The 57,671-nt window shown below is 72.7% G+C and carries 49 protein-coding genes, 1 tRNA gene and 1 pseudogene (1 of these 51 running past the window's edge); 26 read left to right on the forward strand and 25 right to left on the reverse strand.

What is annotated here, in order from left to right:
- The 5 genes from IE096_RS24820 to IE096_RS24840 form a co-directional block, all read right to left on the reverse strand.
- On the reverse strand, positions 1–750 hold a 750-nt coding region (locus IE096_RS24820), incomplete at its 3' end, for an alpha/beta hydrolase (RefSeq protein ID WP_506005076.1).
- A 178-nt stretch (positions 751–928) separates the two neighbouring features.
- Positions 929–1,897, reverse strand: coding sequence for an ALF repeat-containing protein (locus IE096_RS24825; RefSeq protein WP_189455378.1), 969 nt, complete (start codon positions 1,895–1,897; stop codon positions 929–931).
- Between the two features lie 177 nt (positions 1,898–2,074).
- A tRNA-Ser gene (locus IE096_RS24830) sits at positions 2,075–2,164 on the reverse strand.
- A gap of 102 nt (positions 2,165–2,266) precedes the next feature.
- Positions 2,267–2,446, reverse strand: coding sequence for a hypothetical protein (locus IE096_RS24835; protein WP_189455380.1), 180 nt, complete (start codon positions 2,444–2,446; stop codon positions 2,267–2,269).
- 125 nt (positions 2,447–2,571) lie between these two features.
- On the reverse strand, positions 2,572–4,188 hold the full coding sequence (locus IE096_RS24840) for a S1C family serine protease (RefSeq protein WP_189455382.1): 1,617 nt from the start codon (positions 4,186–4,188) through the stop codon (positions 2,572–2,574).
- A 176-nt stretch (positions 4,189–4,364) separates the two neighbouring features.
- Here IE096_RS24840 and IE096_RS24845 point away from each other — a divergent pair, with 176 nt between their 5' ends.
- The 3 genes from IE096_RS24845 to IE096_RS24855 all read left to right on the forward strand — a co-directional run bounded on the left by IE096_RS24845 (position 4,365) and on the right by IE096_RS24855 (position 7,354).
- Positions 4,365–5,210 carry a glycerophosphodiester phosphodiesterase gene (locus tag IE096_RS24845; RefSeq protein WP_189455385.1) on the forward strand — a complete coding sequence of 282 codons (846 nt, stop codon included), beginning with the start codon at positions 4,365–4,367 and terminating at the stop codon, positions 5,208–5,210.
- Between the two features lie 274 nt (positions 5,211–5,484).
- The gene (locus tag IE096_RS24850; RefSeq protein ID WP_229820620.1) at positions 5,485–6,027 is read left to right on the forward strand and encodes an ATP-binding protein; all 543 of its coding nucleotides are present in this window, start codon (positions 5,485–5,487) and stop codon (positions 6,025–6,027) included.
- Positions 6,028–6,385: 358 nt separating this feature from the next.
- Positions 6,386–7,354 carry a DUF5926 family protein gene (locus IE096_RS24855; protein ID WP_189455388.1) on the forward strand — a complete coding sequence of 323 codons (969 nt, stop codon included), beginning with the start codon at positions 6,386–6,388 and terminating at the stop codon, positions 7,352–7,354.
- A gap of 679 nt (positions 7,355–8,033) precedes the next feature.
- Here IE096_RS24855 and IE096_RS24860 read toward each other — a convergent pair.
- Together IE096_RS24860 and IE096_RS24865 are read right to left on the reverse strand one after the other, a co-directional pair.
- Complete coding sequence (locus IE096_RS24860) at positions 8,034–8,801, reverse strand: hypothetical protein (RefSeq protein ID WP_229820592.1); 768 nt, start codon at positions 8,799–8,801, stop codon at positions 8,034–8,036.
- Between the two features lie 455 nt (positions 8,802–9,256).
- Positions 9,257–9,994, reverse strand: a complete 738-nt coding sequence (locus IE096_RS24865) for a bifunctional DNA primase/polymerase (RefSeq protein ID WP_189455390.1) — start codon at positions 9,992–9,994, stop codon at positions 9,257–9,259.
- Between the two features lie 813 nt (positions 9,995–10,807).
- On the opposite strand from IE096_RS24865, the gene IE096_RS24870 reads away from it, so the two are divergent.
- Both IE096_RS24870 and IE096_RS24875 read left to right on the forward strand, forming a co-directional pair.
- Positions 10,808–12,376, forward strand: coding sequence for a PP2C family protein-serine/threonine phosphatase (locus tag IE096_RS24870; RefSeq protein ID WP_189455392.1), 1,569 nt, complete (start codon positions 10,808–10,810; stop codon positions 12,374–12,376).
- A gap of 155 nt (positions 12,377–12,531) precedes the next feature.
- On the forward strand, positions 12,532–13,989 hold the full coding sequence (locus IE096_RS24875; RefSeq protein WP_373298201.1) for an aminopeptidase P family protein: 1,458 nt from the start codon (positions 12,532–12,534) through the stop codon (positions 13,987–13,989).
- 92 nt (positions 13,990–14,081) lie between these two features.
- On the opposite strand, the gene dmpI is transcribed toward IE096_RS24875, so the two are convergent.
- Positions 14,082–14,264 carry a 4-oxalocrotonate tautomerase DmpI gene (dmpI, locus tag IE096_RS24880; RefSeq protein ID WP_189455397.1) on the reverse strand — a complete coding sequence of 61 codons (183 nt, stop codon included), beginning with the start codon at positions 14,262–14,264 and terminating at the stop codon, positions 14,082–14,084.
- A gap of 191 nt (positions 14,265–14,455) precedes the next feature.
- On the opposite strand from dmpI, the gene IE096_RS24885 reads away from it, so the two are divergent.
- Positions 14,456–14,707, forward strand: a complete 252-nt coding sequence (locus IE096_RS24885) for an SCO4226 family nickel-binding protein (protein WP_189455399.1) — start codon at positions 14,456–14,458, stop codon at positions 14,705–14,707.
- A gap of 24 nt (positions 14,708–14,731) precedes the next feature.
- Here IE096_RS24885 and IE096_RS24890 read toward each other — a convergent pair whose 3' ends face one another.
- Positions 14,732–15,211 carry an ATP-binding protein gene (locus tag IE096_RS24890; RefSeq protein WP_189455401.1) on the reverse strand — a complete coding sequence of 160 codons (480 nt, stop codon included), beginning with the start codon at positions 15,209–15,211 and terminating at the stop codon, positions 14,732–14,734.
- A gap of 215 nt (positions 15,212–15,426) precedes the next feature.
- Between IE096_RS24890 and IE096_RS24895 the strand changes: the two genes are divergently transcribed.
- The 9 genes from IE096_RS24895 (at position 15,427) to IE096_RS24935 (ending at position 25,692) form a co-directional block, all read left to right on the forward strand.
- Positions 15,427–16,221, forward strand: coding sequence for a hypothetical protein (locus IE096_RS24895; protein ID WP_189455402.1), 795 nt, complete (start codon positions 15,427–15,429; stop codon positions 16,219–16,221).
- Between the two features lie 112 nt (positions 16,222–16,333).
- Entirely contained in the window at positions 16,334–17,086 is a 753-nt protein-coding gene (locus tag IE096_RS24900) for a YcnI family copper-binding membrane protein (protein WP_189455404.1), read from the forward strand.
- A gap of 74 nt (positions 17,087–17,160) precedes the next feature.
- Positions 17,161–17,817, forward strand: a complete 657-nt coding sequence (locus IE096_RS24905) for an SCO family protein (protein WP_189455406.1) — start codon at positions 17,161–17,163, stop codon at positions 17,815–17,817.
- Positions 17,817–18,314 carry a copper chaperone PCu(A)C gene (locus tag IE096_RS24910; RefSeq protein WP_229820594.1) on the forward strand — a complete coding sequence of 166 codons (498 nt, stop codon included), beginning with the start codon at positions 17,817–17,819 and terminating at the stop codon, positions 18,312–18,314. The genes IE096_RS24905 and IE096_RS24910 overlap by 1 nt, the downstream gene beginning before the upstream one ends.
- 7 nt (positions 18,315–18,321) lie before the next feature.
- Complete coding sequence (locus tag IE096_RS24915) at positions 18,322–20,400, forward strand: FixH family protein (RefSeq protein WP_189455408.1); 2,079 nt, start codon at positions 18,322–18,324, stop codon at positions 20,398–20,400.
- Positions 20,400–21,935: an iron uptake transporter deferrochelatase/peroxidase subunit gene (gene efeB / locus IE096_RS24920; RefSeq protein ID WP_189455410.1), complete on the forward strand. Its 1,536-nt coding sequence runs from the start codon at positions 20,400–20,402 to the stop codon at positions 21,933–21,935. The genes IE096_RS24915 and efeB overlap by 1 nt, the downstream gene beginning before the upstream one ends.
- Positions 21,936–22,035: 100 nt before the next feature.
- Entirely contained in the window at positions 22,036–23,034 is a 999-nt protein-coding gene (gene pheA, locus IE096_RS24925) for a prephenate dehydratase (protein ID WP_189455412.1), read from the forward strand.
- A gap of 559 nt (positions 23,035–23,593) precedes the next feature.
- Positions 23,594–24,871: a serine--tRNA ligase gene (gene serS / locus IE096_RS24930; RefSeq protein ID WP_189455414.1), complete on the forward strand. Its 1,278-nt coding sequence runs from the start codon at positions 23,594–23,596 to the stop codon at positions 24,869–24,871.
- Entirely contained in the window at positions 24,868–25,692 is an 825-nt protein-coding gene (locus IE096_RS24935; protein WP_189455416.1) for an HAD family hydrolase, read from the forward strand. The genes serS and IE096_RS24935 overlap by 4 nt, the downstream gene beginning before the upstream one ends.
- Positions 25,693–25,906: 214 nt before the next feature.
- On the opposite strand, the pseudogene IE096_RS24940 reads toward IE096_RS24935, so the two are convergent.
- A pseudogene (locus IE096_RS24940) lies at positions 25,907–26,500 on the reverse strand (rhomboid-like protein); the annotation flags it as partial.
- A 103-nt stretch (positions 26,501–26,603) separates the two neighbouring features.
- Here IE096_RS24940 and IE096_RS24945 point away from each other — a divergent pair.
- The 3 genes from IE096_RS24945 (at position 26,604) to IE096_RS24955 (ending at position 29,840) form a co-directional block, all read left to right on the forward strand.
- Positions 26,604–27,314 carry a FadR/GntR family transcriptional regulator gene (locus IE096_RS24945; protein WP_189455417.1) on the forward strand — a complete coding sequence of 237 codons (711 nt, stop codon included), beginning with the start codon at positions 26,604–26,606 and terminating at the stop codon, positions 27,312–27,314.
- 149 nt (positions 27,315–27,463) lie between these two features.
- Positions 27,464–28,783: a CynX/NimT family MFS transporter gene (locus IE096_RS24950; protein WP_189455420.1), complete on the forward strand. Its 1,320-nt coding sequence runs from the start codon at positions 27,464–27,466 to the stop codon at positions 28,781–28,783.
- Positions 28,784–28,892: 109 nt separating this feature from the next.
- Entirely contained in the window at positions 28,893–29,840 is a 948-nt protein-coding gene (locus tag IE096_RS24955) for an aminoglycoside phosphotransferase family protein (protein ID WP_189455422.1), read from the forward strand.
- 40 nt (positions 29,841–29,880) lie between these two features.
- Here IE096_RS24955 and IE096_RS24960 read toward each other — a convergent pair whose 3' ends face one another.
- From IE096_RS24960 to IE096_RS24975, 4 genes are read right to left on the reverse strand one after another with little or no spacing between them, the layout of a single operon-like run.
- Positions 29,881–30,615, reverse strand: a complete 735-nt coding sequence (locus IE096_RS24960; RefSeq protein WP_189455424.1) for an ABC transporter permease subunit — start codon at positions 30,613–30,615, stop codon at positions 29,881–29,883.
- A gap of 13 nt (positions 30,616–30,628) precedes the next feature.
- Entirely contained in the window at positions 30,629–31,540 is a 912-nt protein-coding gene (locus IE096_RS24965) for an ABC transporter ATP-binding protein (protein ID WP_189455426.1), read from the reverse strand.
- Positions 31,537–32,451 carry an ABC transporter permease gene (locus tag IE096_RS24970; protein WP_189455428.1) on the reverse strand — a complete coding sequence of 305 codons (915 nt, stop codon included), beginning with the start codon at positions 32,449–32,451 and terminating at the stop codon, positions 31,537–31,539. Before IE096_RS24970 ends, IE096_RS24965 begins: the two co-directional genes overlap by 4 nt.
- The gene (locus tag IE096_RS24975) at positions 32,441–33,529 is read right to left on the reverse strand and encodes an ABC transporter ATP-binding protein (RefSeq protein ID WP_189455814.1); all 1,089 of its coding nucleotides are present in this window, start codon (positions 33,527–33,529) and stop codon (positions 32,441–32,443) included. The genes IE096_RS24970 and IE096_RS24975 overlap by 11 nt, the downstream gene beginning before the upstream one ends.
- 261 nt (positions 33,530–33,790) lie before the next feature.
- Between IE096_RS24975 and IE096_RS24980 the strand changes: the two genes are divergently transcribed.
- The 4 genes from IE096_RS24980 (at position 33,791) to IE096_RS24995 (ending at position 38,407) form a co-directional block, all read left to right on the forward strand.
- Positions 33,791–34,633: a M24 family metallopeptidase gene (locus IE096_RS24980; RefSeq protein WP_189455430.1), complete on the forward strand. Its 843-nt coding sequence runs from the start codon at positions 33,791–33,793 to the stop codon at positions 34,631–34,633.
- Positions 34,630–36,417: an SDR family oxidoreductase gene (locus IE096_RS24985; protein ID WP_189455432.1), complete on the forward strand. Its 1,788-nt coding sequence runs from the start codon at positions 34,630–34,632 to the stop codon at positions 36,415–36,417. Before IE096_RS24980 ends, IE096_RS24985 begins: the two co-directional genes overlap by 4 nt.
- An 85-nt stretch (positions 36,418–36,502) precedes the next feature.
- Entirely contained in the window at positions 36,503–37,405 is a 903-nt protein-coding gene (locus tag IE096_RS24990; protein ID WP_189455434.1) for a metal-dependent hydrolase, read from the forward strand.
- 39 nt (positions 37,406–37,444) lie between these two features.
- Positions 37,445–38,407: a MerR family transcriptional regulator gene (locus IE096_RS24995; protein WP_189455436.1), complete on the forward strand. Its 963-nt coding sequence runs from the start codon at positions 37,445–37,447 to the stop codon at positions 38,405–38,407.
- Positions 38,408–38,467: 60 nt separating this feature from the next.
- Here the strand turns inward: IE096_RS24995 and IE096_RS25000 are convergent, their stop codons facing one another.
- Both IE096_RS25000 and IE096_RS25005 read right to left on the reverse strand, forming a co-directional pair.
- Positions 38,468–39,814 (reverse strand): carotenoid oxygenase family protein, encoded by a 1,347-nt coding sequence (locus IE096_RS25000; protein ID WP_189455437.1) that lies wholly within the window; start codon positions 39,812–39,814, stop codon positions 38,468–38,470.
- 32 nt (positions 39,815–39,846) lie between these two features.
- Complete coding sequence (locus tag IE096_RS25005; RefSeq protein ID WP_189455439.1) at positions 39,847–40,407, reverse strand: hypothetical protein; 561 nt, start codon at positions 40,405–40,407, stop codon at positions 39,847–39,849.
- A 142-nt stretch (positions 40,408–40,549) separates the two neighbouring features.
- On the opposite strand from IE096_RS25005, the gene IE096_RS25010 reads away from it, so the two are divergent.
- Positions 40,550–41,176 carry a PadR family transcriptional regulator gene (locus IE096_RS25010; protein WP_189455441.1) on the forward strand — a complete coding sequence of 209 codons (627 nt, stop codon included), beginning with the start codon at positions 40,550–40,552 and terminating at the stop codon, positions 41,174–41,176.
- Here IE096_RS25010 and pspAB read toward each other — a convergent pair.
- The 3 genes from pspAB to IE096_RS25025 all read right to left on the reverse strand — a co-directional run bounded on the left by pspAB (position 41,087) and on the right by IE096_RS25025 (position 43,668).
- Positions 41,087–41,686 carry a PspA-associated protein PspAB gene (gene pspAB / locus IE096_RS25015; protein WP_189455443.1) on the reverse strand — a complete coding sequence of 200 codons (600 nt, stop codon included), beginning with the start codon at positions 41,684–41,686 and terminating at the stop codon, positions 41,087–41,089. The two genes, IE096_RS25010 and pspAB, sit on opposite strands and share 90 nt — an antisense overlap.
- A 61-nt stretch (positions 41,687–41,747) precedes the next feature.
- Positions 41,748–42,650, reverse strand: a complete 903-nt coding sequence (htpX, locus tag IE096_RS25020; protein WP_189455445.1) for a zinc metalloprotease HtpX — start codon at positions 42,648–42,650, stop codon at positions 41,748–41,750.
- Between the two features lie 118 nt (positions 42,651–42,768).
- Complete coding sequence (locus IE096_RS25025; RefSeq protein WP_189455447.1) at positions 42,769–43,668, reverse strand: LLM class flavin-dependent oxidoreductase; 900 nt, start codon at positions 43,666–43,668, stop codon at positions 42,769–42,771.
- A 130-nt stretch (positions 43,669–43,798) separates the two neighbouring features.
- On the opposite strand from IE096_RS25025, the gene IE096_RS25030 reads away from it, so the two are divergent.
- Complete coding sequence (locus tag IE096_RS25030) at positions 43,799–44,662, forward strand: Cof-type HAD-IIB family hydrolase (protein ID WP_229820596.1); 864 nt, start codon at positions 43,799–43,801, stop codon at positions 44,660–44,662.
- A gap of 105 nt (positions 44,663–44,767) precedes the next feature.
- Here the strand turns inward: IE096_RS25030 and IE096_RS25035 are convergent, their stop codons facing one another.
- The 6 genes from IE096_RS25035 to hisC form a co-directional block, all read right to left on the reverse strand.
- On the reverse strand, positions 44,768–45,808 hold the full coding sequence (locus IE096_RS25035) for a M23 family metallopeptidase (protein WP_189455452.1): 1,041 nt from the start codon (positions 45,806–45,808) through the stop codon (positions 44,768–44,770).
- A gap of 192 nt (positions 45,809–46,000) precedes the next feature.
- On the reverse strand, positions 46,001–47,581 hold the full coding sequence (locus tag IE096_RS25040; protein WP_189455816.1) for a GAF domain-containing protein: 1,581 nt from the start codon (positions 47,579–47,581) through the stop codon (positions 46,001–46,003).
- 97 nt (positions 47,582–47,678) lie between these two features.
- The gene (gene cydD, locus IE096_RS25045) at positions 47,679–51,191 is read right to left on the reverse strand and encodes a thiol reductant ABC exporter subunit CydD (protein ID WP_189455453.1); all 3,513 of its coding nucleotides are present in this window, start codon (positions 51,189–51,191) and stop codon (positions 47,679–47,681) included.
- A gap of 13 nt (positions 51,192–51,204) precedes the next feature.
- The gene (gene cydB / locus IE096_RS25050) at positions 51,205–52,206 is read right to left on the reverse strand and encodes a cytochrome d ubiquinol oxidase subunit II (RefSeq protein ID WP_189455455.1); all 1,002 of its coding nucleotides are present in this window, start codon (positions 52,204–52,206) and stop codon (positions 51,205–51,207) included.
- A gap of 70 nt (positions 52,207–52,276) precedes the next feature.
- A complete protein-coding gene (locus IE096_RS25055; protein WP_189455457.1) occupies positions 52,277–53,857 on the reverse strand; it encodes a cytochrome ubiquinol oxidase subunit I in 1,581 nt (526 codons plus the stop codon).
- A gap of 227 nt (positions 53,858–54,084) precedes the next feature.
- Positions 54,085–55,164 (reverse strand): histidinol-phosphate transaminase, encoded by a 1,080-nt coding sequence (hisC, locus tag IE096_RS25060; protein WP_189455459.1) that lies wholly within the window; start codon positions 55,162–55,164, stop codon positions 54,085–54,087.
- A 397-nt stretch (positions 55,165–55,561) separates the two neighbouring features.
- Here hisC and IE096_RS25065 point away from each other — a divergent pair, with 397 nt between their 5' ends.
- Positions 55,562–56,674, forward strand: a complete 1,113-nt coding sequence (locus IE096_RS25065; RefSeq protein ID WP_189455461.1) for a LacI family DNA-binding transcriptional regulator — start codon at positions 55,562–55,564, stop codon at positions 56,672–56,674.
- 282 nt (positions 56,675–56,956) lie between these two features.
- Positions 56,957–57,671 carry the 5' portion of a metallophosphoesterase gene (locus tag IE096_RS25070; protein WP_189455463.1) on the forward strand. Its footprint extends 395 nt past the window's final position, so 715 of the gene's 1,110 nt are visible here — the first part of the coding sequence; the start codon lies at positions 56,957–56,959; the stop codon falls past the right edge of the window.

A 57,671-nucleotide genomic window follows, 5' to 3' on the forward strand; every position in this document is an offset into this window, starting at 1 on the left:
CGAGGAGCCCATGAACGCCCAGCCGTCGCGGGACTTGAGCGTACGGAAGTTGGCGCGCATCAGGTCCGGGACGTCCTCGGTCAGCCACGTGCCCATCTTCGGCTGACCGGGGATGTCACTGCCGTCCCAGTAGATGCCCTTGTCGTCCGGGCCGGGGTTCAGCACCGGCATGGCCAGCAGGAAGGGCTTGACCTTGCCCTCCTTGTACCACTTGGCCATGTTCTCCTGGAAGTTGAAGCCCGCCCACCAGTAGTTGGTGCCGTAGCCGGGGCCGCCGGGCAGGGCGATCATCACGGGGAAGCCGCTCTTCGCGTACTTGGGGTCGTCCGTGTACTCCTTGGGCGCCCAGACCCAGACCTTGCCCTTGAAGCCGGACTTCTTGCCGTCGAGCGTCACGAGGCTGACGTGGGTGCCGTCGTCCAGGGTCCGCGCGTTCTTGAAGTCGGCGGCGGGCCCGGTCGGCATGAGCACCTTGGAGTCCACCGGCGCCGCGGAGGCGCCGCCCCCGCCCTTTCCGTTCCCGCTCCCCTTCCCCTGCTCCGGCTGTTCGATCTTGCCGTAGCTGACGGGGTCGCCCTTGTCCGTGAAGGGGGGTATCTCGTAGTGGACCATCACGGGCCAGGCGATCAGCCCGAGGACGACCACGCAGGCCACCACGACGGCCCACCGCTTGCCGCGCGAGGAACGGCGCCGCGGCGGTGGCGGTACGGGGCTCGGGGGCGCGTGGATACCGGAAGGTGAATGCGTCATGGCGTCGCTCCGCTAGGGTCGGCTGCCCGACGAGCAGCACAGGGCACATGGCGAATGGATGTGCCCTGTGGGATGCGGGCGGGGACCCCGGCGTTCCAGGCGCGGGCCGTGAGTTTTTGCACAGCCATTACGCGGGCATTACCGGGCGATCACGCAAACGCTCGTTTCCGCGCGAGCGTCAGCGCTGGGCGGCACCGCGTCGCCGCGAGGCGACGACCAGCCCCGCGCCCGCACCGAGGACGACGACGGTGCCGCCGACGATCCACGGGGTGGCGGAACCGGCGCCGGTGAAGGCGAGTTCGGAGCCGCCGCCGTTGGCGGAGGCCCCGGAGCCCTGGGCCGACGCGGAAGCGGAGGCGGAGGCGGACGGCTTCGCCGTGGCACCGGCAGCATCGCCCTGCTTGGGCTGCCCGGCCCTGCCGGCCGGCTTCGCCTGGCCGGCGGAGGCAGAGGCGGAGGCCGAGGGCTTGGCGCCCTTGTCGTCCTTGCCGCCGTCCTTCTTGCCGCCGTCCTTGCCCTTGTCCGCTTCCCCGGCCGCCTTGTCCTTCTTGGCGGCCTCGTACTGGCCCACCTCGAGGAAGTGGTTGAGGGCCTCGTCCGTGTCGGCGCTCAACGCGTCGTAGGCAGCCTTGTGCACGGCAGGGCCACCGGCGCCACCGACCTGCGTGACCTTGATCCGGAGGTCCGTCTTACGGGCGAAGGGCAGCTCCTCCTCAAGGAAGCGCTTGATGGCCTCGGGGGTGCCCTTCTGCAGGGCGGCCTTGCCGTATTCCTTCACCGTGGGGCCACCGGAGTTGATGATCTGGGAGACCCGCACCTCGTCGTCGGTCAGCCGCTCCTGGTACTGCCCGACCTCCAGGAACCGCGCGCGATCCTCGGGCGTACCGTCGAGCGCCTTCTGCGCGCCCTCGCGGACACCGACGCCGGAGCTCTTGTCGCCGAGGATCTTGAAGATGGCGATCCGGTTCTTCTCGTCCCGCTCGTCCGCCTCCCGCGAACCCCCGCCGGGCTTCGCGTCACCGGCCTTCTCCACCACCGCAACAGCGGCGGGCTGCCCACCACCGGCGGCCACCGCCGGCGAGGAGAACAGCACGGCCGGGGCGATAGCCACGGCCGCGACGAGGACCGACGCGCGAACCGACTTCATGTACGCACCTGCTTGTCATAAGAAACGGATAAATCTCCCGTCATGCTACGTCTGTTGATCAAGCCCGACTCAGCCACCCTGCTCACCGTCGGTGCACGCCCGCCCACAGCCTCCAAAACACGGAAGGGGCGCCCGGATTCCTCCGGGCGCCCCTTCCGTGCTGCGTCAAGGCAGCGCTGGCGGAGACTGTGGGATTTGAACCCACGGTGACATCGCTGCCACGACGGTTTTCAAGACCGTTCCCTTAGGCCGCTCGGGCAAGTCTCCACGCGTCGCCCACCGGGAGCGACGCGTGGACAGCCTACCGGGTACGCGGATTGGGAGTGGAGGCCCGGCCACCACTGGATGGTCATGGGACCGGCCGGTGGTCTAGGGGAAGAGCATGATCCCGAAGGCCAGCACCACGAGGACGGCGATGACGATGACGACGCCGATCCGCATGGGGTGGTGTGCCAGCGCGGCGTTTCCCGGTCTGCCTCCGCGCGGCCGGTCCTCCGGCAGTTGTGGGTTCTCCGGCCTGTCGTGTGTGTAGAAGTCGCCACCGGCCATGAGCGCACCTCCTGGTGGAGGTCGGCGAGCCCTCCCCGGGCAGGGGAGAGCTCTGGATGGGTGCTATGTGGCCATTATGCGACTTTTGTCCGGAAAGCGAGAGGCCGGAGGCGGGCCGGCGGGCGTCAGCCCACCTTGTCGCCGCGGCGCTCGCCCAGCGTGATCTCCGTCGTCGCCTGCTTGCCGTCGCGGACGTAGGTGACGGTGACCTTGTCACCCGGCTTGTGGGTCCAGATCTCGCTGATGAGGGTGGGGCCGCTGTCGATCGTGGTGTCGTCGAGCTTGGTGATCACATCGCCCGGCTTCAGGCCGGCCTTGTCCGCCGGGCCGCCGGGGGTGACGGACGGGCTGCTGCCGTCGCCGCCCGAGGCGATGCGGGCGCCGTTGACGTTGTCCTTCATGTTGACCGTCGCCGAGATGACCGGGTAGATCGGCGTGTGGTCCTTCATCAGCTGCTGGGCGACGTTCTTCGCCTGGTTGATCGGGATGGCGAAGCCCAGGCCGATGCTGCCGGACTGGCCCTGGCCGCCGCCGAATCCGCCGCCGCCGTTGCCCGCCGACTGGATGGCGGAGTTGATGCCGATGACCGCGCCCTGGGCGTTGAGCAGCGGGCCGCCGGAGTTGCCCGGGTTGATCGACGCGTCCGTCTGCAGGGCGCTCATGTACGAGGCCTGGCCGCCGCTGCCGCCGTCGCTGGAGGCGACCGGGCGCTTCTTGGCGCTGACGATGCCGGTCGTGACCGTGCCGGACAGCCCGAACGGCGCGCCGATGGCGACCGTCGCGTCGCCCACCGCCGCCTTGTCGGAGTCGCCGAGCGGAAGCGGGGTGAGCTTGGCGCCGGAAGGGTTCTTCAGCTTGATGACCGCTACGTCGTAGCCCTGGGCGCGGCCCAGCACCTCCGCGTCGTAGTTCTTGCCGTCGGAGAACGTCACCGAGAGCTTGCCGCTGTCGGCGGCCGAGGCGACCACGTGGTTGTTGGTGAGGATGTGGCCCTGGGTGTCGTAGACGAAGCCCGTGCCCGTACCGCCCTCACCGTTGCTGCTCTGCGCCTCGATGGTCACGACGCTGGGCAGCGCCTTGCTCGCGATGTCCGCGACCGAACCCGGCGTACGGCTCTCGATCTTCGGGTCGCCGGAGGCGGAGACCGTCGTGGAGCTGTCGTCGCTCCCCTTGGCCGCCCAGAAGCCGATGCCGCCGCCGACACCGCCCGCGACGAGGGCCGCGGCGAGCACGGCCGCCACCAGGCCGCCCGACCGGCCGCGCCGCGGCGGCGGGGTCGGGGCGCCCCAGGGCGCGGCCGCCGCGCCGTACGGCGGGGGCGCCGCCGCGCCGCCGTACCACTGGCCGGCGTCCGGAGTGCCGGGCATGGGGACGCCGGTCGCGTTGGTGGCGTTGTACGCGGGCTGCGGCGGGCCGGCCGGGAACTGCGCCGTCGGGGCCTCGGCCGGAGGTGTGGTCGGGGGCGTGGTCGAGGGCGTCTGCTGGCCGTACTCGGGCCCGGTGGCGGGATCCACTGCGGAAGCGGCAGACGCGGCGGAAGCGGCGGGCTCGGCGGGGGTGGAGGTCGTGGCGGGAGCAGAGGACGCGGCGGGCGCCGGTGCCTCCTTCTCCAACGCCACAGGAGGCAGCTGCGCCGTCCGCTCCCCCGCCGACGCCGGAGCGTCGGCCGGCGGTGAGGTCGGAGACTCCGGCCGCGGCTCCGCCGCGGACGGAACGGAGGCGCCCTCGTTCTCGGTGCTCACTGTTGTCTCCTCTGTCCAATGCTCATGCCCGGCCACGATCACCAGGGTCCGCGTCCAGCCTTTCCCATGGCGCGTCAGGCCACCGTAAGCGGAGGCTGTGACCTCGGCCGCCGGTCCTTACTACCGACAAATCGTCCCCCATGCGCGATTGTGCCAGCCGGTGGCACCATAACGCGGTGACCCAAGAGCGCCACCTCCTCGACGTCGTCGCCCACCGCGGAGCCTCCGAGGACGCTCCGGAACACACTCTGGCCGCCTACCGCAAGGCGATCGAGGACGGGGCGGACGCCCTGGAGTGCGATGTGCGGCTGACCGCCGACGGGCATCTCGTCTGCGTCCACGACCGCCGGGTCAACCGCACGTCCAACGGGCGGGGCGCGGTGTCCACCCTGGAGCTGGCCGACCTCGCGGCCCTGGACTTCGGCTCGTGGAAGGCCGCGGCGGGCGAGCCCGAGGCGCCGGACCGCGACACCGACCCCGACCCGGCGCGGGTGAGCGGCCTCGCCGCCGACCGCGAGAGCACCTCCGTGCTCACCCTGGAGCGGCTGCTGGAGCTCGTCGCCGACTCCGGGCGCAGGGTCGAGCTGGCCATCGAGACCAAGCACCCCACCCGCTGGGCGGGCCAGGTCGAGGAGCGGCTGCTGGCCCTGCTGGACCGCTTCGGCCTGGCCCGGCCGTCGCCGGACGAGCCCTCGCCCGTACGGGTGATGAGCTTCTCGGCCCGGTCCCTGCACCGGGTGCGGGCCGCGGCGCCCGCGCTGCCCACCGTCTATCTGATGCAGTTCGTCAACCCCCGCTACCGCGACGGCCGGCTGCCCCGGGGCGTGGGGATCGCCGGGCCCAGCATCCGCATCGTCCGCAACAACCCCGACTACGTGACACGGCTGCGCCGCGCGGGCAACGCCGTGCACGTCTGGACGGTGAACGAGCCGGAGGACGTCGAGCTGTGCGTCCGCCTCGGCGTGGACGCCATCATCACCAACCGGCCCAAGGCCGTCCTGGCCCAGCTCGGCCGGAAGTAGCCGTAAGCGGCCGTATGGAACCGGACGCAGCCGGAAGCAGCCGCCGTCGAACGCGGGCCTTGATCGGCCGTTCGGCTGATCCGGAGGCTCCGGCGCCATTACAAGGAGTGCACCGGCGCGTTCGGTGCGTATGCGGCCGTCGTGAGTGCCCCACCGGGCGGAGGTTGGCCGGTTTCCGGTCCAGTCCATTGGGGCATCCATCCCCTGACGTGGGGCAAAGGAGGTCTCGGGGGTGGCGTTGGTGGTGGCACAGGAGGTGCCCACGTCGTCGATCATGGCCGTACCCCATGGTCCTGCCGGTGTGGGCGAGGCGAGACACCGGATGCGCAAGGAGTTGCGCGCCGGCGGGGTACCGGATTCGGTCATCGACGACGCGGTACTGATCCTTTCCGAGCTGCTCAGCAACGCGTACCGCCACGGGCGCCCGCTGAGCCGTGACAGCCGCGACGGCCGCGGCAAGGGCGAGCGGGGCGCGGACGACCCCGGTCTCGTCAGGGCCGCCTGGCGGATGGACGGGCGCGGCAGGCTCACGGTCGAGGTGACCGACGGCGGCGGGCCCACCCGCCCCTTTCCGGCCACTCCCTCGGTCACCGCGCGCGGCGGCCGCGGACTGAACATCATCAACGCGCTCTCCCAGGACTGGGGCGTCCGCGATGCCACGGGCGAGGTGACGGTCTGGGCGGCGCTCTCCGCGCGCGCCGGTTTCGCTACGCGCGTCGATCCCGGCCCGGCCGCCACCCTGGGTTTCCCCGGCCTCACCGAGTTCGGGGATCTGACCGGTCTGTCTGATCTATCCGACCTGTCCGATCTGACGTAGCCACCCGGGCCGCCCGGCCCGCCCGCCCGCTCGCCGCCTCGACGCGCATGGACACGTACACATGTACGCACGCATGTACGTACGCCGTCGGCGCCCGCCCCGCACCGAGCGCCCGTCCGATCCCCCCGTCGGCCCGCGCGGCGCGCCCCCGTACGCGCCCGCCCGCGCGACCTCTCCCGCGTGCCCGGCCGTGCCGTCACAGCCGGGCGCTAGGCTCGCGCCCGCAGGCAAACGGCCTGCCTCGGAAATCGAGAAATCGACCAGCGCCGGGCCCGCGCCACGCACCACCGCCGGACGGACGGACGGATTGACAGGCACGGACGGGCACGGACGCATTCGATCGGGAGACACGCACACCATGGCCAAGAAGCGCCGCCCCCAGACCAAGGCCGCCCAGCCGCACGCCGGTGACGTGGTGGTCCCCGTCGTCGGCGCCCGTGAGCCCTGCCCCTGCGGCTCGGGCCGCCGCTACAAGGCCTGCCACGGCCGTGCCGCCACCCAGGCCGCCGTCGAGCTGGTGCGGCGCCCCTTCGAGGGGCTGCCCGGCGAGGCCGACTGGGTCGCGCTGCGCGAGCTGGTGCCCGCCGCGACGGTGGAGCTGAAGCTCAAGGACGGGCTGCCGGAGGGCGTGCCGTCGGTGACCCTGGCGACGGTGCTGCCGATGGCCTGGCCCGCCCTGCGCCGCGACAACGGCGCCGTGCTGCTGGGGCTGCAGAACGACACCGCGACCGGTGACCTCAGCCGCGACCTGGCCGACACCCTGCTGCGCGCCCTGAAGGCCGAGCCCGGCACCCCGGTCGCCGCCGAGCGGGGCGGCGCCGAGGGGCCGCGCCTCCAGGACCTGCTGGACCCGGCCGCCCCCTTCGAGCCCGTCGTCCACACGGGCTTCGAGTTCTGGGTGGAGAACGCGGAGGGCGCCACCGGTGAGGTCGCCGCGTCGCTGGAGCGGGCCAACGCCGCCGCGATCCCGACCGTCCGGCTCTCCGGCGTCGGCTCCGCCTACTGGTGCGAGACGCCGGAGAAGAACCACCTGCGCTGGGTGATGACCGAGCCGGAGGAGCGGCTGCTGGACGCCCTCGCGCGGCTGCACGCGGCCGGCACGAGCTCCCTCGGCGAGGGCACCCGCCTCGTCGGCTCGTTCCGCGCGCACGGGCTGACCGTGCCGGTGTGGGACCTGCCGTCCGCGATGCGCGCGGAGGACGTGCAGAAGCCGGCGGAGGCCTTCGCGGAGCGGCTGGGGACGGCGCTGACGGACGAGACCCCGCTGACCCCCGAGGAGCGCCGCGCCCGCAGCGGCCTCACGAGCCGTCAGGTCACCCTGAACTGACGCCGCCTGGGACGGTCGGCCGGGTGGAACCGTCGGCGGAACGGTCGACGGGCGGCCGGTGGAACGGCACACCGATGACGATCACGCGGACTCCCGTGATCGCCATTCGGCCACGCCCCGCCGTCCGCCCCGCCACCCACCCGGAATCAGCCGCACCGTCGAACAGGGCCGGATGGGGCACTTCCGGCGCCCCGGAACGGTAAACGACCGGTCAAGCCGCGTGACTCCTGTCACAACTCCCGCTGTCAGACCGGAAATCGGCGTCCGGAAATCCACGATCGAATTTGCGAACCGCAGATCTCTTGTTACCGTTCTAGGAGCCCGGTCGCTGGTGCATCCCCCGTCGCCAGCGACCGGGCGTTTCCATGCCCGGACGCGGAACGGGCGCCGAACCGGCGCCGAACGATCGCCGACCGGACGGCCACCGGGCCCCGTCGATGTCGAACGGACACCCATCAGGCTCCGTCCGCCGCCTCCCGGCACCTCTCCGGCGCCCGCCACCTCGGCCCGCGCCCGCTCCCGGCCCCTGAACAGCGGCCCGCCCCACCTCGGACGCCACCGCGTACGCCCTGGGCGCGGCGATGCGCGTACGGGCTCACAGCCCGCCCAGGGGGCGCCCACAGCGGACTCCCGCCACCCCGCGGGGTGAACGCCCCGTAGCCCCCGGCGCGAGCCCGGACTAACCGTCCTCCGGCGCCGCCGAGTTGCTCCCGGAGCGGAGGAGGAGCTTCCCATCCGTCGAAGCGATCTCCGAGACCGCCGCATACGAGCCATGTCCGCGCACGGTCCGTTCGTGGGGGGTCTCGCACATGTCCGGATCATCGGTTGCGGCGAGCTCGCAGTTCACCTGCACGGTCCGGCCGTCGGGGGCCATCAGGGTCAGCACGCCGACCAGGGGCGCGCCCGTCGCGTTGCGGTAGTACGTGCGGGCCCAGGTGTTCCGGTCCCGTTCGAGGACGCAGGTCTGGGCCTCCACGCCCTCCGGCGAACCGAGTTCGGGACCGCACCGGGTGGCGCCCGCGAGGCCCGTGCCCAGGGCCGGAGCGAACGGGTCCGCCGGGTCGCGGCCGTCGGCGGCGCCCGGCCCGAGGGGGCCGCGCGCGGATCCCGGCGTACCGAATCCGGCCGGTCGCGGACCGCCCGCCACGCCCCGGGCATCGGCCCGCGCGGCGTCCCCGCCGGCACGATCCCGGCCGGCGCCCCTTCCGGATTCCGCCCCGGCGCCGGAGGCCCCGGACGCTCCCGAAGCGCCCGAGCCCGCGCCGGAATCCGGCTTCGTCCGGGCCTTCTCCCGGCCCGCCACCCCCGCCGGGCCCGCCGCGGCGACGGCCAGCGGCAGCACCACCGCCAGCACCACCGCGCTCGCGAGCGCGATCATCCGGAGATTCGCCGCGCGCTGCCCGGCCGCGCCGGGAACACTGCCGGGAACACTGGACGCACGCACCATGGGACCACCTGCAACTCTCCACGGGCGCTCGAGCGCGCGACCGCGGGACACGGAACGGATTTCGCGGCGCGGTACGCCTCAAGGGCCCCGCACCGATGACCCCGGTACGGACCCGCGCGAACCCTCGCCCCGCCGGGCCGACGGCGCCCTTGCCAGGCGCCCGGCACTGCCCGGATCCCGAACATACGGGCACGACGCGGCCCTTCGGGGCCTCGCGCGGCCGTTTCCTGCGCTTCTCTCCCCGGCTTACACCCGGAAGAGTGAGTCCGAGGAAGGTGAGTCCGAGCAGAGAGCGAGGAGTGCGAGCGCGTGCGTCTCCCGTCCGTACGCGCTCCCGCAGCCGGCCAGGCCCCCGCCGAGCCCCCGGGTGTGCCCGGGGACGGGCTCAGCGCCCCAGCCCCAGTACCCCGGCGCCTCAGTGCCCCGGTGCCCCGGTGCCCCAGCGTCCCAGCGCCTCAGTGGGCGAGCCTGGTGCCGCCGCCCTGGCTGCCCGTGGCGCCGACGGTCTGCTCGACCAGGACGTCGATGACCGTGGCCACGTCGGGCAGCCAGGGCCGGGCCAGACCGTCGAGCCGCCGCTTGGAAGCGGAGCGTCCGCCTCGCCCGGCGGTGGCGCCCGCCGGCCTCGGGGCCCGCTCCCAGCGCACCCGGCCCGCGCCCGTGGGTGAGGGCGGCAGCACGGCGTAGCCGCCCTCACCGTGGAAGCGCAGCGCCCCGGGCACCCAGTCCTGGCTGTGCAGGAGTTCGCCGAGGACTTCGAGCGAGTAGGGGGCCACCAGCAGGGACCAGCGGGTGGGGGTGGCCACCACCGGGCCGAGCCGGACGCCCGCCATGTCGAACGCGGCCAGCGCGCGGGCACCGGCCACCGCCGGCAGGCTCACCGCGCACGGCGCCCGGCCGCCGGTGGCGAGGACCACGGGCGCCTCCGGGCGATTGGTCCACCACCAGCGGACCATCCTGGCGTCGGTGGTGGCCGCCAGCAGCCCCGGGTCGAAGGGGTGGGCGCCGGGGACCGCGCAGTCCGGGTCGGGGCAGCCGCACTCGCGAACGCGGCCGATGCCGGGCCGCAGGCCGACACCGGGGAGCACGGGCCACTGCCACTCCGTCGCGTAGGTCAGGGCCGCGGTGAGTACGGCCGAGCGGCCGGCCCGCCGGAGGGAGAGCTTGCGTCGCCTTCCGAGGATCTCGCGCATGAGCGCTCGTTCCTTTCCGTGAACGCCGAAGGTGGGCCCTTGCCCGTCGGCAGGGGCCGTATTGCACGTACATGACGCTGAGCGGTGCAGGGGTGCTGCTGGAACTGCGGAACTGCGGGAACTGCGGAAGCACTGCGGGAATTGCGCGTAGTCCCCGCGAACCGGGGGGACTACATGGCACTACGGGCACTGCTCGGCGCGGTGCTGGCGCGCCGTGGCTCCCGGACCGGCACACCACGTGGATCAAAGTCACTGCGCGTACGACGCAGCGCATCACGCCACGGGCCGAGCGTGAAACCTGGCGGGGGGTGGCGCGCGCATGGCGCTTCGTGCTGAGCCGGTGCGCCCCTCGCCTGCGGCATGGGTTGCCCCACGCCGCTCGGGGATGGGCGTGGCCGTTGACCGATAAGACGCTCGGGCCCGCCGCCGGGTTGCGGGGCGGCCCCAACTGCCGCTGCCCTTCTCCGAGTACGTACCCACCACGGTGGATGTGACGCGCTGCTGGAGCGAGGCCAGTCGATCGCAATTCCAGGGCCACGGCACTATTTTCCGGCCAAACTTCGGGGAACTCCGACGAGGACGGAAGCCTCACCAGACACCATGAATCCCACTGGTCCAATGCTGGACATCCCCTTGCCCGGGCGTGTACATGTGGAGCACTGATAGCGCGCAACACGACAGGGGGTTTGCGGTGCTATTGAGCGGAACACCCAGGCCAACCCACTGGTCGTGCGGGCCCGGCGGGCCACCCCGGGCCGGCTCCCGGACGGGTCCCGGGAGCGGCCGCGCACGCCCCCGCCCGGGCGGCTCGCCATGACCAGCCCCCACCCGCCGAAAGTGGCCGGAATCAATCCACCGGTCCCGGCTCCCGCGCACACTTCCGCCCCCGCGGTCCCCACTCCCCCCACCGCTCCCGAGGCGTCCTCCCCCGCCTCGGGCACCCTCTTCCAGGACCGCCTCGCCGGCTGGGTCTCCGACCTGACGACGCTCCACGAGCTGACCGAGCGGCTCAGCCGCACCGCCGACCTCGACGCCGCCCTGCGCGAGCTGCTCCGCGCCGGGGCCTCCCTGGTGGGTGCCGGACGCGGCCTCGTCACCCTCCACCCGGACTCCGGCACCGGGCACCCGGTCACCGTCGGCCTGGGCCTCGGCCACGCCGACATCGGCCACATCGAGACCATCCCCCCGGCCCCCGCCCCCCGGACCCACGGCCCCACGGCCGGCAGCCCACAGGCCCACGCCCCGCGCCCCCTCGGCCCGTACCGCGTCCCGGACGACGCGGGCCCCCACAGCAGCCCGTACGTACGCCTCCTCGACGACCTCCCGCCCGAGGGCGACCGCAGCGGCAGGATCCACCCCGACATCCTGGGCGAGGACGACCTCGACCCCCGGTACCGCGAGGTCGCCGCCCGGCTCGGCTACGCCGCCAGCTACGCCCTCCCCCTGGAGTCGGCGGCGGGGCCGCCGTCCGGCCCGGAAGCGGACGCGCCGCCCGGCGCGGGCCGCGTCGGCGCCGCCGTCTGGCTCTACGACGAGCCCGCCGAGCCCAGCGAGCGCCAGCGCCACCTGGCCGGCCTCTACTGCGGCTACGCCGCCGAGCACCTCGCCCGGCTCATCGAGCTGACCGGCGCCCGCGACGCCGTGGCCGTCCTCCGCGAGGAGCTGCTGCCCAGCAGGCTCCCCCACATCCCCGGCATCCGTCTCGCCGTCCGCCACCGCACCGGGCCCCGCGGCGGCGGGAACTGGTTCGACGCGCTGCCGCTGCCCGAGGGCGCGCTGGGGCTCGCCATTGGCGGCATCACCGATTCCGGCCCCGGAGCGGTCGCCGCGACGGGCCGGCTGCGGGCCTCCCTGCGCGCGTACGCCGTGATGGAGGGCGAGGATCCGGTGGCCGTCCTCTCCGACCTGGAGCTGCTGCTCAGACTGACCGAGCCCGCCCGCACGGCGACGGCCCTCTTCGCCTACTGCGAGCCCCCCGGGACCCTCCCGGGCGAGGGCCGGGGCAGGAAGGTCGTCGTCGCCGGGGCGGGCCACTGCTCCCCGCTGATCGTCGGCCCCGGCCGGGTCGAGTACGTGGAGACCTCCCTCTCGGCCCCGCTCGGCATGCTGGCCTGCTGGGAGGCACCCAGCGTGGAAATCGAACCGGAACCCGGAGAAACGCTCCTCTTCTACAGCGACGGCCTGCTCCACCGCACGGGCGACAGCATGGACCGGGCCTTCGCCCGGCTGCGCTCGGCGGCGGCGACCGTCCCCCGGTCCGCCCGGCGCGACCCGGAAGCCATCGCGGACCACGTGCTGCGCACGGTCCTGCCGGAGCCGGAGGGCGGCGACCCGGCGGACCCGGCGGAGGACGTCGTGCTCCTGGTGGCCCACTTCGAATGACGGTCGGCTCGAATGGCGGTCGGCTCGAATGGCGGTCGGCTCGAATGACGGTCCGCTCGAGTGACAGTCCGCCCGAGTGACGGCCCGCACAACCTTCTCCAGGGCATTCCACCGCACATACGATGGAAAGCGGCCCCGTTCGAGGAGGAAAGCCAGTGACCGAGCAGCCCGCACCCGAAAACCCTGAAGGTGACGAGCCGATCAAGCAGCGGAAGAACGGCCTCTACCCGGCCGTCTCCGCCGAGCTCGCCGACAACATGAAGTCCGGCTGGGCCGACACCGAGCTCCACGATCTGCGGCCGATACCCCAGGCCGCCGAGACCGCGCGGCGCCGCGCCGAGCTCTCCGCCCGCTTCCCGGGCGAGCGCCTGGTGATCCCGGCGGGCAACCTGAAGACCCGCTCGAACGACACCGAGTACGCCTTCCGCGCCTCGACCGAGTACGTCTACCTCACCGGCGACCAGACGCAGGACGGCGTCCTCGTCCTGGAGCCCACCGGCGAGCAGGGCCACGAGGCCACGATCCACCTCCTGCCCCGCTCGAACCGCGAGAACGGCGAGTTCTGGCTGGACGGCCAGGGCGAGCTCTGGGTCGGCCGCCGCCACAGCCTGACCGAGGCCGAGCGGCTGCTGGGCGTGCCCGCCCGCGACGTCCGCGAGCTGGCCGGCACCCTCGCCGGGGCCACCGGCCCGGTCCGCGTCGTCCGCGGCCACGACGCCGGCGTCGAGAAGGCCCTGACCGACAAGGTCACCGCCGAGCGCGACGAGGAGCTGCGCGTCTTCATCAGCGAGCAGCGCCTGGTGAAGGACGGCTTCGAGATAGCCGAGCTCCAGAAGGCCGTCGACTCCACCGTCCGCGGTTTCGAGGACGTCGTGAAGGTCCTCGACAAGGCCGAGTCCACGAGCGAGCGGTACATCGAAGGAACGTTCTTCCTGCGCGCCCGCGTCGAGGGCAACGACATCGGCTACGGCTCCATCTGCGCCGCCGGCCCGCACGCCACCACCCTCCACTGGGTGCGCAACGACGGCCCGGTCCGCTCCGGCGACCTGCTGCTGCTCGACGCCGGTGTGGAGACGAACACCCTCTACACCGCCGACGTCACCCGCACGCTGCCGATCAACGGCACGTACACCGAGCTCCAGCGCAAGATCTACGACGCGGTGTACGAGGCCCAGGAGGCCGGCATCGCGGCGGTGAAGCCGGGCGCCAAGTACCGCGACTTCCACGACGCCGCCCAGCGCGTCCTCGCCGAGAAGCTCGTCGAGTGGGGCCTCGTCGAGGGCCCGGTCGAGCGCGTCCTGGAGCTCGGCCTCCAGCGCCGCTGGACCCTCCACGGCACCGGCCACATGCTCGGCCTGGACGTCCACGACTGCGCGGTCGCCCGCACGGAGACCTATGTCGACGGCGTCCTGGAGCCCGGCATGGTGCTGACCGTGGAGCCCGGCCTGTACTTCCAGGCCGACGACCTGACCGTGCCCGAGGAGTACCGGGGCATCGGCGTCCGCATCGAGGACGACATCCTCGTCACCGAGGACGGCAACCGGAACCTCTCCGCCGCCCTGCCGCGCACGTCCGCCGACGTCGAGGCGTGGATGGCCGGCCTGAAGGGCTGAGCCGGACGCCGGACCGCCGGCACCCGGACGACCGAAGAGCCGCGGCCTCCCCCGAGGAGCCGCGGCTCTTTCGTGTGTATCGCGCTCGATCGTTACTTGTCGGCGGTCAGCACGCCGGCCTGGCCCCAGCTCTCCGCCGGGGTCTCCTGGATCCACACCTGCACGGCCTCGGCGGGGATCCGGTAGGCGTCGACGAACGCGTCGGTGATGCGCTGGACGAGGTCGCGCTTGAGCTCGATGGAGCGGGGGCCCTGCTGGACGGTCACGACGGGCACGGGATGCCTCCTGAAGTCGCGGTGTCTCCCGGCGGTTCCGGGTCGTTCACCGGTATGGCACCAGTCCACCGCGCGGCGGTCCGCCGAACCAGAAGCGATCGGAGCCCGCAGCGATCACGAATCGTGATCGTCGGCGGCGCGGACGCATGATGGTGTCAGGGGCTTTCCCACGACGAGGGAGGTGCCGGGCCATGACGAAGTTCATGGACGTCCATCACGGCATGCAGGGCATCACCGCGGATCAGCTCGCCGCCGCGCACCGCGCCGACCAGGCGATCGAGCGCGCGGAGGGCGTGCGCTTCGAGCGCGCGTGGGCGGACCCGAAGTCGGGGACCGTCTACTGCCTCTCCGAGGCGCCCTCGGCGGAGGCGGTCAAGCGCGTCCACGAGCGGGCGGGCCACCCGGCCGACGAGATCCATCAGGTGCCGCTGGAGGTCTCCTGAGCGGAGAGAAGCCTCCGCCAGGACTTACGACGCCCGCAGCAGCGCCGCTGCCGCCGGGCCGCCCTCCCGCCACTTGAGGATCTTGTCGAAGCTGACGACCGCCCCCGCCCGGCCCGGGCGGTTGCGGACCCGGACGTGGTCGGTGAGGGACGCGATAAGGAAAAGACCCCGGCCGTGCTCGTCATGGACGGCGGCCGGGGTCCTGGTGTGCGCGCGGGCCGGGTGGCGGCGCGGGGACCGGGGGCGTTCGGCGAATCCGGGGCCGGAATCGGTCACCTCGATGCGACAGGTGTCGCCGTCGATGAGGGCCGTCACGCGATAGCCGGTGGAGGCGTCACCACCGTGCTCGACGGCGTTCGCACACGCCTCGCTGAGCGCCACGGCCAGGTCGTACGAGGTCTCGGGGTCGACGCCGGCCGTCTCCATGGCACCGATCAGCAGCCGTCGGGCGAGCGGAACGCTCGCGGCCTCGCGCCGCAAGTGGAGTGACCACCAAATGCTCATGCTCAGCCTCCTGGCTGCGGCTCGACATACCGATACCTATAGCCACGGGGCGCGCCGCATAAGCCTGTCGGCTGTGTGAGACCGCTCATTCGGCCGACGCGCCACGCGGGTGGGGGCGTGTATGGACGGGCGGTGGTGACCGGGCGCGGCGGGGAGGACGAGCCGGACACCCTGCCGTAGGGACGGCGTATGGGCGGTGGGATGATGGCGCGGTCATGCCTCTCCCCGTCGCGCGCGCCGGCGCCGATCTGCGACTGATCCGGGCCGCGGTGTTCACCGCGGTCTGTGTCGTGCTGTCCGCGGGCGGGCACGTGCTGGCGTCCTGCGCGAAGGTGCCGCTGTGGGCCCTGGTCGCGGCGGGCGCGGCGGTCTTCGCCGTGGCCGCGCCGCTGGCCGGGCGGGAGCGCTCGCTGCCGGGCATCGCGGCCGCGCTGGCCGTCGGCCAGCTCGCGCTGCACACCCTCTTCGCGCTCGGGCAGCACGGGGCGCGGGGCGCGGACGCCGCGGCCGCCCATCGGGCGGGCGCCGACGGCCACTTGATCGACTTCGCCGGGCAGTTGCTCTGCGACCAGCGGCCGATGTCCGCCGACCGGGCCCGTGAAGTGATCACGGGTGCCGGACTCGACCCGGCCGCGCACGCTCCGGCTCCGGCCGCGCCGAGCGGCGGGGGCGGCGCCGGTTCGTTCGTCCACGCGCTCCTGCCCTCCCCGGCCATGGTGCTGGGGCATCTCCTCGCGGCCCTGGCCCTGGGGTGGTTGCTGCGGCGCGGTGAGGCCGCGCTGTGGCGTCTGGTGCGGCTGTCGGCCGAGTCGGCGCGCGGTGTCGCGGAGTCCGCGCTCGTCCGGGCGCTGGCGCTCGCGCTGCTGCCGTTCGTCCGGGCGCTGGGCGCGGAGCCGCTCGCGGTGCCCCGGTCGTGGACGGCCGCGCGGGAGACGCGTCCGGCGCGGGAGGCCGAGTGGCGGCACGTCGTGATCAGGCGGGGGCCGCCGCGCCTCGCCCTCGCGGCCTGACGGCACGACGCATCGCTTTCCACCACCCGGCAGGGCGGGGAAGGGTGTTTCGCGCTGTCCCCGCATGCGCGCCATCCCCTTCCATCCCCTCCTGCCAGTGGAGAGTTTTCCCATGACCTCGATCCGTCGTATCCGTGCCGCCCGTGCCTCCCTCGTCGCCGGTGCGACCGCCGGTGGCCTGCTGCTGTTCGCCGGTCCCGCCTTCGCGCACGTGAGCGTGCAGCCCGGCACCGCCGAGAAGGGCGGCTACAGCACCATCGCCCTCAAGGTGCCCAACGAGAAGGACAACGCCTCGACGGTGAAGCTGGAGCTCACCCTCGACCCCAAGCACCCGCTGGTCTCCGTGATGCCGCAGGCCGTGCCGGGGTGGGACGTGAAGGTCGAGAAGACCAAGCTCGACAAGCCTGTGCAGATGCACGGCAAGTCGATCGACGAGGCCGTCAGCAAGGTCACCTGGACCGGCGGCAAGATCGAGCCCGGTCAGTTCCAGCAGTTCCCGCTGTCCGTCGGCCAGCTGCCGACGGACGCCGACGAGCTGGTCTTCAAGGCGCTCCAGACGTACTCCGACGACGACGTCGTCCGCTGGATCGACCCGTCCAAGCCGGGCGGCGAGGAGCCCGAGCACCCGGCTCCCGTCCTCAAGCTCGTCGCGAAGGGCTCCACGGGCGCCGCGGGCGGTCACCACGACGACGCGAAGGACGCCAAGAAGGTGACCGCCACCGCCGGGGACGCCGAGGAGAAGAAGAGCGACGGCGGCAGCGACACCACCGCCCGCGTCCTCGGTGTCGTCGGCATCGTCGTCGGCGCCGCCGGCGCCGCCTTCGGCGTGCTCGCCGGGCGCCGCCGCCGCGACTCCGCCGCCTGACACCCGTACCGCGGCCGGCAGGGCACGCACGCCCTGCCGGTCGGCGACACCGACCACCTCTGGAGAAGCACTCCATGCGCACCAAGATCCTCGGCGCGGTCCTCGCCGCGACGGCCGCGCTCACCCTGACGGCCTGCGGCGGCTCGGGCGACGGCGGCGGCGACAAGCCCGCCGCCGATGTCTCCGCCGAGCCGAAGAAGGCCGGGGCGATCACCCTGGACAACGCCAAGGCCAAGCCGGACCTGGTCCTGACGGACACGTCCGAGAAGAAGTACGAGCTGGTCAAGGAGACCAAGGGCCGCCCCGTCCTGCTCTACTTCGGCTACACCTACTGCCCCGACGTCTGCTCGACGGTCGTCTCCGACATCGCCGCCGCCGAGAAGAAGCTGCCCAAGGCCGACCAGGAGAAGCTCCAGGTCGTCTTCGTCACCACCGACCCCGAGCGGGACACCCCCAAGCGGATCCGCGAGTGGCTCGACGCCCAGGGCGGTCAGGACATAGTCGGCCTGACCGGCGACTTCGCGACGATCCAGGCGGCCGCCAAGCCGCTGGGCATCCTCGTCGAGCCCGCCAAGAAGGAGAAGGACGGCTCCGTGACCGTCAGCCACGGCGCCGAGGTCGTCGGCTTCTCGCCGAAGGACGACGCCGGCCACTGGATCTACACCGCTTCCACCACGTCCGACCAGTACGCCCAGGATCTCCCGAAGATCGTCAAGGGGGAGAACCCGTGATGCGCCCGAAGAAGATGAACAAGGCCACCGTCGCCACCGCCACCGCCCTGCCGCTCGTCCTCGCGGGCGGGCTGCTGCTGATCACCGGCTGCCAGTCGGAGAAGGACCGCCTGTCCGTCTCCTCCGGCAAGCCCGAACTGGCCGTCAGCGGCGCCTATCTGCCGGAGCCCGCGATGGCCGACATGGCCGCCGCGTACCTCACCGTCGAGAACGACGGCGGCGAGGCCGACCAGCTGGTCGGGGTCACCAGCCCGCTCTCGTCCGACATCACGATGCACACCACCGAAGGCTCGCAGATGAAGCACGCGGCGAAGCTGGAGGTGCCCGCCAAGGGCAAGCTGTCGCTGTCGCGCGGCGGCACGCACCTGATGCTGGGCAAGCTCGACCACAAGCCGCGGGTGGGGGAGAAGATCGAGTTCACCCTGCGCTTCGCCACCTCGGCGCCGATCAAGGTCAAGGTGCCGGTCGAGAGCGCGACGTTCCGCCCCAAGGGCTGACGCGGCGATGAGGACCCGGACCGCCGTACGACGCGCCGTACGACGTGGAGTGCCGCTTCCCGGCGCGCTCCTCGTCGCCTTCCTCGCCGCGCTGTTGGGCACGCTGACGCTCGGCGCGGGCACCGCGTCCGCGCACGCGGCGCTCACCGCCACCGACCCGGCCGACGGGTCGGTGGTGCCCGCGGCGCCCGCGCGGGTCACGCTCACCTTCTCCGAAGGGGTGCTGCTCAGCCCCGACTCGGTGCGGGTCCTCGACCCGCGCGGCGAACGCGTCGACGCGGGCAGGCCGCAGCACGACGGCGGACGGTCCGGGACCGCGACCGTCGCGCTGCGCGCCGGGATCGCCGACGGCACGTACACGGTGGCGTGGCAGGCGGTCTCGGCGGACAGCCACCCGGTGGCCGGGGCCTTCACGTTCTCGGTCGGCGCGCCGTCGAAGACGACCGTGACCGTCGACTCGGCGGCCACGCGCACCGATCCGGCCGTCGCCGCCTTCTACGCGATCGGCCGGTACGCGGCGTACGCGGGCTTCGTCCTGCTCGTCGGCGGCTGCGTCTTCGCCGGGGTGTGCCGCTCGTCGCGGGCGGTACAGCGCGTGGCGGTGGGCGGCTGGATCGCGCTGTTCGTCTCGACGGTGGCGCTGTTGCTGCTGCGGGGCGCCTTCACGAGCGGCAAGGGGATGGGCTCCGTCCTCGATCTGTCGCTGCTGGGCGGCGTGTTGTCCACCAAGCCGGGCGCGGCGCTGCTGTCGCGTCTGCTGCTGCTGAGCGCGGCGGCGGTGTTCCTGGCGGTGCTGTTCGGCACGTACGCGCAGGAGGACGACGGGCGGGGCCGGTCCGGTGACGGTGCCGGTTCCGGTGCCGCTGCCGGTGGTCCTACGCTCGGCCGCCGCCGGGACATCGCCTGGGGGCTCGGCGTCGGGGGCACGCTCGTCGCGGGCGGCCTGGCGGCGACCTGGGCGCTGGCCGAGCACGCGTCGGCGGGCCTCCAGCCGTGGCTGGCGATGCCGGTGGACGTGGCGCACCTGCTGGGCGTCGCGGTGTGGCTGGGCGGGCTGGCGGCGCTGCTGGCCACGCTGTGGTCGGGCGAACGGATCCGGCGGACGGCGGTCGAGCGCTTCTCACGGATGGCGTTCGTCGCGGTCTGCGTGCTGGTGGCGACCGGGCTCTACCAGTCGTGGCGGCAGGTCGGTTCGTGGGACGCGCTGACGGGCACGGAGTACGGGCGCTGGCTGCTGGTGAAGGCCGGGCTGGTGGTCGCCATGGTGGGCGTCGCGTTCCTCTCCCGGCGCTGGACGGGCCGCCTCGTGGACGCGCCCGAGTCCAGGCGGCCGACGGCCCGGAAGAAGCCGGGGACCGGCGCGAAGCCGGCGCGGGGAGCGGCGAAGCCGCTGTCGAGCGCGGGCGCCGGACCGGCGACGGGCGCCGACGCCGCCGAAACCGCGTCCGGCGCGAAGGGCGCGCAGGGCTCCGCTGCCGACGCCACTCACACCGTTGACGCCGTCGACTCCGTCCGCGCCGCGCAGCTCGCGCGGCAGCGGGCGGCGCGGGAGAAGGCCGCCGGGCGGCGCGTGCGGGACGCGGACACCGGCCGCACCGGGCTGCGCCGGTCCGTCCTCGCCGAGGCGGGCGTCGCCGTCGTCGTGCTGGCCGTCACCACCGCGCTCACCGGCACCCAGCCCGGCCGGGCCGAGACCGAGCAGCGCCGGGCGGCGGCGGGCCGGACGGCCGCGCCGTCGGCGGCCCGGCCCGCCGACGTGCGGATCGCCTACGACACGGGCGGCACGGGCGGCCGGGGCACGGCGCGCGTCACCGTCGACCCCGCCCGCTCGGGGGCCAACACCCTCACCGTCACTCTGACGGACCCGTCCGGGCGCCCCGTGGACGTACCGGAGCTGACACTGTCCATGACCGAGAAGGAAAAACAGATCGGTCCCCTGCGGGCCGCGCTGGAGCGTCAGTCCGCCGGACTGTGGAAAGCCAAGGATTTCCGGCTGCCCATGGCCGGCGACTGGCAGCTGTCCCTGACCGTACGGACCTCGGACATCGACCAGGTCACCGAGATCGAGAACGTGAAGATCATCTGATGGCTGACACGACTGACACCACGGCCGGCGGAGTCGCCGGGGACGACACACGCCCGATCAGCGGCAGGACGGGCGGCAAGGCGAGCGGCAAGGCGAGCGGCGGCAAGCGCGCCGGGAAGAACGCCGCCGCGACCGCCGCACGCTCCGGCAGCACCGGACCGGGCGGCCCGTCCAAGGGCCGCACCCGGCCCGACAAGAGCACCGGCGGCCCCGCCAAGGACGCCCCCGCCACGACCGGCGGCGGCGCCGGGAGCTCCCGTACCGCCGGCGAGCCGGAAGCGGCCACCGCCACCCCCGGCGCACCGGTCGACGGCGTCTCCCGCCGGCGACTGCTGGGCACGGCGGGCGCCGCCGGCGCGGCGGCGCTCATCGTGGGCGGGGTCGCGGGGGCCACCGGGGCCGAGGCGGTGCGCGGCAAGCCCACGCCGCTGACCGACGTCGGCTCGGGCGTCGTGCCCTTCCACGGCACGCACCAGTCGGGCATCCTGCAGCCCGCGCAGGCGCACGGCCATCTGGTCGCCTTCGACCTCACCGGCGGGACCGACCGCAAGGGCGCGGCCGCGCTGATGCGGCGCTGGTCCGCGGCGGCGGCGGAGCTGATGGCCGGCCGGCCGCCGCAGGGGGACGACTCGGGTGTCGCCCTCGACGCGGGCCCGTCGTCCCTGACGGTCACCTTCGGCTTCGGCCGCACGTTCTTCGACCGCGTCGGGCTGACGGACCGGCGGCCCGACGCGCTGGAGCCGCTGCCCGCCTTCACCGCCGACGTCATCGACGGCAAGCGGAGCAACGGCGATCTGTGGGTGCAGATCGGCGCCGACGACGCGCTGGTCGCCTTCCACGCCCTGCGGCTGCTCCAGAAGGAGGCGGCGGGCGCGGCCCGGGTGCGCTGGCAGATGAACGGCTTCAACCGCACGCCGGGCGCGACCGCGCAGCCGATGACCGGCCGCAATCTGATGGGCCAGATCGACGGGACGAACAACCCGAAGCCGTCGAGCGCCGACTTCGCCCAGAAGATCTTCGTGCCGGACGGCCAGCAGGGCCCCGAGTCCTGGATGGCGGGCGGCTCGTACGCGGTCGTCCGGCGCATCCGGATGCTGCTGGACAGCTGGGACAACCTGTCGCTGGACCGCCAGGAGCGGGTGATCGGCCGCCGCAAGTCCGACGGCGCGCCGCTGTCCGGCGGTACGGAGACCACGCGCGTGGACCTGGACAAGATGGGCCCGGACGGCGCGCTGGCCATCCCGGGCGACGCCCACATCCGCGTGGCGGCCCCGGCCAACAACCGCGGCGCGGCGATGCTGCGGCGCGCGTTCTCGTACCACGACGGTTTCCTCGACGACGGCGCGCCGGACGCCGGCCTGCTGTTCATCGCCTGGCAGGCGGATCCGCTCAAGGGCTTCGTCCCGGTGCAGCGGAAGCTGGACCGCGGCGACGGCCTCTCCCGTTTCCTCCGTCACGAGGCCAGCGCTCTCTTCGCCGTCCCGGGCGGCTGCGACGAGGGCGGCTACGTGGGCCAGCACCTGCTGGAGGGGTGATGGGCGCGGGTCCCGGGGGCCACGCGGCCTCCGGGATCCCCGTTCCGCCGGATCGGTAGGGTGGACGACCGAGCCATCCGTGCCCCTTCCGGAGGAAACCATGAGGTCGGCAACCCGCTACACCTACCTCGGCCCCGAGGGCACGTTCACCGAGGCCGCCCTGCGCACCCTCCCCGAGGCGGCCACCCGCGAGCTGGTCCCCATGGTCTCCGTGCCCGCCGCGCTCGACGCCGTGCGCTCCGGCGAGGCCGCGGCCGCGCTCGTGCCGATCGAGAACTCGGTCGAGGGCGGCGTCACCGCGACCCTCGACGAACTGGCCACCGGCGAACCGCTGATGATCTACCGCGAGGTGCTGCTGGAGATCGCCTTCGCGCTCCTGGTCCGTCCGGGCACCCGCTTCGAGGACATCAAGACGGTGACCGGCCACCCGGTGGCGCAGCCGCAGGTGCGCAAGTGGCTGGCGGCCAACCTGCCGGACGCGGTGTGGGAGTCGTCCGCGTCCAACGCGGACGGCGCGCGGCTGGTCCGCGAGGGCCGCTACGACGCGGCGTTCGCCGGGGAGTTCGCGGCGGCGACGTACGGGCTGGAGCCGCTCGTCACCGGCATCCACGACGCGGAGAACGCCGAGACCCGCTTCGTCCTGGTCGGCCGCCCGGCGCGGCCGGCGGCGCGGACGGGGGCGGACCGGACGTCGCTGGTGATGTGGCAGCGGGACGACCACCCGGGCGCGCTGCTGGAGTACCTCCAGGAGTTCGCGGTGCGGGGCGTGAACCTCATGCGGATCGAGTCGCGGCCGACCGGCGAGGGTATGGGGCGCTACTGCTTCTCCGTCGACTGCGAGGGGCACATCACGGACCGCCGGGTGGCCGAGGCGCTGATGGGGCTCAAGCGGACGTGCGCCGAGGTACGGTTCCTGGGTTCGTACCCGCGTGCGGGTACGAGTACTGGGGGTGCGAGTGCCTCGGGCGCGGGTGCCGGGGGTGCGAGTGCCGGGGGTGCCGCCCGGGGTGAACAGCCGGACGGACGTCCGGGGACGACGGACGGCGACTTCGTGGCGGCGGCGGACTGGCTGGCGCGCTGCCAGGACGGCCGGGCCTGAGCGGCCGCCTTCTCCGGCTGTCCCCAGGTCCTCCGTCCCCAGGCCGTCCCGGGTTTCCCACAGGGTTACCCACAGACTTATCCACAGGCGGTTCTCGACCTGGGGATAAGTCGATAGAGCGAGAGTCCCTGGAAACCGTATAAAACGGGCAATGGTCGACAAATCTCTCCGCTGACCCGGCACGGCCGTCCACAGCCACCGATTCCCGTGACTGCTACCCGTCCGTCAGTCGAAATGCCTCGAACAACCCTTTAGGGGGAGTGAACGCCACCCCAAAGAGTGGCCGTAAGAGGTTTGCCTCATGAAACTCTGACGAATGACAGACCAAACGGAATCCCCGCTTCCGACATCCACAGATTTCCCGCACACCCTGTGGACAAAGAAGCGGAACTGCTCACTCCTGTGGACAACAGCAGTCCTCAACTGCCGCCTTCCACAAGGCGTCACGGCCCGGCGACGAGCCCGCCCACCGCTTTCCGGAATTCCCAGAGTTGGACAAATCACAACCAAAGGGAATATCGCGTCGAGCAACCGCAGCGCACAACGGTAGCCTGGAGGGGTGATTGACCTTCGCCTGCTCCGTGAGGACCCCGACCGTGTGCGCGCCTCCCAGCGCGCCCGTGGAGAGGACGTCGACATCGTCGACGCGCTGCTCTCCGCCGACGAGCGGCGCAGGTCGTCCAGCGTCCGCTTCGACGAGCTCCGCTCCGAGCAGAAGGCGCTCGGCAAGCTCATCCCCAAGGCCACCGGCGACGAGAAGGCCGAGCTGCTGAAGAAGGCCGGCGAGCTCTCCGCCGCCGTCAAGGCCGCCGACGCCGAGCAGGACGAGGCCGCCGCCGAGGCACAGCGCCTGCTGCTCCGCATCGGCAACATCGTCCACCCCGACATCCCGCGCGGCGGCGAGGACGACTTCGTCGTCCTGGAGACCGTCGGCACCCCCCGCGACTTCGCCGCCGAGGGCTTCGAGCCCAAGGACCACCTGGAGCTCGGCCAGACGCTGGGCGCCATCGACGTCGAGCGCGGCGCCAAGGTGTCCGGCTCCCGCTTCTACTACCTGACGGGTGTCGGCGCGCTGCTGGAGCTCGCCCTCGTCAACGCCGCCATCGCCCAGGCCACCGCCGCCGGCTTCACCCCGATGCTCACGCCCGCGCTGGTCAAGCCGCGCGCCATGGAGGGCACCGGCTTCCTCGGCCAGGCCGCGCAGGACGTCTACCACCTGGAGAAGGACGACTTCTACCTGGTGGGCACCTCCGAGGTCCCCCTCGCCGCGTACCACATGGACGAGATCCTCGACGCCGACCAGCTGCCGCTGCGCTACGCGGGCTTCTCCCCGTGCTTCCGCCGCGAGGCCGGTACGTACGGCAAGGACACCCGGGGCATCTTCCGCGTCCACCAGTTCGACAAGGTCGAGATGTTCTCGTACGTCCTGCCGGAGGAGGCGGAGGCCGAGCACGCCCGCCTGCTGGAGTGGGAGAAGCAGTGGCTGACCAGCCTGGAGCTGCCCTTCCAGGTGATCGACACGGCCACCGGTGACCTCGGCTCCTCGGCCTCCCGCAAGTTCGACTGCGAGGCCTGGATCCCGACGCAGGGCAAGTACCGCGAGCTGACGTCCACGTCCAACTGCGACGAGTTCCAGGCGCGCCGGCTGTCCGTCCGGGTGCGCGAGGGCAAGAACGTCCGTCCGCTGGCGACGCTCAACGGCACCCTGTGCGCCGTCCCGCGCACGATCGTGGCGCTCCTGGAGAACCACCAGCAGGCCGACGGCTCGGTGCGCGTGCCCGAGGTCCTCCGCCCCTACCTGGGCGGCCGTGAGGTCCTGGAGCCCACCGCCAAGTGACGCCCCCGGTCCCGCCGCCGTTCCGTCTGATCGCGACCGACCTCGACGGCACGCTGCTGCGCTCCGACGACACCGTCTCGGAGCGCACCCGCGCCGCCCTCGCGTCGGCCACGGCGGCGGGCGCCGCGCACATCGTCGTCACCGGGCGCACCGTCGCCTGGACCAGGCACATCCTGGACGCCCTGGACTACCGGGGCCTCGCGGTCTGCGGGCAGGGCGCGCAGGTTTACCACGCGGGCGAGCACAGACTGCTGACGTCCGTGACGCTCGACAGGCAGCTCGCCGCGCTGGCGCTCGCCAAGATCGAGGCGGAGGTCGGTCCGCTGCGGCTGGCCGCCAGCCGTGACGGCATGGACGGCGACGTCCTGGTCGGCCCCGGCTACCGCCTCCAGGAAGGGCCGCTCCCGGTCGTTCCGATCAACGAGGCGAGCGAGCTGTGGGCGGCGCCGCTCAACAAGGTCTACCTCCAGCACCCCACGCTCGACGACGACGCCCTCGCGGAGGTCGCGCGGGCGGTCGCGGGCGGTTTCGTCGGCGTGACGATGGCCGGCTCGGGCATAGTCGAGCTGCTGCCGCTGGGCCTGAGCAAGGCCACGGGCCTGTCGCTCGCCGCGCGCCGGCTGGGCGTCAAGGCCGCCGACACGATCGCGTTCGGCGACATGCCCAACGACGTCCCGATGTTCGGCTGGGCCGCCCACGGCGTCGCCATGGCCAACGCCCACCCGGAGCTCAAGGCCGTGGCGGACGAGGTCACCGCCTCGAACGAGGAGGACGGGATCGCGGTCGTCCTGGAGCGTCTCTTCGGCCCGGAGCGTCCGTAGCGTTCGGGGCCTCGGGAGCGCCCGTAGCCTCGGGAGCGTCCGGAGCCTCCGGAGCGGCCTCTCTCCGGCTGAGCGCCGCACCCCTGGCGGTCCCGGCCGCCTGCCGGGCCGCTTCTGCCGCCTGTTTGGCCGCTCCGGCCGCTTGTCGCGCTGCTTCTGCCGCCTCCAGCGCGGCCTGGCGGGCGCGTCCGGCGTCCCACCGCCAGGGCGGCCGGTCCCGGGTCAGCGACCAGCAGGCCAGGCCCAGCCCCAGCGCGATCGCGTGGCCGACGTCGGTGAACGTGCCGCCGGTCAGCAGCGGCAACGCGAAGAAGGCCACCGCCCCCACCAGGTAGGGCCAGCGCCACGGCCGCGGTATGCGATAGGTGAGGACGCCGACGGCCCCGGCGAGCCCGTAGGAGACGCCGATGTCGACGACGTGCTTCATCGAGCGCGGTGCGGAGTGGCTCTCGATCGCCCTCAGCAGGACCTCCTGGCTGATCAGCGTCGCCGCGACATGGGCGACCGCCACCACGCACAGCCACCGCAGCGTGCCGAGCCAGCGTTCGACGTTGGCGTGGACGACCTCGAAGAGCAGGGCGTAGAGGGCGAACGACGACGGGGTCTCGATCCAGAAGCCGCTGATCAGCAAGGACTCGAACGGGTGCTTGTTGAGCTCGTGGATGTTGCTGCTGTTGCGGTGGAGGAGGAAGGCCTCCAGTCCCTCACTGGCCGACGCGACGACGAGGCTGGTGATACCGATGATCAGCAGCCAGATGTGCGTACCGGGCGAGGAGCGGACCCAGCGGCGAATCCCGTCGACTACCACCCCTCGAAGGTAGCCCGGGAGACGTCGGCGCGCAGTTGTAGGATGACTGGGCAACCGGTTGAATCGGCGGTTGGCTCAAGCGTCTGCCCGGAGGACGACACACATGGCACTGCGAGCGGCGGGACGCCAGTCCCTCGTGGACACCGTCGTGGAACAACTGCGCGCCCAGGTGGCCGCCGGCGAGTGGCGGGTCGGGGAGCGCATCCCGACCGAGCACGCCCTCGCCGAGCAGCTGAAGGTCGGCCGCAACACGGTCCGCGAGGCCGTCCGCGTCCTCGTGCACGCCGGGATGCTGCGCTCCCGGCAGGGCGAGGGCACCTTCGTGCTGTCCACGGCCGACCCCGCCGAGGTCATGCGCGGGCTGCGGCGCGCCGGAGTGCGCGACGTCCTGGAGCTGCGCATCGCGCTGGAGGCCGAGGCCGCCCGGCTCGCGGCGCTCCGCCACGAGCCCGCCGACCTGGAGCGGATGCGGGCCGCGCTAGACGCCCAGACGGCCTTCGAGGACCCCGACGGCCAGCCCGACTCCGGCAGCCTGGAGCTCTACGCGGACCACGACGTGGAGTTCCACCGGGCCGTCGTGGAGGCCGCCCACAACAGCGCGCTGACGGCGACGTACGCCTGGTTCAGCAGCTCGGTGCGCGAGGCGCTGGTCACCGCGCTCGGCGACCGCGACATGCCGCGCATCGTCCACGGCGACCACCACGCCCTCATGGAGGCCATCGCCTCCGGCGACCCGGACGCCGCCTACCGCGCCGCCCGGACCCTGCTCGAGCGCCCCAAGCAGGCCGTCGACTCCCTGCTCGCCGAGAGCTGACCGCGCGCCCCCGGACCGTTCCCCCCTTCCTTCGCACCACCCCTGGAGGCACCCCCTTGTCCGAAACGAGGTCCGAACCGAGGTCCGAAGCGAGGTCTGACACGACGTCCGGCACGACGTCCGGCACGACGTCCGGCACGACGTCCGGCATGACGTCCGACACGGCCGACATACCGCCGGTCGGCACCGCGCCGGCCCGTTCCGAGCCGGTCGCCGCGCCCGCCCGGCGGGGCGTCCTCGCCCACCCCGCGTTCGCGATGCTCGGCATCGTGCTCGCCTCGCTGAACATGCGGGCGGCGCTCGCCGGGGTCTCGCCGCTCATGAGCGAGATAGGCGGCCACTTCCACCTCTCGGCGGCCACGAGCAGCCTCGTGACCACGATCCCGCTGGTCTTCATGGGCCTCGGCTCGATCGTCGCGCCCCGGCTCGCCCGGCGCTTCGGCACGGAGGCCGTGCTGTGCGGGGCGCTCCTGCTGCTGTGCGGGGGCATCCTGCTGCGCGTCGCGCCGCCCGTGGTGGCGCTGTTCGCGGGCTGCGCGCTCGTCGGCACCGCGATCGCCCTGCTGAACGTGCTGATGCCGGGCCTGGTCAAGCGGGACTTCCCGGACCGCGCCGCGAGCATGACCGCGCTCTACTCCACCACGCTGATCCTCGGCGCCACGGGCTCGGCCGCGCTGTCCGTGCCGCTGGAGAACGCCCTGGGCGGCTGGCGGGGCTCGCTCGCCTCCTGGGCGCTGCTCGCCGCCGTGGCGGCCCTCGTCTGGCTGCCGCAGGCGGTCCTCACCCGGCGCGGCGCCGCCCGGCCGGACGCGCCCGCCGGGTCCTCGGCCGGGTTCGCGGCCGGCTCCTCGGTCGGCTCCGCCGCCGCGTCCGCGAGCGCGGTGCACGCGGGCGAGGGTCCCCGGCTCACCCGCTCGCCGCTGGCCTGGCAGGTCACGCTGATGATGGGCACCCAGTCGCTGATCGCCTACGTGTGCATCGCCTGGATGCCGACGATCTTCACCGACCACGGGATGAGCAAGGGCGGGGCCGGTCTGGTCTACGCGTTCTACACGCTGGTGCAGATGGCCGGTTCGTTCTTCGTGCCGCTGCTCGCGGGCCGGATGCGCGACCAGCGCGTACCGGTGGTCGCCGTGGTGGCCCTGATGGCGGCGGGCGTCACCGGCCTGCTGATCGCCCCCGTGGCGGGCGCGTGGGTGTGGGCGACGCTCATGGGCGTGGCCCAGGGCGGTCTGCTGGGCCTGGCCCTGACGTTCATGGTGCTGCGCACCCGCGACGCGCACACGGCCTCCCGGCTGTCGGGCATGGCCCAGACGTGGGGCTATCTGCTCGCCTCCGTCGGCCCGTTCGCGATCGGCTGGGTGTACGGGGCGACGGACAGCTGGACGCTGCCGGTCTCGCTGCTGCTCGTCGCCTGCGCGGCGCTCCTCTTCCTGGGACTGGGCGCCGGGCGCGATCGGAAGATCTGAGGCGTTGGGGGAGTGAGGAGTTCACCGTTCGCTTGGTTCGCGTAGTTCGAAGTTCGTCGTTCGTAGTTCGTCGTTCGTCGTTCGTAGTCCGCAGGAGGAGTCCGCCGTCATGCGCGCAGCATCCCGGATCACCGTCCCGGCCCGCCTCGTCGAGTACCACGAGGACGCGTCCGAGGGCGAGGGCGGCCCCGAGTGGATCGCCGCGCTGCCGGACCTGGCGGCGGACTTCCTCGACCGCTGGGGGCTGCGCGTCGACGGCCCCGCGGCGCACGGCGTGGTGGCGCTCGTCCTGCCCGTACGGCGCGCGGACGGCTCCCCCGCCGCGCTGAAGCTCCAGCCGGTCACCGAGGAGAGCGTCGGTGAGGCGCCCGCGCTGCGGGCCTGGGCGGGCGCGGGTGCGGTCGAACTCCTCGACCACGACCCGGAGTCCGGCACGCTGCTGCTGGAGCGGCTGGACGCCGACCGCTCGCTCCAGGACGTCCCCGACGCGGAGGCGGCGCTGCTGTCGCTGACGACGCTGCTGGGACGACTGCTGGAGGCGCCCGCACCGGCCGGGCTTCGGACGCTGGGCGCGGTGGCGGAGGCCATGCTGGAGGACGTGCCGCGGGCGCTGCCCTCCCTGTCCGACGCGGGCGAGCGCGCCCTGCTGCTGGACTGCGCGGCCGCCGTCCGGGAGGTCGTCGGCGAGCCGGGCGACCGGCTGCTGCACTGGGACCTCCACTACGAGAACGTCCTCGCGCCCCTGCCCGGCGCGGACACCGGTGCGGACAGGGGCGCGTGGCTGGCGATCGATCCCAAGCCGCTGGTGGGCGACCCGGGGTTCGACCTGATGCCGGCCCTGGACAACCGCTGGGAGGACATCGTCGCCACCGGCGACGTGACCCGGGCGGTGCGCCGGCGCTTCGACCTCATGACGGACCTGCTGGGCCTGGACCGTGAACGGGCGGCGCGCTGGACGCTCGCCCGGGCCCTCCAGAACTCCCTGTGGGACGTCGAGGACGGCGAGACCCGCCTTCAGCCGGAGCAGATCGCCATCGCGAGGGCGCTGCGGGTGTGAATCCCGCTGCCGGAGGAGCGGCTGGGCCGCCCTTCCGCTCCTACTCCTCTCCGGCCAGCGTCAGCGTCCGCAGCTTGCGCGCCGCGAAGTACGTGCCGGCGACGGTCGCGACGGCCAGCAGCGTCAGCCCCAGGGTCAGCGACACCTGGGCGTTGATCGCCCCGTCCCCGGCGATCCGCTGGGCCAGGGCCAGCGCCCACTGCTGGACGCTGAGCGTCCGCGCCCCCGGGATGAGGCTGCCGAACAGCGACTCCCAGACGAGGGCGTAGACGAGGCCGACGATGACCGCGTGCCGGGTGACCGTCCCCAGGAAGAGGAATATCGCGCTGTAGGCCACGGAGGCGACCGCCGCGGCCACCGCGTAGGCCACGGCGATCTGCTGGCTGTTGCCGTTGAGCACGAATCCGGCGATGAGCGTGGGGACCGCCGAGAAGGCCACGGCGACGCCGATCGCGACGATCAGCTTGGTGACGACGATGACGTGCCGCTTGACGGGCTTGGACAGCAGATAGACGACCGAGCCGTCGTCGATCTCCGGGCCGATCGCGCCCGTGCCGGCGATCACGCCGATCAGCGGCACCATCGTGGCCAGCGCGAAGCCGCCCAGGACGTTGGCGGCGGTCTGGTCGTCCGCGCCGCTGAGCGCCCGGATGGCGATCGAGATGGCCAGCAGCAGGGCGGGCAGGGCGAAGAGGACGGCGGCGCGGCGGCGGCCGAGGAGGCCCCGGTAGGTCAGCCGGGCGACGGTCGGGTGGTAGAGCTGGTGGAGCGCCATCGTGAGCCTCCTTTCAGGCCGTGACGAGGTAGGAGAAGACCGATTCCAGGGACTCGTCGGAGGGCGAGACCGTCAGGAGCCGGATGCCGTGCGCGTGGGCCACGCGCGGCAGGCGTTCGGTGAAGCGGGTGAAGTCGACGGCCTGGACGCGCAGGGCGCCCTCCTGGACGTCCACCTCGATGCCCGCGGTCGACGGGTCGGCGATGAGCGCGGCGGCCAGGGCGCGGTCGTCGCTCGACCGTACGAGGTAGCGGTGGGGGCGGTCGGTCATCAGGCGGCGGATCTTGCGGAAGTCGCCCGACGCCGCGTGCCGCCCGGCGACCACGACCTCGATGTGGGCGGCGAGCTGCTCGACCTCCTCCAGGATGTGGGAGGAGAACAGGACGGTCCGGCCCTCGTCGCCCATGGCCCGCAGCAGGTCCATCAGCTGCATCCGCTGGCGCGGGTCCATGCCGTTGAAGGGCTCGTCGAGGAGGAGCACGGACGGCTCGTGGACGAGCGCGGAGGCCATCTTCACGCGCTGCCGCATGCCCTTGCTGTAGGTGGCGATCTTGCGGTCCTGCGCGTACTCCATCTCGACCGTGGCGAGGGCGCGCCGGGCCTCCTTCGCGCCCAGGCCGTGGAGCTCGGCGTTGGCGAGGACGAACTCCTCGCCGGTCAGGAAGTCGTACATCGCCTCGCGCTCGGGGACGACGCCGATGTGCCGGTAGATCCGCTCGTTGCGCCAGATCGGCTCGCCGTCGAGCGTGACCGTTCCGGTCGAGGGGGCGAGGAAGCCACCCATCATGTTGATGAGCGTGGACTTGCCCGCTCCATTGGGGCCGAGGAGCCCGGTGACACCGGGGGCGACGGACATGGACACGTCGTTGACGGCGACGACGTTCCCGAACCAGCGGGAGACGTTGTCGATGTGGATGGTCGTCACAGCCCGGCCTTTCGGTAGCGGCTCATGAGGAGGCCGTAGGAGCCGGCGATCACGCCGAGGAGGACGGCGAGGTAGACGACGCCCGCGCCCGTGCCGGGGCCGTGGGTCTCGGGGAAGGCGCTGGTGGCGCCGAGGAACGCCGTCTGGACACCGTCGACGAGGGTGATCGGGGAGAAGAGGCCGAGCCAGCTGACGAGCGAGGGGTTGTCACTGGCCAGGGCGATGCCCTGGACGGTGGTGACCGCGCCGTAGGGGATCGTCAGGACGGCGATGACGCCCGCGACGCCGAAGCCCCGGCGCGGGGTGAGCGCCGCGACGACCAGGCCGATGCCGGCGAAGAGGAGGGAGAGCAGCGTCACGGAGACCAGCCCCTGGCCGAAGCCCTTCGTCTGCTCGGCGAAGTCCAGCTTGGCGAGCAGGGCGCCCACGTAGAGGACCAGCAACGGCGTGGCCGTCAGCACGAACAGGGCCGAGGCCATCGCCGCGAACTTGGCGACGACGTAGTCGACGCGCTCGATCGGGCGGGAGAAGTACAGCGGCACGGTCTTGAACCGCAGGTCCCGCGAGACCGACTGGGGGGCCTGCGCGGCCAGGTAGAGGCCGATGACCGCCTGGAGGTAGATCGCGTAGCGGGTGTACTCCATGGGCAGCCGGTTCATCTTCGTGGTGACGGCGACGGCCACCACGATCGCGGCCGGGAGGCACATCACGCCGAAGAGCGTCATCGGCAGCACCTTGGACTTCGCCGACCGGCCGAGGCCGTAGGCGCCGCGCAGGCTCTGGGAGAACAGCGAGCGACGGGCGTAGGCGCGGCCGAGGCGGGGGCCGCTGTAATCGCGGTAGCCGATGTTGTGGATGACGTCCTGGGAGCGGTGGCCGCGCCCCGGTGCCGTCGTGGTCTCAGGCGGCATCGACGCTGCCTCCGTTCTGCTGCGCGCGCTTGTCGCTCTTCTTCTGCTTCTGCTGCCAGCCGGCGCCCCACGCGGGCGCCTGGGCCGGCGCGCCGGGGGCGCCCGGGGTTCCGGGGGCGGCGGGGTGGGGGGCGGGGGCGTCGTCGTCCCGGAAGAGCTCCGCGATCCGGTGGCGGCGCTGCTCCATGCGGACCAGGCCGATCCCGAGACCGGCGACGGCGTCCCGGACGATGTCGTACGTCCTCTCGTCGACGACGTCGACGAGCAGCACCCGGCCGGACACGGCCGAACCGTCGGCCGTCCGGCCGGCGGGCCTGGTCGTCAGCCCCGCCCCGTCGAGGGCCGCCAGCAGCGCGCCGGTGCCGTCGGGGCAGGCGTCGGTGTCGGTGACCTCCACGGCGAGGGAGCCCGTGGCCTGGGTGAACTCGTCCGTGGACGAGGAGCGCAGCAGTGTGCCGCCGTCGATGACGACGACGTGGTCGCAGGTGCGCTCCAGTTCGCCGAGGAGGTGGGAGGTGACCAGGACCGAGATGCCGAAGTCGGTGTGGACGCGGCGGATCAGGCCCAGCATCTCGTCCCGGCCGACCGGGTCGAGACCGTTGGTCGGCTCGTCCAGCAGCACCAGCTTGGGGTCGTGGACCAGCGCCTGGGCGAGCTTGACCCGCTGCTTCATACCGGTGGAGTAACCGCCCATGGGGCGGTACCGCTCCTCGTAGAGCCCGACGTGGCGCAGGGTGTCCGCGGTCCGCTCGCGGGCGGCGGTGGGCGGCAGGCCCGACATCCGCGCCATGTGGACGACGAACTCGGTGGCCGACACGTCGGGCGGCAGGCAGTCGTGCTCGGGCATGTAGCCGACCCGCTCGCGGATCTCGGCGCCCTGGGTGGCCACGTCCAGGCCGAGCACGCGGGCGCTCCCCTCGGTGGCGGGCGAGAGACCCAGCAAGATCTTGATCAGCGTGGACTTGCCGGCCCCGTTGGCACCCACCAGACCGGTGACTCCCGGATTGATGTCGACGGAGAGCCGGTCCAGAGCGGTCACCCGGGGGTACCGCTTGCTGAGGCTTTCGGTAGCGATCACAGTCACGCCTTCGACCGTAGTGGCGGAATTCGCGGCAGTCGTCAGACCAGACGGCTGGTTGTCCGTACTCCTCGGGTCTGACGTGACCGTACGGATGGAGGGGCCAGCGGAACCTTCGGGATCGGCCGGGATCGGCCGGGTCCCTTGACGCAGCCGCCGGTCATTGTCACATTCAGCACTGGCAACTTTCGTATGTGGCTTCGCACTTCGGGTACCGCAAACGGAACCGGTCGCGGGACCGGTCGGAGGGTGGCGGTCGGCATGACGAGCTCGATGAGTACCGCGGAGCTGCGCGGATTCCGGGAGGCGCAGCGGCTCGCGTACGACTGCGCGGAGGCGGTCGCCGCGCGGCTCGTCCCCGGGACGACCGAGCGCGAGGCGGCCCGGGCGCAGCGGGAATGGCTGCGCGAACGCGGCGTCCGCGACTGGTTCCACCTGCCCTTCGCCTGGTTCGGCGACCGCACGGCCTTCACGGGCTTCCGGGTGCCGCTGGACTTCTTTCCCACCGCGCGGCGGCTGGAGCCGGGGATGCCGTTCATCCTCGACCTGGCACCGGTCCACGGCGGTTTCACGGCGGACGTCGGCTACGCCGGCTGTCTGGGCGCGAACCCCCTCCACGACCGGATGCTCTCCGATCTCGCCGCCCATCGCGAGCTGATCCTCCGCGAGGTGCGCGAGCGCCGCCCGCTGCGGGAGATCTACGAGGACGTCGAGCGCCTCATGGTGCGCCAGGGCTACGTCAACCGGCATCGCGCCTATCCCTTCGGTGTGATCGCGCACAAGGTGGACCGGCTGCGGGAGCGCCGCTGGTCCCCACGGCTGTTCGGCTTCGGCACCCAGGCCCTCAAGGGCCTCGCCTCCGACGCCCTGCGCGGCCACCGGGAGGGCTGGTCACCGCTGTGGAGCCCCCACCGCCGCTCCGACCATCCGCCGCGCCCCGGCCTGTGGGCGGTCGAACCCCACCTGGGCTTCCGGGGCACGGGGGTGAAGTTCGAGGAACTCCTGGTGGTCACCGACTCGCGGGACCCCGAGGAGAGCGCGTTCTGGCTGGACGACGATCTGCCGCACGTGCGGCGCCGGCAGGAGGAGAGGACGGCCGTATGAGCCTGGAGAGCGAGGGCGCGCGCGAGCGCCGGATCACCACGGGCGGGATCGAACTGTGCGTCCTGGAACTGGGCGAGCCCGCCGATCCCACGGTCGTGCTGCTGCACGGCTATCCCGACAGCAAGGAGGTCTGGTCCGAGGTCGCCCGGCGGCTGCGCGACCGCTTCCACGTGGTGCTCTACGACGTGCGGGGCCACGGCCGCTCCACCGCGCCACGACCGCTGCGCGGCGGCTTCACCTTGGAGAAGCTCACCGACGACTTCCTGGCCGTCGTGGACACCGTGAGCCCCGACGCCCCCGTCCACCTGGTCGGGCACGACTGGGGATCGGTCCAGGGCTGGGAATTCGTCACCGTCGAACGCACCGAGGGCCGCGTCGCCTCCTTCACCTCCATCTCGGGACCGTCCCTGGACCACTTCGGGCACTGGCTCAAGGAACGGGCCGCACGGCCCACCCCGCGCCGTACGCTCCAGCTCCTCGGCCAGGGGGCCCGCTCCTGGTACGTCTACGCCCTCCACACCCCCGCCCTGCCGGAGGCCGCCTGGCGCGGACCCCTCGGCAAGCGCTGGCCCAAGATGCTGGAGCGGCTGGAGAGCCTGCCGCCGCGGACCCCGGCCGGCTACCCGACGGCCTCCCTCCCGGACGACGCCGCCCACGGCGCCTGGCTCTACCGCGACAACGTACGGGCCAGGCTGCGCCGCCCCCGCACGGACGCCCACGCGCACGTGCCCGTGCAGCTGATCACCCCGACCGGCGACCCCTATCTCTCCGAGCGCCTCTACGACGACCTGGAGCGCTGGGCCCCCCGGCTGGTGCGGCGCACCCTCACCGCCGGGCACTGGGTACCCCGCACCCGCCCCGACCAACTCGCGTCCTGGATAAGCGAATTCGTCACCGCTCAGGAAGCCGCCCGCCACGATGGCCTGCCCGCCCGGGTGCCCACGGGCAAGGGCCCCTACGCCCACCGGTTCGGCGGACGGCTGGTGTTGATCACGGGCGCAGCGAGCGGCATCGGGCGGGCCACCGCGTTCGCCTTCGCGGAGGCCGGGGCGCGCGTCGTCGCGGTCGACCGGGACGCGGAGGGCGCGGTCCGCACCGCCGAACTGGCCCGGCTGACCGGAGCCCGGGACGCGTGGGCCGAGTGCTGCGACGTCTCGGACGAGCAGGCCATGGAGAAGCTGGCCGCCAAGGTCGCCGCCGAGTACGGCGTGGTGGACGTGCTGGTCAACAATGCCGGCATCGGCTTCTCCGGCTCCTTCATGGCCACCTCCACCGAGGACTGGCGCAAGGTCCTCGACGTCAATCTGTGGGGCGTCATCCACGGCTGCCGGGCCTTCGGCCGACAGATGGCCGAGCGCGGACAGGGCGGCCACATCGTCAACACCGCCTCCGCGGCCGCCTTCCAGCCGACCAAGGCCCTCGCCGCCTACGCCACGTCCAAGGCCGGCGTGCTGATGCTCAGCGAATGCCTGCGGGCCGAGCTCGCCGGGCAGGGCATCGGGGTCAGCGCGATCTGCCCCGGCATCGTCAACACCGCCATCACGACGAGCGCGGGCTTCGCGGGCGTCCCGGAAGAGGAACAGCGACGCCTCCAGGAGAAGACCGCCCGCCTCTACGGCAAGCGCAACTACCCGCCGGAGAAGGTCGCCGAGGCGATCCTCCGGGCCGTGGCCGAGGACCGGCCCGTCGTGCCCGTGGCCCCCGAGGCACACGGCCTGCGCCTCATCTCCCGCTTCGCACCGGCACTGGGCCGCCGCATCGCCCGTATCGACCCGCGCCTGTGAGCGATCCCCCGCTCCGGGCCGATACCCGCGACGACGGATCCCCGCCCCCACCGAAAGTGATCTCCCGTTCCGGAGGAGCGCCTTCATGAGAGACAGATACCGAATAGCCCCACGGCGCGTGTCGTTCGACTGGCAGCACACGCCCCTGCACTGGATCCCGGACGAGCCCACGGCCACCCATGTCATCAACGTCCTCCACCTCCTGCTGCCCGCCGGTGAGCGGTGGTTCGTCAAGGTCTTCAAGGAAGCGTTCCCCCTGGTGCGCGACGAGGCGCTGCTCAAGGACGTGAAGGGCTTCATGGGACAGGAGTCCACCCACAGCGTCCAGCACTCCTATGTGCTCCGGCACCTCGCCGAACAGGGTCTGGACACCGGCCCGTACACCCGGCGCGTCGACTTCCTGTTCGACGTCCTGCTCGGCGACCGTCCCCCGTTCGGCCTGCGACTCTCCGAACGGGAGTGGCTGCGCTTCCGGCTCTCCGTGATCGCCGCCGTCGAGCAGTTCACCGCCGTCCTCGGCGACTGGGTGCTCCGGGCCGACTCCCTCGACGAGGCCGAACCGGACCCCGTGATGCTGGACCTGCTGCGCTGGCACGGCGCCGAAGAGGTCGAGCACCGGTCGGTGGCCTTCGACATGTACCAGCACTGCGGCGGCTCGGACCCCGCCCGCTACGCCCGCCGGCTGCTCGGCATGGCGATCACGGCGCCGGTGCTCTTCTACCTCTGGGGCTGGGGCGCGGGCTATCTGATCCGCCACGACCCCTGGCTGGCGGGCCGGCTGCGCTACTCCCTGCGCGAGCACAACCGGGCCGTCGCCAAGGGCCTGCTGCCCACCTGGCGGGAGCTGGGCTCGGCCGTCCCCCGCTACGCGCGGCGCTCGTACCACCCCTCCCAGGAGGGGTCGCTGCGCAAGGCCCTCGACTACCTGGCTACCTCGCCCGCGGCCCGCGCCGCGGCGGGCGCGGTGGGCCGGGCGGCCCTGTCCTGAGCCGTCCCCCGACGGCGGCCTTCCACAAGGAGCACCCCTGTGCCGGAACCGGAGTACCGGATCGAGGACCTGGCCCACCACAGCGGAACGACCGTCCGCACCATCCGCGCCTACCAGGACCGTGGACTGCTGCCCAAGCCGGAGCGGCGCGGCCGGGCCAACGTCTACCGGGACACCCACCTGGCCCGGCTCCGCCAGATCAGCGGACTCCTCGATCGCGGCTACACCCTCGCCAGCATCAAGGAACTGCTGGACGCCTGGGACACCGGCCGCGGCCTGGGCGGGGTGCTCGGGCTGGTCGCCGAGATCGACGGACCGTGGTCGGACGAGGAACCCGTCCGGATCACCCGCGCCGAGCTGGACGGACGATTCGGCGGGGCCCAGGACGACGAGGCCGTCGCGGACGCCGTCGACCTCGGCATCCTGCTCCCGCTGCCCTCCTCGCCCGGCGAGTTCCTGGTACCCAGCCCCCGGGAACTCGCCGTCGCCGCCGAGCTCCACGCGGCCGGCGTTCCCCTGCCCGCCATCTCGGGACATCTGCGCGAACTGCGTACTCACGTCGAACACATCGCCTCCCGTTTCCTCGACTTCACCACCGAACACGTCTTCCAGCAGTTCCTCGACCATCCCCCGACCGACGAGGAGGCCACCGAGGCCGCCTCCCTCGTCCGCCGGCTGCGCCCCCTCGCCCAGCAGACCGTCGACGCCGAACTCGCGCGCGCCATGCGGACCTTGGCCACCCGGCACCTCCAGCAGCACCTGGACGCATGGGCCCCGGACACCGGCCACGAGCCCGCCACGCGGCGAACGGCACCGCCCGCCGGGAAGCGGCAGCCCACCGGGGAGCAGCCGCCCGCCCTGGAGCAGGTGACGCTGCCCGCCGCGACCGTGCGGGCCGTCCGGGCGCTCGTCGGGGCAGAGAACGTCGCGACCTTCATCGCCGCTGCCGCCGAGCGGGAAGTACAGGCCCGCGTCATGGACGGGCTCCTGCCCCGCCCATGAGACCCGAGGAAGCCTGCCCGCCGGGGCCCGTGGACGGTCTCGGCGGTCAGCGATCGGCGGTCAGCGGTCAGCGAGCCAGTTGCCGTGGAAGCCGTAGGGCACCCGCTGGGGCAGATGTATCGCGGCGACGGGTGGCGCGGCAAGATCGTCGGCGTCGAGTATGACCAGGTCGCTCCGGTCGGTGGCGGCGTCGTACACATAGGTGAGCAGCCAGCCCGGCCCGCCCGGTCGGTCGTCCGCGGGCGCGAAGGCCGCCTCGGCCGGGACGCGCCCGGGCCCGAAGGCGTGGCGGGCGACGGATCCGGTGCGCAGGTCGTAGCGGAGCAGCTCGCCGGCGGCCCGGCCCGCCCCCGGGCTCTCGGCGACGGTCACGTGCCCGTACCGGGCGGAGTGCCCGGCCAGCCGGTCGTCGATCCTGGGGAATTCGCAGGGCTGGTCGTCGAGTTGCTCCTCGCGCACCGTGCCCCGGGTCAGGTCGACGGTCCAGCGCCACAGCGCGGGCCGAGCCGGCTCGCCGCGCTCGTCGGTGAAGAGACGCGGGTACCGGATGACATGGAGCACGATCCGCTCGCCGTCGGCGTCGCTCTCGTCGTACGCGTTGAGCGCGTGGAAGACATAGCAGGGCTCGATCGGCAGCCAGCGGACCGCACCGTACGGATCGTCCCGGCGGAGCGCACCCAGCCGGGCGCCGTGGTCCGGCCGCCATCTGTAGGGCATGCCCTGCCGGGATCCCGCCCGCTCCTCGTCGAACACCACCGGCAGGTCCATGAAGACGACATGGGCGGAGGTGAGATGGAAGTCGTGCATCATCGTGCGCGCCGGCACGTCAACGGGTCTACTGATCGCCAACTCGCCTGCGGCGTCCGCGCGGTGGTAGGTGAGATAGGGCTCCTCGCGTCCGCCGTATCCGAAGAAGTGCAGCTCCCCGGTGTCGGGGCAGGACTTGGGGTGCGCGGTCATGGGCGTGGCCAGACGGCCACCGAAGTCATGAGGCCCCACCGTGTCCAGCTCATGCCCCTTCCGCAGGTCCAGCTCGTGCGGGAAGGACGATTCGACCAGGGCGAGAGTACGGCCCGCGTGGCGGATCACGTGGGTGTTGGCTCGTCCGGCGGCGAGGTCGACGTTGCCCTCCTCGTCACGGAGGGGGGCGCCGTGCGTAAAGGTCGAGGTGCGGACCCAGCGGTTGCGGTAGGAGGTGGCCCGGCCGCCTTCCAGGCGCACCCCGTGGACCATGCCGTCACCGAGGAACCAGTGGCCGGACGCGGCGTCGTGGGGATTGGGGCCGTTGCGCAGATACCAACCGCTGAGCTCGGGCGGGATCGCCCCGGTGACCGGAAGGTCGTGGGCGGTGAGCTCCTCGGCCACCGGCGCGAAGTTGCCGGCGAGATGGGCGGGCGCGTTCGTCATCGTGCGGTCTCCTCGGATTCGTGGGGTTCTCGTCAGGCGTCGCCGCGCGGGGCCATCCGGGCGCGGGCCCGCTCGGGGTAGCGGGCGGTGAACATCGCGGGCAGCACGAACCCGGCGACCTGGAGCGGGATGGACACCCCGGAGCCGAGGTTCTCGGCGTACACGGCGGTCAGCGCGGCGGCGGTCAGCGTGAACGCCACCGCCCAGGCGGCCGTGATCACCACGTTGATCCGGCGGAAGACCGTGGTGTGCCACACCTCCGGCGGGGCCTGGCGCTTGGCGATGCCCGTGGTGAAGGGGCGCCCGACGGCCAAGGTCGCCCACGCGGTCACGGCGAGCCAGCCCAGCGCGAGGGCGCCGCCGTAGTGCCGCAGGCCGCTGTGAGGAAGGGAGAAGGCCACGGCGGTGAGGGCGACGAAGAAGGCGGCCGTACTGCTCTCGAGTATCAGCGAGTCGGCCGCGGCGCCCGACCGGCGCTCCACCACCAGCAGCGCCACCGCCACCACCAGAGCGGTGACCGCCGCCCACTGCCAGCCGAAGGAGGAGACGGCCGCGAAAGCGATCCAGGGGGTGAAGCCGCGCAGATAGTTCATGGAGATCTCCCTCAGACGATCCGGCCAGGCCCTTGGCCGGCCCACCCGTGCGTCGGCCCCGTCGACCGACATTCCAACTCCGACATGTCAAAACTAGAAGGTCCTCCCTTGACGTGTCAAGAGTGGAATGTAGGGTGGGGTCATGAGCCTGAGACACGCGCTGCTGGGACTGCTCTCCGACCGCCCCGCCAGTGGGTACGACCTGATGAGGCGCTTCGAGACCTCGCTCTCCAACGTGTGGCCGGCCACCCAGAGCCAGGTCTACGGCGAGTTGGGCAAGCTCGCGAAGGGCGGGCTGCTCGAGGTGGCGGCGGAGGGCCCGCGCGGCCGCAAGGAGTACGCCATCACCGACGAGGGCCTGGCCGAGCTGCACCGCTGGCTCACCGAGACCCAGCCGGAGCGGATGCGCCGCAGCGAGGCGATGCTGCGGGTCTTCTTCCTCGACCAGCTCACCCCGGTGGAAGCCTTCACCTACCTTTCCACCGAGGCCGAGCGGGCCGCCGGCCGGCACGAGGCCCTGGAGCGGCTGGAGAAGTCCGTCGAGTGGGACGAGGGCCCGCTGTCGGTCAACGGCCGCCTCGCCCTGGAGTACGGCCTGCGCTTCACCGCGATGTACGAGGAGTGGGCACGCTGGGCCGCGGCGCAGGTCGAGGCCCGCTCCGGGCAGGACCTGACGCGCTCAGAGCCCGGGGGCGCCCCACACCGGGAACCAGCGGCCCAGGTCCTCCTCGATCCGCAGGTCGTCGGCGAGCAGAGCCCTGACCTGTAGTTCCAGCTCGTTGTCCCGCTTGCCCGCCGCGTCGGCCCCGCCCCCGTCGGCCACCGGCGCGAAGGGGTAGAAGGTGCCCCGCTTGTAGAGGTAGACCAGGGCGAGCGGGCGACGCTCCTCGTCGCGGAATCCCATCAGCGAGCAGAGCAGCTGGGGGCCGAACCCGCCTTCCTGCAGCAGGGTGTTCACCGCGTGCAGGTCGTTGACCAGGGCGGCCGTGTCGTCCAGGGGCCGTCGGGCCAGCAGCCAGGTGTACCCGTAGGTGTCCCGGCTGAACTCCACGGGGGCGCCGCCCTGTTCGGTGTCGGCGTCCAGGAGTTCCCCGACGTCCCGCCGGATCCGGTCGAACGCTCCTCCTTCGACGCTGGCGAAGCACACCGAGCCCAGCCCGGTCGGGGTGAACCCGGCTCCGGCCCGCAGTGTCACGGCGGCGGAAGGCAGGCCGAACAGCTGGTCGAGGTCGGGGCGGACCGGTTTGCTGCGGCCGAGAATCACATCCAGGAAGCCCACGGGCGGCGTCTCCCTCCGCGTCGTCGGTCACGGGTCACGGGGCTGCAAGCCAGGAGGCAGGTCACGGGCGGCCGAGCTGGGCCGAGATCCGCCCCAGTTGATCGAGCCGCTGCTCCAGCGTCGGGTGCGAGGACAGCAGCCGGCTCAGGCTGTCCCTGCTGAGAGCGGGCGCGAAGTAGAAGGCGTTGAAGGGCTCGGCCTGCCGCAGATCACGCGTCGGAATGCGGGCGATCTGGCCGGTGACCTTGGTCAGCGCGGACGCCAGCGCCGAAGGCCGGCCCGTGAGCAGGGCACCCGCCCGGTCGGCGGAGAGCTCGCGGTAGCGCGACAGCATCCTGGTCAGGAGGAAGCTGATCGCGTAGACGACGGCGCTGACCAGCGGCACCAGCACCACGATCAGAGCCGTGTTGGCGTCCCGGCCGCCCACCCGGCGCAGGCCGCCCCACAGCCCGATCCGCGTGATGATCCCGGCCAGGACGCCAAGGAAGGACGCGATGGTCATCACGGCGACGTCGCGGTGCGCGACATGGGAGAGCTCATGCGCCAGGACGCCCTCCAGCTCCTCCGGCTCCAGCCGTCGCAGCAGCCCCGTCGTCGCGCAGATCAGGGCGTTGCGCTGATCGCGCCCGGTGGCGAAGGCGTTCGGCACATCGCTGTCCGCTATCGCCACGCGCGGCTTGGGCATGTCGGCGAGCGCGCAGAGCCGGTCGACGGCGCCGTGGAGCTCGGGCGCCTCCTGCGGGGAGACCTCCCGGGCGCCCATGCCGAAGGCGGCGATCCGGTCGCTGAACCAGAACTGGGCGACGAACAGGCCGCCCGCGACGACCAGGACGAACGGCCAGGCCCCGCGCAGCAGCGCCACCAGCACACCCACGAAGACCACGTAGAGCAGCCCGATGAGGAACATCGTGCCGACCATGCGGGTGGTCAGCCCCCGGTCGGGGGCGAATCGGGTCCCTTGCACGGCAGACCTCCAAGGCTCCGCGAGCACGCCCCCGTAGTGGAGCATGCCCCCCAGTAGGTGCCTCTGACCCGATTCTCCCTCTCCACCGCGTCAAGGGAGGGGCTCCCCGGCCAGGAGATCAGAAGAGCTGCGCGAGCCCCTCCGCCGCGATCTTCTCGAAGACGGCGACGTCCGCCGCGAAGATCGAATCGGCGATGGGCCAGTGCACCACGATCTCGTCGATGCCCAGCTCCGCGTGCGAGCCCGCGAAGTCGACAAAGGCGTCGAAGGAGTCCAGCGGCCGGTCGGGGGTGAAGCCGGTGAGCATCACCTTGGGCAGCTCGGCGACGTCCCGCCCGGCTTCGGCGCAGATCGCGCCGAGCCGCTCGATCTGCCCGGCGATGGCCGCCCGGGACTGCTCCGGAGTGCCCGTCTCGTAGATCTTCGGGTCGCCCGTGGTCACCCAGGCCTGACCGTGGCGCGCGGCGAGCCGCATCCCGCGCGGACCGGTCGCGGCGACCGCGAAGGGCAGCCGGGGGCGCTGCACACAGCCCGGGATGTTGCGGACCTCGTGCGCCGCGTAGTGCTCGCCCTCGGCGGTGACCACGTCCTCGGTGAGCAGCCGGTCCAGCAGCGGTACGAACTCGGCGAAGCGGTCGGCGCGCTCGCGCGGCGTCCACGGTGCCTGCCCGTCCCGCAGCAGCGCCGTGGCGTCGAAGCCGGAGCCGCCCGCGCCGACGCCGAGGGTGATCCGCCCGCCCGAGATGTCGTCCAGGGAGATGAGCTCCTTGGCGAGCGTGACCGGGTGCCGGAAGTTCGGGGAGGTGACGAGGGTGCCCAGGCGCATCCTGGACGTGACGCCCGCCGCCGCCGTCAGCGTCGGTATCGCGCCGAACCACGGTCCGTCGCGGAAGGTGCGCCACGACAGGTGGTCATAGGTGTACGCCGTGTGGAAGCCCAGTTCCTCGGCTCGCTGCCAGGACTCACGGCCGCCCTCGGACCAGCGGCGGTCGGGAAGGATCACGGTGCTCAGTCGCATGACACCGAGCGTAGGCGCTGGGTCCGACAACCGGGCCGCCGGGGAGACCGGCCGTCGGCGCCCGGCTCAAGAGGGCACTTCGCGCGCACGCTTGTACGCATGTCGGCGGCACGTGCCCGAGAATGAGAATGTGACTTCCGCTACCGAGCAGCCCGAGACCCCGGCCACGCGCCGGACCACCGCCACGCCCCGGCTGATCGCCACCGATCTGGACGGCACCCTGCTGCGGGACGACAAGACGGTCTCCGACCGCACGGTGGCGGCCCTGGCGGCCGCCGAGGAGGCGGGCATCGAGGTCTTCTTCGTCACCGGGCGCCCGGTCCGCTGGATGGACGTCGTCCGGGACCACGTGCACGGTCACGGGCTGGCGATCTGCGCCAACGGCGCGGTGGTCGTCGATTTCCACGACGGCGGCCGGTTCGTCAAGATCCGTCCGCTGGAGCCCGACGCCGCCCTCGCGGTCGTCCACGCGGTGCGCGCCGCCGCCCCCGGTGCCTCGTTCGCGGTCGAGCGCACCTCGGGCATCCACTACGAGCCGCACTACCCGCCCTTCCAGATCGACCCGTACGCGTCGATCGCCCCGGCGGAGGAGCTGCTGAACAGCGACGACGGCCACGGTCCCGTCGTCAAGCTGCTCGCCTTCCACCCCGAGCTGGCCCCCGACGAGTTCCTGGAGCTGGCCCGGGCCGTGGCCGGCGAACACGGCGTGTTCACCCGCTCCAGCCCGACGGCGCTGCTGGAGATCAGCGGCCCCGGCGTGAGCAAGGCCAGCACGCTGGCCCAGTGCTGCGCGGAACGCGGCATATCCCCCGACGAGGTCGTGGCGTTCGGTGACATGCCGAACGACCTGGAGATGCTCGGCTGGGCGGGCACCGCCTACGCCATGGCCAACGCCCACCCCGAGGTGCTGGCCACCGCCACGCTCCGCACGGCCGCCAATACCGAGGACGGCGTGGCGGCGGTCATCGAGCAGATCCTGCACGGTCTGCCGTAACCTCCGTCGGCACCCGGTTCCGGCCCCGGGCAGCAGATCACCCGGACGGCGGGTTTGAACCCCGGACCGCGGCCTACGGACCACGGTCACAGTTCCGGATCACGGTCACAGTTCGACGCCACGCGCCCGAAGCCACCGCACCGGGTCGACGGCCGAACCGAAGTTCGCCGTCGTACGGACCTCGAAGTGCAGATGCGGCCCGGTGGAGTTCCCGGTGGTCCCGGTCAGCCCGATCCACTCGCCCGCGCGGACCTGCCGTCCCGGGGTCATGAGGGGCGCCGACAGATGCGCGTACTGCGAGTACCAGCCGCCGTCGTGCCGGATGACCACGCTGATCCCGAACGATCCCCCGCACCCCGTGGCGACCACCGTCCCGCCGCCCACCGCCCGGACGGGAGTGCCGGTGGGGACGGCGAAGTCCTGCCCGGTGTGCCCGTTGGCCCAGTGGGCGCCGGTGCCGCCGAAACCCGCCGTGAGCTCGTAGGAGACCAGGGGACGCGTCCAGCCGCTCCGTGAGACCTCCGGGGGGCGGTTGGCGGCGTCCTGGGCGTCCTCCTGCTCGCTCTGCAGCCCGTCGAGGTCGACGGGCGTGCAGCGGCCGCTGCGGATGGCCATGTCCGCCATGGTGTTCAGCTCGGTCCGGGCCTTCGCCAGTCGCTCCTCCATGGCGGCCTTCTCCACCCGCAGCCGGGCGGCCTCCTCGTTGAGGGCCTGCAGGGAGGCCGTCGTCGACAGCCGGTCCGCCGTCAGCGCGCGGCTCCTGCCGTCGGCCTCGATGAGCATCCGCGCGAGCCTCTCGCGCCGGTCGGTCTCCTGGTACTGGAGCTCCAGCAGCTCCAGGGGCTCCTCGGCGAGCGCGGCGCTGCCCGGGGCGGTGAAGCCCCCGGTCCGGTACTGCGCCCGGGCCACGGCCCCCGCGTCCCGGCGCAGGGCGACGGTGAAGAACCGCTGGCCCGCCCACTGCCGGGTGAGCCACTCGTCCCGGGCCCGCTGGTCCTTCGCGGCGCGCACCCGGAGCTCGTAGCGCTGCCGGAGCCGCCCGGCCTCCCGTGCCAGCCGGACGACCTCCGTGCCGACGCGCACCAGCCGCTCGGGGGCGTGGACGGCGGAGGACGGCTCGGCGGCGACAAGCGGGAGGGTCAGCACGCAGAGCGCGCACAGCGCCGCACCCTTGTGCGCCCACCCGTACGAACCGCTCGAACGACTCGAACGGCGAGTGCGACATGTGCGATATGAACGCAGCAGCATGCTCGCGATCTTCACTGGCGTACCGCCCGGGCGCGCCCGCGGAAGACCGTTCGGAGGAACTCAGCCACCCACAGGGCCGCAGGCGGCGTCCTACAGGGGCGCTTCCCACACCACCCGCGTACCGCCCCCGTCCTCGCCCAGACCGGGCCCGTACGAGCTGGACCCGCCCAGCGACTCGGCGCGCTTGGCGAGGTTGCGCAGCCCGCTGCGGCGGCCGCCCTCCGGGATGCCCACCCCGTCGTCGGAGACGGTCAGCCGGACTCCTTCCCGGCCGTCCGGCAAGGTGATCGTGGCGTCGACCAGCACCTCGATGCGGGACGCCCGGGCGTGCCGGAAGGCGTTGGAGAGCGCCTCCCGCAGCGCGGCGATGAGGTTCTTGCCGGTGAGCTCGCCGACCTTCGCGTCGACCGGGCCGACGAAGTTCGCGGAGGGCTGGAAGCCGAGCGGCACGGCCGCCGTGCCCAGCTCGCGCAGTACGCGCGTCCGCAGCCCGGCGGGTGCCTCTGTGGGCTCCTGCTGCAGCGCGAAGATGGCCGTGCGGATCTCCTGGATGGTCACGTCGAGCTCGTCGACGGCCTGTCCGACCTTCTTGCGCACCTCGGTCTCGGCGGCGAGCCGCTGGGCGCCCTCCAGCAGCAGCCCGGTGGCGAACAGCCGCTGGATGACCAGATCGTGCAGATCGCGGGCGATCCGGTCGCGGTCCTCGTAGACGGCCAGCCGCTCCCGGTCCCGCTGGGCCTCGGCCAGAACGAGCGCGAGGGCGGCCTGCGCGGCGAACTGGGTGGCCAGGACGCGCTCGGTGGCCGTGTACTTGCGGGCGCCGCGCCGCCGGGGGATGGCGAGCGTGCCGAGCACCCGGTCGCCGCTCTTGAGCGGCAGCAGCATGCTCGGGCCGAACCGCGGGGCGACCTCCGTGATCATGCGCGGGTCGGTGGCCGAGTCGTCGACGAACACCGGCTCCCCGGCGAGGAGCTGGGAGACGACCGGGCTGTGCGGCGGTATCACCGTCCCCAGGAGGCCGGCGGGGTCCTCGGCGGAGACGGCGACCATCTCCAGCCCGCCCTCGCCGTCCGGCAGCAGCACGATGCCGGCGGACGAATCCGCGAGTCTGCGCGCCTGTTCGGCGACGACCGCGAGCGCGTCCTCGGCGTCACTGCCCGACAGCAGGGCCGTCGTCACCGCGACCGAACCGTCGATCCAGCGCATGCGCTGGCCGCGCTCCTCGTGCACGCGCGCGTTGCCGATCGCGATGCCCGCCTCGGTCGCCAGGATCTTCACCATGTGCAGGTCCGCGACGCCGAACTCACCGCCGTCGCGCTTCTCGGTGAGGTAGAGGTTGCCGAAGATCTCGCCCCCGACCCGGATCGGCACCCCCAGGGCGTGCCTGCCGTCGGGAAAGGCCGCGACGCGCTCGTACTCGTCCTCGGCGACCCCGTACGTGACGAAGTCCGACATCCCCTCGCCGCCGGCGTCGAGCACGCCGATGGCGGCGCACCGGGCGTCGGCGAGTTCGGCGGCGGTCCGGCAGATGCGGTCGAGCGTGGTGTGGAGCTCCATGCCGGTGCCGACCGAGCGCATGGCCTCCAGCAGTTGCGGCACGCGCCCGGTGAGCGCCGTGGACAGGCCCTGGAGGCTGCGGGTGGCCTCCGTGGCGACCTCCAGCGAGTCCATCGGCCCCCGGTCGGGCACGCCGTCCCGCGGGTTCCGGTCCCGCGGGTCCCGGTCCTGCGGGTCGGAGGGGTGCGCCGTCGCTGCCATGGGGCCGAGCCTAATAAGCACCAATTGCCGGGGAAAGCGCCGTGAGGCTGGTGTCCGCCGCCGCTTCCCGTGCCAGCGCCCGGCGGAACGGCCCGGGCGCCGACGCGAGCTCTTCGTACGCCCCTCGTTGCACCACGCGCCCCCGCTCCAGCACGACTATCTCGTCGACGGCCGCCAACCCCGCGAGCCTGTGCGTGATCAGCACGGTCGTCCGGCCTTCCGTGGCCGTCAACAGGTCGGCCGTCAGGGCGTCGGCGGTCGCCAGGTCGAGGTGCTCGGCGGGCTCGTCCAGCACCAGGACCGGGAAGTCCGCCAGCAGAGCCCGGGCGAGGGCCAGCCGCTGTCGCTGGCCTCCGGACATCCGCGCGCCGTGCTCGCCCACCGGCGTGTCCAGCCCCTGGGGAAGACCGTCCACCCACTCCAGGAGCCGCGCCGCCCGCAGCGCCTCGCGGAGCTCCCCGTCGTCCGCGCCGGGCCGCGCGAGCCGCAGGTTCTCACGGACCGAGCTGTCGAAGATGTGGGCGTCCTGCTCGCACATGCCCACGAGCCGCCGCACCGCGTCCCCGTCCGTCCCCGCCGCCTCCTGGCCGCCGAGGGTGTACGAGCCTGCCTCCGCGTCCAGGAAGCGCAGCAGCACCCGCGCGAGCGTGGTCTTGCCCGAACCGGACTCCCCGACCACGGCGACCCGGCGGCCCGCCGTGAGCTCCAGCTCGAAGCCGTCCAGGGCCGGCACGGACTGCCCCGGATGGCGTGCCGTCAGCCCCGTCACGCGCAGCGGGAACGGCGACTCCGGCGCCGCCCCCGAACCGTCCCGTACGGGCGCGGGCGCGTCCAGCACCTCGTACACCCGCTCCGCCGAGCGCCGGACGCGCTGGCGGTACTGCACCGCGAGCGGCAGCCCCGCGACCGCTTCGAACGCCGCCAGCGGCGTGAGCACCACCACGGCCAGCCACACCCCGCCGAGCCGGCCCTCGTGCACGGCGTTCACTCCCGCCCACGCCGAGGCGGCCACGGTCAGCCCACAGGCCAGGGCCGACAGGCCGGAGCCGAGGGCCGTCGCGGCGGAGGCCCGGCGGGCGATCCGGGTGAGCGCGGCGTCGGCGCTCCGCAGCCGCTCCAGCCGACCGGGCAGGGCACCGGCGACCGTCAGCTCGGCGGTGCCGTTCAGCACCTCGACCACATGGGTGGACAACTCCCCGCGCGCGGGCGCCAGCCGGCGCTCCGCGCGCCGGGCGACCGCCCCGGACAGCGCGGCCGCGACCGGCCCGGCCACCAGCAGCCCCACCGCCAGCGCCACCCCGGCCTCCGGCAGCAGCCACGCGGTGAACCCGACCGAAACGACGCCGACGAGCACGGCCGCGCCGAGCGGCAGCAGCCAGCGCAGGAAGTAGTCCTGCAACGCGTCCACGTCGGCGACCAGCCGCGAGAGCAGGTCACCGCGCCGGGTGTCCCGCAGCCCCGCCGGAGCCAGCCGCTCCAGCCGTCGGTAAACCGACACGCGCAGCTCCGCGAGGACGCGCAGGGCGGCGTCGTGGGAGACCAGCCGCTCGGCGTAGCGGAAGACGGAACGGCCGATGCCGAAGGCTCTCGTGGCCGTGACGGCCACCATCAGGTACAGGACGGGGGGTTGCTCCGAGGCGCGGGAGATCAGCCATCCGGAGACGGCCATCAGGCCGACGGCACTGCCCAGGGCGAGGGCGCCCAGCCCTAGCGCCAGGGCGAACCGGGCCGTGTACGGGCGTCCGGCCGCGCGGATGCGGGTCAGAACCCCCGCGCTTCGCGCGGGGTCATGCCCACCCGCCCGCCCATTACCCGGAACCGTGTCGACGTCTGCGGGGGCCACCGGCTCGTAGTCCCGTTCCCGCTGAACGGTCGATCGGGCCGCCACGGACTGCGGCGCCTCCAGCCGCACCACCCGGTCCGCCACCGACAGCAGGGCCGGGCGGTGGACGACGAGGACGACCGTGCGTCCGGCGGACAGCCGTCGTACCGCCTCGACCACCGCCGCCTCGGTCCCGCCGTCCAGCGCCGCCGTGGGCTCGTCGAGCAGCAGTACCGGCCGGTCGGCCAGGAACGCCCGGGCGAGCGCGAGGCGTTGCCGCTGCCCGGCGGACAGCCCGCTCCCGTCCTCGCCGAGGCGAGTGTCAGTGCCCTGCGGCAACATGGAGACGAACTCGAGCGCCCCGGCCGCGCGCAGTGCCTCCCGCACCTGTGCGTCCGTGGCGCCGGGCCGGGCCAGCCGGACGTTCTCGGCGATCGTCCCGGCGAAGAGATGGGGTCGTTGCGGGACCCAGGCCACCTGGTCCCGCCAGCTTTCGGGGGAGAGCGATGCCAGATCCGCGTTACCGACGAACACCCGCCCGCTCGTGGGTCGTTCGAGGCCGAGCAGCACGTTCAGCAGGGTGGTCTTGCCGACTCCGCTGGGCCCGGTCACCGCGACCGTCTCCCCGGGCCGCACCTCGAACGAGGTCTCGGCCAGCGAGGGCGTGCCGCGTCCCGCGTGCCGCACCACGAGCCGGTCCACCGTGAGCGCCGCGCCACGGGCGTCGGGGGCCAGGAGGGTGCCGGCGGGTGCCGGTTCGGTCTCCAGCACGGCGAAGACCTCGTCCGCGGCCGCCAGGCCCTCCGCCGCCGCGTGGTACTGCGCGCCCACCTGCCGCAGCGGCAGATAGGCCTCCGGGGCCAGGACGAGCACCATCAGCCCGGTGTAGAGGTCGAGTTCGCCGTGGACGAGCCGCATGCCGATGCCGACCGCGACGAGCGCCACGGACAGGGTGGACAGCAGTTCCAGCGCGAAGGAGGAGAGGAAGGCGAGCCGCAGGGTGCGCAGGGTGGCCCGCCGGTAGTCGGCGGTGATCGCGCGGATGGATTCGGCCTGCGCCTTGGCCCGGCCGAACACCTTGAGCGTGGGCAACCCCGCGACGACGTCCAGGAAGTGGCCGGACAGCCGGGACAGCAGCCGCCACTGCTTGTCCATCCGGCCCTGGGTGGCCCAGCCGATCAGGGCCATGAAGAGGGGGATGAGAGGGAGCGTGAGGACGATGACGAGCGCCGACACCCAGTCGGCGGAGACGATCCGGGCGAGGACGGCCACGGGCACGACGGCCGCGAGACCCAACTGGGGGAGGTAGCGGGCGAAGTAGCCGTCCAGCGCGTCGATTCCGCGCGTGGCGAGGGTGGTCAGCTCGCCGGTGTTCCGGGCGCCGGGGCCGAGCCTGGTCGCGTGTTCGAGCAGCCGGGTCCGCAGGGCGGACTTGACCGCCGCGCTCGCGCGGTGCGCGGCCAGTTCGGTGAGCCAGGCCACCGCCGCCCGGCCGAGGGAGACGGCGGCCAGCAGCGCCAGCGGCAGCCCCAGATCACGGGCCGTGAGCCCGCGCTGGAAGGCCCCGGTCACCACCTCGGCGACGAGCATCGCCTGGGCGATGACCAGGCCCGCCCCGGCCAGCCCGAGCACGACGGACGCGGCCAGGAACAAACGGGTCGCGGCGGCGTACCGCAGCAGCCGGGGGTCGACGGGCTTCATGGCGCGCCCCGCCTCAGTGCGCGGCCGGGATGTGCTGGGTGCCGATCCGCTTGCGGAACACCCAGTACGTCCACGCCTGGTAGCCCACGATCACGGGGGTCATGAAGCCCGCGACCCACGTCATGATCCGCAGCGTGTACGGGCTGGAGGAGGCGTCGCTCACGGTCAGGCTCCACGCCGGGTCGGACGAGGAGGGCATGACGTCCGGGAAGAGCGCGAGGAAGACCATCGCGAAGACGGCCACGACCGTCACCCCGGACAGGGCGAACGCCCAGCCCTCCCGGCCCGTCCGGTTGAGGGCCAGGGCCGCGAGCAGCGCCACCACCGCGACGACCGCGGCGGGCAGGCTGCGCCCGTTGCCGGACTCGGCCTGCGTCCAGGCCAGGAAGGCCGCCGCGAGCGCCGCGGCGGCCAGGCCGTAGCGGGCGGCGTGGGCCCGGGCGCGGTGCCGGATGTCGCCGACGGTCTTGAGCGCGGCGAAGACCGCACCGTGGAAGGTGAACAGCACCAGCGTGAACAGGCCGCCGAGCAGGGCGTACGGGCTCAGCAGGTCGAGCACGCCGCCGGTGAAGTTCTTGTCCGGGCCGATCGGCACCCCGCGCACCATGTTGGCGAAGGCGACGCCCCAGAGGAAGGCGGGCAGCAGCGAGCACCAGAAGATCGCGTTCTCCCAGTTGCGCTGCCAGCGCTCCTCGTTGCGCTTGTGGCGGTACTCGAAGGCGACGCCGCGCACGATCAGGCAGAGGAGCACGGCCAGCAGGGGCAGGTAGAAGCCGCTGAAGAGGGTGGCGTACCAGTCGGGGAAGGCGGCGAAGGTCGCGCCGGCCGCGGTGATCAGCCAGACCTCGTTGCCGTCCCAGACGGGGCCGATCGTGTTGATCAGCACCCGTCGTTCGGTGCGGTCCTTGGCCAGCGTCTTGGTGAGGACGCCGATGCCGAAGTCGAAGCCTTCGAGGAAGAAGTAGCCGATCCACAGGACGGCGATCAGCAGGAACCAGAAGTCGTGGAGGTGCATGGTCGGGTTCTCCGTTCCACCGCGCGCGTCGGTACGCGAAGGTCACGCGTCAGTAGGCGAAAGGCACGCGTCAGTACGCGAAGGTCATCGGCTTGTCGGCGTCCTCGGGCAGCTCCGCGCCCCGGTCACCGCCCGGCATCCGCAGCCGGGGGTCCTTCGTCGGCGGCTTCTCGTCCGTGTCGGGCCCGGCCGAGCCGTACTTGACCAGCAGCTTCACCTCGACCACCGCGAGGATCGCGTAGAGCGCGGTGAAGACGGTCATCGAGGTGATCACCTCGCCCTGGCTCACCCCGGGCGAGACGGCGTTGCCGGTCTTCATCAGCCCGTAGACGCCCCAGGGCTGGCGGCCCATCTCGGTGAAGATCCAGCCGAAGGAGTTGGCGATGAGCGGGAAGCCCATGGTCAGGATGCCGATGCGCCAGGACCACTTGGTGAAGAAGGGGCTCATCTCGCGCGTCCGCGTGAGCATCAGGCGCGGGATCTCGTCCTCCCCGACCCGGTACTCGGGCGCGAGCCAAAGCTTTCTGCGGGTCGTCCACAGCCCGATGAGCGCGGCCACGAAGGAGGTCATCCCAAAGCCGATCATGAGGCGGAAGCCCCAGAAGGTCATGAAGATGCTGGGGATGTAGTCCTTCGGCTGCCCGCCGTAGCGCGCGGCCTCCTGCGCGGCGATGTCGTTGATGCCGGGGACGGGGTCGGAGAAGTTGCTGTGGGAGAGGAAGGACAGCAGGCCGGGGATCTCTATCTCGACGCTGTTGTGCCCCTTGCTGACGTCGCCGACCGCGAAGACCGAGAAGGGCGCCGGCGCCTGGGTGTCCCACAGGGCCTCGGCGGCGGCCATCTTCATCGGCTGCTGCTCGAACATCACCTTGCCCAGCGAGTCACCGCTGAGCGCCGTGCCCAGCCCGGCGATCACCGCGATCACCAGACCGACGCGCAGCGAGGCGAGCATCGCCGGCAGCTGCTTGCGCTGCTTCTCGCCGAGTTCCTCGCCCTTGAGCTGCTTGCGCTTGGCGCGCCACAGGTGGAAGGAGGCGACGCCGACGACGAACGCGGCGCCGGTGAGGAAGGCGGCGGTGAGGGTGTGGAAGACGACGACCAGCGTGGTGTTCTGCGTGAGCACGGCCCAGATGTCCGTGAGCTGCGCCTTGCCGGTCGCCTTGTCGATGCGGTAACCGACCGGGTGCTGCATCCAGGAGTTGGCGGCCAGGATGAAGTAGGAGGAGAGGATCGTGCCGACGGCGACGATCCAGATGCACGCGCAGTGGATCTTCTTGGGCAGCTTGTCCCAGCCGAAGATCCACAGGCCGATGAAGGTGGACTCGAAGAAGAAGGCCAGCAGCGCCTCCATCGCGAGCGGCGCCCCGAAGACATCCCCGACGAAGCGCGAGTAGTCGGACCAGTTCATCCCGAACTGGAACTCCTGGACGAGGCCGGTGACCACGCCCATCGCGATGTTGATCAGGAAGAGCTTTCCCCAGAACTTCGTGGCGTGGAAGTACTTCTCCTTGTCCGTACGGACCCAGGCCGTCTGGAGGCCGGCCGTGATCGCGGCAAGGCTGATCGTGAGCGGTACGAAGAGGAAGTGGTAGACGGTCGTGATGCCGAATTGCCACCGCGCGAGCGTCTCCGGAGCCAGAGCCAGATTCACCGGGGTCTCTCCTTGCCTCTTGCGTCGTCGGCAACGCGTGCCGCCGACGTTATGCCCGTGTATGCCCCAGTTAAAGCAGGACATAAAGACAGAGCTTGTGAACGCGTTCACATTCACAAGCATTATGGCGCACCCGCTTTTCGGACAAACAAGGGGGGTACCCCCTTCGGCCCTAGCGCCGAACGGGGTACCCCGGTCCCGGATGGCGGGCGTGCGCCCGCCACCGGCTACAGCTCCTTGCGGAACTCCTCGGCCACCCGCAGGAAGATGTCGTTCGCCTCGGTCTCGCCGATCGTCACGCGCACGCCGTCGCCCTGGAACGGCCGGACGACCACGCCCGCCCGGTCGCACGCGGCGGCGAAGTCCAGGGCCCGGTCCCCCAGCGGCAGCCAGACGAAGTTGGCCTGCGAGACCGGCAGCGTCCAGCCCTGCCCGGCCAGCGCCTCGACCACCCGCGCCCGTTCGGCCACCAGCGCGTCCACGCGCTCGCGCAGCGCCTCCTCGCTCCGCAGCGAGGCGACGGCCGCGTCCTGGGCCACCTGGCTCACGCCGAACGGCACCGCCGTCTTGCGGAGCGCCGCCGCCACCGGCTCGTGCGCGATCGCGAAGCCGATGCGGAGCCCGGCGAGCCCGTAGGCCTTGGAGAAGGTCCGCAGCACACAGACGTTCGGCCGGTCACGGTAGAGGTCGATGCCGTTGGGGACGTCCTCGTCCCGGATGAACTCGATGTAGGCCTCGTCCAGGACGATCAGCACATCACCGGGGACCCGGTCCAGGAAGGACTCCAGCTCGGCGCGGCCCACGACGGTGCCAGTGGGGTTGTTGGGGTTGCAGACGAAGATCAGCCGGGTCCGCTCGGTGATCGCGGCGAGCATCGCCTCCAGGTCGTGCGCCGCGTCCTCGGTCAGCGGCACCTCGACCGGGGTGGCCCCGGCGATCCGGGTGATGATCGGGTACGCCTCGAAGGAGCGCCAGGCGTAGATGACCTCATCACCGGGGCCCGCCGTCGACTGGACCAATTGCTGAGCCACCCCGACCGAGCCGGTGCCGGTCGCCAGGTGCGAGAGCGGCACGCCGAAGCGCTCGGCGAGCTCGGCCATCAGCCCGGCACAGGCCATGTCCGGGTAGCGGTTGAGGGTGGAGGCGGCCGCGACAGCGCTTTCCAGCACTCCCGGGAGCGGCGGATAGGGATTCTCGTTGGAGGAGAGCTTGTAGGCGACGGGGCCGCCGGGGGCCGCCGGCTTGCCCGGCTTGTAGGTCGGCACGGCCTCGAGCGCGGCGCGCAGCTTCGGGGTCTTCTCGGTCACCGCGGGTCCTCCTCCACCTCTGACGGGACACCCCGGCGGGACGCCCCCGCGGGGCACCCCTGACGGGAGTCCTGTGGGAATCCTGATCGGAATACTGCACACCTTATGAGGATTGCCCCGGGCGGCGTCCATAGTTGTCGGAGCGCTCCTCTACCTGTCACGCGCCGTGGCGGGCGCCCTGGCGCGCATCCCTCGTGAAGGTGAGTTGAGACCTCACCGAGACCTGGACCATTCATGAGGCGTGGATATGCCACAGCCCGATGGCCCACCACAAAAGCGCTCAACGGCCTCTGTTTCCATGATCATTGGAGGAAATCGCCAGAGCAGAAACGTGCCTGTCAACAGTCAAATGCGGTGCCCTGCCAAAGGACCAACCGAGCCCTACTATCGGCCTGCCATGACAGCAGCAGGGAAGCACCAGGTGAGCCGGGCCGAGACATCCCGCCGGGCCAGCCGGCAAGGACGGGCGGGCATCCGGGACGTGGCCGCCGCCGCCGGCGTCTCGATCACGACCGTCTCCGACGCGCTCAACGGCAAGGGCCGGCTCCCGGACGCGACCCGCCGCCATGTCCGCGAAGTCGCCGACCGGCTGGGCTACCGCCCGTCGGCGGCGGCCCGCACCCTCCGTACCGGCAAGTCGGGGCTGATCGGCCTGACCGTGACCACCTACGGGGATGAACCTTTCACCTTCACCGAGTTCGCCTACTTCGCCGAGATGGCCAGGGCCGCCACCTCCGCCGCCCTCGCCCGCGGCTACGCCCTGGTCATCCTCCCCGCCACCTCCCGGCACGACGTGTGGTCCAACGTCGCCCTGGACGGCACGGTCGTGGTGGACCCCTCCGACCACGACCCCGTCGTCTCCGACCTGGTCCGCCAGGGCATCCCCGTGGTCTCCGACGGCCGCCCCGCGGGCTCCCTGCCGGTGACCGCCTGGGTCGACAACGACCACGAGGCGGCCGTGCTCGGCATCCTCGACCACCTGGCCGACGCCGGGGCCCGCCGGATCGGCCTGCTCACCGGCACCACCACGGACACCTACACCCGGCTCTCCACCACCGCCTACCTGCGCTGGTGCGAGCGGGTCGGCCAGGACCCGGTCTACGAGGAGTACCCCGCCCACGACCCGTGCGCGGGCGCCGTCGCCGCCGACCGGCTGCTGGCCCGGCCCGACCGGCCGGACGCCGTCTACGGGCTGTTCGACCCCAACGGCACCGACCTCCTCGCCGCCGCCCGCCGCTACGGCCTGCGCGTCCCGGACGACCTGCTGATCGTCTGCTGCAGCGAGTCCACCGTCTACGCGACCACCGAACCGCCGATCACCACGCTCTCGCTCAAGCCCCGGCGCATCGGCACCGCCGTCGTCCAACTGCTGATCGACGCGATCGAGGGGCTCGACACGGGCCGGCCGGTGGAACAGGTGATACCCACCGAACTGATCGTCCGGACCTCCTCCGAACGGCGCCCGCCGCGCACCACCATCAGCGCGCCCCGCGGCCCCGCCACCCCCTGACCCTCCGCACCCCGCCCGACGCGCGTCAACCGGAAGTGGACCCCGTGTCCGGCGCACGGGCAGTGGGTCATCCGCCCCGGGGAGCCGCCCGGGGGCCGCCTGACCGGCGCTTACGGCACATTTAACGGCTCATTTGGGGAGAAATGACCGGCGATCCCGGCCTCCCGCCCCGATTCACGGCCCCTGGTGCGTCACAAGGCGCGACGGTCATTCCTATGATGGGCGCACGACACCACGGACCGCCGTCGACCAGGCAAGGTCCACAAGGTGCACGGCGGCGCGATGGTGGAGGGGTCGATGACTCAGGGGGCCGGTCAGGGAGCGGCACGGACCACGGCGGCTATGCCGCCCTTCCTCGGGGAAGCCACACCCGCGCCCGGCTACACCCATGCCGCGCCCCCGCCCGTACAGCCCGCCCACGAGTACCCGGAGTACCCCGAGGGCTACACCCCGACCGCCCGTGACCTGCCGGTCATCGGCGGGCCCGCCGCGCCCCAGGACGTGCCCACCGTGGAGCTGACCCCGCTCTCCGCCCCGCAGCCGCAGCAGCAGCCCCTGCCGTCGGGGCCCGGCCCGCTGTACGTCGTCGGCGACGTGCACGGCTATCTCGACGAGCTCCACCACGCGCTCTTCGAGCAGGGCCTCATCGACGAGCACGGCCACTGGGCCGCGGGCAACGCCCGGCTGTGGTTCCTCGGCGACTTCACCGACCGGGGCCCGGACGGCGTCGGCGTGATCGACCTGGTCATGCGGCTGTCCGCCGAGGCGGCCGCCGCCGGCGGCTACTGCAAGGCCCTCATGGGCAACCACGAGCTGCTGCTGATCGGCGCCAAGCGGTTCGCCGACACCCCGGTGAACTCGGGCGCCGGCACCGCGTCCTTCCAGGCCGCCTGGCTGCTCAACGGCGGCCAGCGCTCCGACATGGAGCGCCTGGAGGACCACCACCTGCAGTGGATGTCGCGCCTGGACGCGATCGCCGAGGAGGACGGGCACCTGC

The organism is Streptomyces abikoensis (genome assembly GCF_014648775.1).
Taxonomy (GTDB): domain Bacteria; phylum Actinomycetota; class Actinomycetes; order Streptomycetales; family Streptomycetaceae; genus Streptomyces; species Streptomyces abikoensis.

Coding starts and splice junctions, on each gene's coding strand:
- cydB (WP_189455455.1), bottom strand. CDS start 52,206: ATGCACCTCCACGACTTCTGGTTCCTGCTGATCGCCGTCCTGTGGATC.
- IE096_RS24855 (WP_189455388.1), top strand. CDS start 6,386: ATGGCCAAGAAGCGCCGCCCCCAGACCAAGGCCGCCCAGCCGCACGCC.
- IE096_RS24825 (WP_189455378.1), bottom strand. CDS start 1,897: ATGAAGTCGGTTCGCGCGTCGGTCCTCGTCGCGGCCGTGGCTATCGCC.
- IE096_RS24945 (WP_189455417.1), top strand. CDS start 26,604: ATGGCACTGCGAGCGGCGGGACGCCAGTCCCTCGTGGACACCGTCGTG.
- pheA (WP_189455412.1), top strand. CDS start 22,036: ATGAGGTCGGCAACCCGCTACACCTACCTCGGCCCCGAGGGCACGTTC.
- IE096_RS24980 (WP_189455430.1), top strand. CDS start 33,791: ATGACGAGCTCGATGAGTACCGCGGAGCTGCGCGGATTCCGGGAGGCG.
- IE096_RS24895 (WP_189455402.1), top strand. CDS start 15,427: ATGCCTCTCCCCGTCGCGCGCGCCGGCGCCGATCTGCGACTGATCCGG.
- IE096_RS24970 (WP_189455428.1), bottom strand. CDS start 32,451: ATGCCGCCTGAGACCACGACGGCACCGGGGCGCGGCCACCGCTCCCAG.
- IE096_RS24885 (WP_189455399.1), top strand. CDS start 14,456: ATGACGAAGTTCATGGACGTCCATCACGGCATGCAGGGCATCACCGCG.
- IE096_RS24950 (WP_189455420.1), top strand. CDS start 27,464: ATGACGTCCGACACGGCCGACATACCGCCGGTCGGCACCGCGCCGGCC.
- IE096_RS24910 (WP_229820594.1), top strand. CDS start 17,817: ATGCGCCCGAAGAAGATGAACAAGGCCACCGTCGCCACCGCCACCGCC.
- IE096_RS24990 (WP_189455434.1), top strand. CDS start 36,503: ATGAGAGACAGATACCGAATAGCCCCACGGCGCGTGTCGTTCGACTGG.
- IE096_RS25005 (WP_189455439.1), bottom strand. CDS start 40,407: ATGAACTATCTGCGCGGCTTCACCCCCTGGATCGCTTTCGCGGCCGTC.
- IE096_RS24860 (WP_229820592.1), bottom strand. CDS start 8,801: ATGGTGCGTGCGTCCAGTGTTCCCGGCAGTGTTCCCGGCGCGGCCGGG.
- IE096_RS24905 (WP_189455406.1), top strand. CDS start 17,161: ATGCGCACCAAGATCCTCGGCGCGGTCCTCGCCGCGACGGCCGCGCTC.
- IE096_RS24890 (WP_189455401.1), bottom strand. CDS start 15,211: ATGAGCATTTGGTGGTCACTCCACTTGCGGCGCGAGGCCGCGAGCGTT.
- IE096_RS24985 (WP_189455432.1), top strand. CDS start 34,630: ATGAGCCTGGAGAGCGAGGGCGCGCGCGAGCGCCGGATCACCACGGGC.
- IE096_RS25065 (WP_189455461.1), top strand. CDS start 55,562: ATGACAGCAGCAGGGAAGCACCAGGTGAGCCGGGCCGAGACATCCCGC.
- IE096_RS24955 (WP_189455422.1), top strand. CDS start 28,893: ATGCGCGCAGCATCCCGGATCACCGTCCCGGCCCGCCTCGTCGAGTAC.
- IE096_RS24835 (WP_189455380.1), bottom strand. CDS start 2,446: ATGGCCGGTGGCGACTTCTACACACACGACAGGCCGGAGAACCCACAA.
- IE096_RS25040 (WP_189455816.1), bottom strand. CDS start 47,581: ATGGACTCGCTGGAGGTCGCCACGGAGGCCACCCGCAGCCTCCAGGGC.
- IE096_RS24900 (WP_189455404.1), top strand. CDS start 16,334: ATGACCTCGATCCGTCGTATCCGTGCCGCCCGTGCCTCCCTCGTCGCC.
- IE096_RS24865 (WP_189455390.1), bottom strand. CDS start 9,994: ATGCGCGAGATCCTCGGAAGGCGACGCAAGCTCTCCCTCCGGCGGGCC.
- IE096_RS24870 (WP_189455392.1), top strand. CDS start 10,808: ATGACCAGCCCCCACCCGCCGAAAGTGGCCGGAATCAATCCACCGGTC.
- IE096_RS24915 (WP_189455408.1), top strand. CDS start 18,322: ATGAGGACCCGGACCGCCGTACGACGCGCCGTACGACGTGGAGTGCCG.
- IE096_RS25000 (WP_189455437.1), bottom strand. CDS start 39,814: ATGACGAACGCGCCCGCCCATCTCGCCGGCAACTTCGCGCCGGTGGCC.
- IE096_RS24850 (WP_229820620.1), top strand. CDS start 5,485: ATGGCCGTACCCCATGGTCCTGCCGGTGTGGGCGAGGCGAGACACCGG.
- IE096_RS24960 (WP_189455424.1), bottom strand. CDS start 30,615: ATGGCGCTCCACCAGCTCTACCACCCGACCGTCGCCCGGCTGACCTAC.
- efeB (WP_189455410.1), top strand. CDS start 20,400: ATGGCTGACACGACTGACACCACGGCCGGCGGAGTCGCCGGGGACGAC.
- IE096_RS25010 (WP_189455441.1), top strand. CDS start 40,550: ATGAGCCTGAGACACGCGCTGCTGGGACTGCTCTCCGACCGCCCCGCC.
- IE096_RS25025 (WP_189455447.1), bottom strand. CDS start 43,668: ATGCGACTGAGCACCGTGATCCTTCCCGACCGCCGCTGGTCCGAGGGC.
- cydD (WP_189455453.1), bottom strand. CDS start 51,191: ATGAAGCCCGTCGACCCCCGGCTGCTGCGGTACGCCGCCGCGACCCGT.